This is a genomic window from Streptomyces sp. NPDC020379 (assembly GCF_044387105.1).
In the GTDB taxonomy this organism is placed as follows: domain Bacteria; phylum Actinomycetota; class Actinomycetes; order Streptomycetales; family Streptomycetaceae; genus Streptomyces.
This window is the reverse complement of sequence record NZ_JBIRVR010000014.1, coordinates 1-56,655: the sequence shown is the minus strand read 5'-3', so window position 1 is coordinate 56,655 and position 56,655 is coordinate 1. Positions and strand designations below refer to the sequence as shown.

Below are 56,655 nucleotides of genomic sequence, written 5' to 3'. Positions count from 1 at the left end.
CCTGGGGGTGTCGCGCGCCGAGCTGCTGGACGCCCTGCACAACGGGACCCAGCGCTACGCGGCCACCTTCAACCACCCGGCGCTGACATGGGCGGACACCGGGGCGATCGCCTGGCTGACGGACGGCGCGGCCGTGGTCAACCAGGTGCCGCTGTGCCACACCTCGTACGGGCCGTACGCGCGGGCCATGCGGCGGGTGTGCCAGGAGGAGGCGTTCCACGTCCGGCAGGGCTACGACGTGCTGTGGTCGCTGTGCCGGGGGACGGCGGAGCAGAAGGAGATGGCGCAGGACGCGGTGAACCGCTGGTGGCTGCCCGCGGTGGCGCTGATGTTCGGCCCGCCGGACACGACGGCGGGCGGCGCGGACGACCGCACGGCGGCGATGGGCGCGGCGGTCAGCAAGCGTTCCATGGCGTGGGGCATCAAGCGGCACACCAACGACGAGCTGCGGCAGCGGTTCGTGGACAACGTCGTGCCGCAGGCCGAGCGGCTGGGCGTGACGCTGCCGGACCCGGCGATCCGGTGGAACGAGGAGCGCGGGCACTACGACTTCAGCCCGATCGACTGGCGGCTGTTCCGGGAGGCGCTGGCGGACAACTCGCAGTGCGCCCGGCAGCGGCTGGCGCACCGGGTCGCGGCACACGAGGACGGTGCCTGGGTGCGGGAGGCCGTCGACGCCTACGCGGCGGGCGGGTACGAGGAAGGGCAGAGCGCATGAGTGAGCGGACCGCACGGGTGCAGACTCCGTGGGAGGTGTTCATCCGGCCGCGCCGCGGCCTGTCCCATCAGCATGTGGGGTCGGTGCACGGTGCCGACGCGGACATGGCGCTGGCCAACGCCCGGGATCTGTACACCCGCAGGGGCGAGTCGGTGTCCATCTGGGTGGTGCGCTCCGACGCGGTGCGCGCGTCCTCGCCGAGCGAGAAGGACCCGCTGTTCAGCAACGCGGCCGACAAGCCGTACCGGTATCCGGAGCACTATGTGGCGCTGAACGAGGGCGGCAGCCATGACGGTTAGCCCCCCGGAGGCACGCACCCGGGACATCGCGGCGTACGCGCTGCGGCTCGGTGACGACGCGCTGATCCTCAGCCAGCGGCTGTGCGCGTGGGTGACGAACGCGCCCACCATCGAGGAGGACCTGGCGCTGTCGAACATCGCGCTGGACCTGCTCGGGCACGCCCGGACCCTGCTCGCGTACAGCGGCGAGCTGGACGGCACCGGCCGCAGTGACGACGACCTGGCGTACGGCAGGACCGAGCGCCATTTCCGCAACGCGCTGTTGGTGGAGATCGACAACGGCGACTTCGCGGTGACCATCGCCCGGCAGCTGGTCTACGCGCGGTACAGCATGCTGCTGTGCACGGCGCTGGCCGAGGCGGGTGACGCGACGCTGGCGGGCTTCGGCGCGCGGGCGGCCAAGGAGGTCGAGTACCACTGGATGCACGCCTCCCAGTGGACCGTGCGGCTGGGCCGGGGCACGGCCGAGAGCCACCGCCGGATGCAGGCGGGGCTGGACCGCGTCTGGCCGTACGCGGGTGAGCTGTTCGCGTCGGACGAGCTGGTGCGGCGGCTCGACGCCGACGGCACGGCGGTGGATCCCGCGCGGCTGCGGGCCGGCTGGGAGCGGGAGGTCGCCGGCGTCGTGGCGGACGCGGGGCTGACCGTGCCCAAGCCGTCCTGGCACGCGGGCGGCGGGCGTTCGGGGCTGCACACGGAGGCGTTCGGCCCGCTGCTGGCCGAGTTGCAGTCGGTGCGCCGGCAGTATCCGGGGGGCACCTGGTGAGCGCCGTGACCCGGCTGTCCGCCGAGGAGGTCCGGGCGCGGGTGAACACCGTGCCGGACCCGGAGCTCCCGATGGTCACCCTGGACGACCTCGGGGTGATCCGCGCGGTGGAGGTGGCGGCGGACGGCGCGCTGGAGGTCTCCATCACACCGACCTACCTGGGCTGTCCCGCGATGCCCGCGATCGAGGCGGGGATCCGGGAGGCGCTGGCGGAGTGCGGCCATCCCGACGGACGCGTACGGCAGTTGCTGTCGCCCGCGTGGACGACCGACTGGATCAGCGCGGAGGGCCGCCGCAAGCTCTCCGAGAACGGCATCGCCCCGCCAGCGGCGCCCGGGGCGCCGCTGCCGGTGCGGCTCGGGCTCGGCCTGCCCTGCCCCAACTGCGGCTCCGTGGCGACCCGCCCGCAGAGCGCGTTCGGGGCGACCCGCTGCCAAGCCGTCCTGGTGTGCACCGCGTGCCAGGAGACCTTCGCTCATCTGAAGGCGATGTGACGACCGCCATGACGACGACATCCCTGACGGCGGCATCCGTGACGACCGGGACGGCGTCCGCGCCGCACGCGGGCGTGTGGCACCGGCTGCGCGTGACGGAGGTGGAACGGGCCTCCGACGACGCGGTCGCGATCCGCCTGGACGTACCGGACCACCTGGCCGGGGTCTTCGCCCACCGCGCCGGACAGCATGTGGCCGTCCGGCACCTCCCGGACGGCGACGGCGGACCGGAGCTGCGCCGCAGCTATTCCGTCTGCCTGCCGCCCGGGGAGCGCTCCGGGCTGCGCCTGGTCGTCAAGCGCCTGGGGCCGGGCGGCTTCGCGGAGTACGCCACGGAGCGGCTGGCCGTGGGCGACTTCCTCGAACTCTCCGCGCCGACAGGCGGTTTCGGGCTGGTGGACCGCCCGGGCGCGCATCACGTGCTGATCGCGGGCGGCAGTGGCATCACGCCGCTGCTGAGCATGGCGGCGGCCGCGCTGCGGGACGACCTCGAGTGCCGGGTCTCGCTGGTCTACGCGAACCGGACTGCGGCGTCGGTGCTGCTGGCGGACGAGCTCGCCGACCTCAAGGACGCCTACGTCGACCGGTTCTTCACGCTCCATGTGCTCTCCCAGGAGACGCGCGAGGCGGAGCTGCTCTCCGGCCGGGTCGACAGCGGGCGGCTGACCAAGCTGCTGGCCCTGCTGGGCGCCGAGCCGGACGACCGCGGGTTCTTCTATCTGTGCGGCCCCTGGGGGCTGGTCGAGTCGGTGCGTGAGGCGCTCGCCTGCTGGGGCGCCGACCCGGCCCGGGTGCGCCTGGAGCTCTTCTCGACCGCCGACGGGCCGCGGGAGGCCGACGGCGGTGACGTTCCGGCGCGGCAGGGGCGGATCACCGCGCGGCTCGCCGGCCGGACGACCGTGGCGACCATGGGGCCCGGCGACCGGGTGGTGCTGGACGCCGTGCTGCGGGCCCGGCCGGAGACCCCGTACTCCTGCCGCGACGGGCTGTGCGGCACCTGCCGGGCCAAGGTGGTCTCCGGCTCGGTGCGCATGGACCGGCAGTACGCCCTCGGCGAGGCCGAGTTGGCGGGCGGCTACACCCTCGCCTGCCGGGCGCGGCCGGACTCGGACGAGGTCGGGCTCGACTTCGACGCCTGAGCGGCCCCAAGGGGCCGCTCAGGGCCGCCACGGGCCCCACGACGACATCGACACACAGCGACACGTAAGGACAGGAACCATGGGCACTCTCACCGGCAGGACCGCGCTGGTGACCGGTGGCAGCCGGGGCATCGGCAGGAGCATCTCGCTGCGGCTGGCCCGGGACGGCGCGCTGGTGGCCGTCCACTACGGGCACGACGCGACGGCCGCGAAGGAGACCGTCGGACTGATCGAGGCGGCGGGCGGCAAGGCGTTCGCCTTCCAGGCCGAACTCGGCGTGAGCGGCGACGCCGTCGCCCTGTGGGAGGCGTTCGACGCGGGCCTCGCGGGGTACGGTGCCGGGCCGGGCCTGGACATCCTGGTCAACAACGCCGGTGTCACGCTCCCCAAGCCGATCGCCGCGGTGACCGAGGAGGACTACGACCGGGTCTTCGCCGTCAACGTCAAGGCGCCGTTCTTCGTGATCCAGCAGGGCCTGGGCCGGCTGCGCGACGGCGGCCGGATCGTCAACATCTCCTCCGCCGTCACCCGGATCGCCATCCCGCACATCTCCGCCTACTCGATGACCAAGGGCGCGATCGACACGCTCACCCTCGCCCTCGCCAAGGAACTCGGCCCGCGCGGCATCACCGTGAACTCGGTGGCGCCCGGCTTCGTCGACACGGAGATCAACCCGACCCTGAAGGATCCGAAGGTGCGGGCGATGTACGCGGCCGTCTCCGCCTTCAACCGGGTCGGCGAGCCCGCCGACATCGCCGACGTGGTGGCCTTCGTGGCGAGCGACGACGCCCGCTGGGTCACCGGTCAGTACCTGGATGCCACCGGAGGCGCCCATCTGGGCCTGTGACCCACCGGTCACCCGAAAAGCACGGGCCGGGGCGCGGCGCCGGGACGCGACCGCCGCCGCCTGCCCGGGACACCACGTGGCGAGCGCACCGCACCGCCCGCCGCGGCCCGAGCACCTTCCCTCCGCCCTCCGCCCTGCGCCTTCCGGCCGGCGGGGCCCTGTCCGAGGAGACCCCTATGACTGACAGCACCAGCACGCCCGTTCCCGAGGCGCTCGAAGAGGACGACTCCCTGCTGGAGTTCGACGGGACGACACCGTACGAGGACTACGTCCACGCCTCGGTGCTCACCAACCTCCAGCAGCCCCTCTCCAACGACCCCGGCGAGATGGCCTTTCTGGTCACGACCCAGGTGATGGAGCTGTGGTTCACGCTGATAGTCCACGAGTGGCGCACCGCCCGTGACTCCCTGATGAAGGACGACACCGAGCGGGCCATGGAGGCCCTGCGCCGGAGCCTCGGTTCGCTCCAGGCGCTCAACGACTCGTGGCGGCCGATCGCTTCGCTGACCCCGGCGCAGTTCAACGGCTTCCGCGCGGCGTTCGGCGAGGCGTCCGGCTTCCAGTCGGCGATGTACCGGCACATGGAGTTCCTGCTGGGCGACAAGTCCCGCTCGATGGTCCAGCCGCACCGCGGTCACCCCCGGGTGCACGCGGAGCTGGAGGACGCCCTGACCCAGCCGTCGCTGTACGACGAGGTGCTGGCGTATCTGCACCGGCGCGGACTGCCCGTCCCGGAGGGGGTGCTGGAGCGCGACCGCACGGTGGCGTACCAGGCGGACGCCGGAGTCGAGGAGGTCTGGCGGCAGATCTACGCGGGTCCGCAGAGCGACCCGCTGGTGGCGCTGGGCGAGGCGCTCACCGACATCGCCGAGCTGGTGCTGCGCTGGCGCAGCGACCATCTGCTGGCCACCCGGCGGGCGATGGGCGCCAAGACCGGCAGTGGCGGCTCCCCGGGCGTGGCCTTCCTGGAGAAGCGCGCCGCCCGTTCCGTGTTCCCCGAGGTATGGACGGCCCGCAGCTATGTCTAGGACGATCTCCGATTTCGCGGCCGAGGAGGAGCGCCGGGTGCTGAGCCTGCGGCCGGTCCTCGCGCCCTCCCACCACAAATACGGTGACCACCCGCATCAGTCGTACGACATGTGGCCCGCGGAGGACCCGGACGCGCCGCTGGTGATCCTGCTGCACGGTGGCTACTGGCGGTACGACCGGATGCACCTGACGCCGTTCGCCGCGCATCTGGCGAAGAACGGCTTCACCACGGTCCTGCCCGGTTTCCGCCGGGCCGGCGGTGCGGGCGGCTATCCGGCGACCTTCGACGACATCGCGCTGCTGCTGGACACGATCCCGGCGGGGCGGCCGTATGTGCTGGCCGGGCACTGCTCGGGCGGTCACCTCGCGCTGTGGGCGGCCGCGCGCGGGCTGCTGCCGGAGGACTCCCCGTGGCACACCACCGAGCTGCCGACGGCCGTGCTGGCGCTGGCCCCGATCACCGACCTGGCCGCGACGATCCGTGAGGACCTCAGCAACGGCGCGGGGCTCGAACTGCTCGGCCCCGCCGACCGGGTGGAGTCGCTGCTGCCGTCCGTGGACCCGCTGACGATGCTGCGCGGGCCGGGCACGACCGGTGTGCCGACGGTCGTGCTGCACGGCGAGGTGGACGAGGAGCTGCCGCACGAGCAGTTCACCGGCTACATGGCCGTGCACACGGACGCCCAGCTCGTGGTCCTGCCGGGAACCGGGCACTACACGCTCATCGAGCCGGGGTCACCGGCGAGCGGGTCGGTGATCGAGACGCTGGCCCGGCTGTCCCGCACGCACTGCTCGTAGGCCGCCTCTCCCCCGCCGGCCGCCGTTTCCGGCGAGAGCCTCCGGCCGCCGTTCCCGACAAGTAAAGGATCTCGCGGTGACCACCGCCACCACCCACGACCTCGACGCCCTGACGGCCCGCGCGGGCGCGCTCGACGCAGCCGACCCGCTGGCCGCCGTGCGGGAACGGTTCCTGCTGCCGGAGGGGGTCGTCTATCTGGACGGCAACTCCCTCGGGGCGCTGCCCGCCGCGGTGCCTCCCGCCATGGAGGACGCCGTGCACCGGCAGTGGGGCACGGACCTGATCCGGTCGTGGAACGACAACGCGTGGTGGGAGGCGCCCCTGCGGGTCGGGGACGCGATCGGGCGGCTGGTCGGCGCGGCCCCGGGGCAGACGCTGGCCGGCGACTCCACGAGCGTCCAGCTGTTCAACGCCCTGTCGGCGGCGGTCCGCCTGCGGCCCGGCCGCGAGCTGATGCTGACGGACCCGGGGCACTTCCCCACCGACCAGTACATCGCCGATTCGGTGGCCCGGCTGTTCGGCCTGGAGGTGCGCCGGGTGCCGCCGGCTGAACTGCCGGACTTCCTGGCGCGGGAGGGCGAGCGGGTCGCGGTCGCCGGTTACTCCCCGGTGGACTACCGCACGGGCGAGCTGTACGACATGGCCGCGGCGACCGGGGCCGTGCGGCGGGCCGGCGGGCTGATGCTGTGGGACCTGTGCCACGCGGCGGGCGCCCTGCCCGTCCGGCTGGACGAGCTGGGCGCGGACCTGGCCGTGGGCTGCGGCTACAAGTTCCTGTCCGGCGGTCCCGGCGCCCCGGCGTTCCTGTACGTCGCGGAGCGCCACCAGGCGGCGTTCGACCAGCCGCTCACGGGCTGGAACGGGCACGCCGAGCCGTTCGGCCTGAGCGGCGGTTACGCGCCGGCGGAGGGGGTCGGACGGGGCCGGATCGGCACGCCGCCGATCCTGTCGATGCTGGCCCTGGAGGCCGCGCTGACGGCGTTCGACGGCGTCGCCATGGCGGACGTACGGGCCAAGAGCCTGTCCCTGACGTCCTTCTTCCTGGACTGCGCGGACGCCCTGCTGCACGGTTTCACCGTGGTCACACCGCGCGACCCGGAACGGCGCGGCAGCCAGGTGACCCTCCGCCACCCGGACGCCTACGCGCTGGTGCAGGCCCTCGCGGCGCGGGGCGTCATCGGTGACATGCGCGCCCCGGACATGCTGCGCTTCGGCGTCAACGCGCTCTATGTCACCCATGGGGACGTGCTGTCCGCGGTGCGGCATCTGAGCGAGGTCGTGAGCTCCGGGGAGCACCACGCCGAACGCTTCCAGCAGCGCACGACGGTCACCTGAGCGGCGGCCGCCGCTCGCGACAGAACCCGGATGCCCGTGATGATCCGATTTGCCCGCCTATGGTGGGGGTGTGAACGAGAAAGGCACGGCCGGAAACAGCATCGGGTCCACAGGCGGCGGGCGCTGGGCGGCGTTCCGGCGGTCGCCGTTCTTTCCAGCCGCCGTGCTCGTGGTGCTCGTCGCCGCGGCGGCCGGGCTCTTCGCCGGGTCGTACACGTACTGCATGGCCAACCCCACGCCCCGCAGCATCCCCACCGCGGTGACCGGAGTGCCGGCCTCCGAGGTGAAGCGGGCCCAGTTCGTGCAGGGGATGGAGAAGGCCCTCGGGGCCACGCTCAAGCTGCACCACTACGGCACGTACCGGCGGGCCCGGGGGGCGGTGGAGGAGCAGCGGGTGTTCGCGATCCTGGAACAGCGGACGGACGGGCGTGCCGCGCTGTCCGTGTCGGGCGCGTCGGGTGCCTCGGTCGCGCAGTTGCTGACCGAGACGGCGCCCCGGGTGGGCGCGGCCATCGGCGTGCCGGTGACGGTCACGGACATCAAGCCGCTGCAGAAGGGCGACCCGCGGGGGCTCGCGCTGTTCTACGTCTCGCTCGCCGCGTCGGTGGTCGGCTTCATCGGCGCGATCCAGCTGAGCGTGCACGCGGCCCGGCTGAACCCGGGCGAGCGCATCGCCTTCACCCTGCTGCAGTCGGCGCTGGGCGGCTTCGCCATCGCCGCAGTCGTCGACTGGGGCCTGGGCGCGCTGCGGCTGCCGTTCACGGAGTCGTGGCTGATCCTGACGCTGACGATGTTCGCGTCGGGGATGGTCTTCACCATGTTCAACACCCTGATCGGGCGCTGGGCGATGCTCCCGACGTGGAGCCTCCTGGTGCTGCTCGGCAACCCCTCCTCGGGCGGCGCGGTGTCCTGGCCGCTGCTGCCGTCGCTCCTGGGTACGGTCGGCCGCTGGCTGCCCCCGGGCGCCTCGGTCAACGCCCACCACACGGCGGTCTACTTCGGCGGGCACCAGCACGCCTTCCCGTTCGCGGTCCTGGGGGCGTGGGCGGTCGGCTGCAGCGCGGTCTTCTGGCTCTGGCGCCACCGCCACCCGGGCGGGCGCGAACGCGAGATGGGCGGGGGTGCCGGTCTCGCCGAAGGGTGACACCCCCGCCGACCGGCTTCACGCGGTGACGGTCCAGGTGTCCCTGCCCCGCAGGAGGGCGTCCAGGTCCGGCTCGCCCGCGTCGCGGGCCCGGGCGAGCTGGTCGCGCACCTGGTCGTCGTAGACCGGTCGGGACACCGAGCGGAAGACGCCCGTCACCGTGTGGGCACGGTCCTGGCCGCCGAGGCGGGACAGCGCGAAGGCATAGGCCGGGTCGGCCTCGGTGGCGTCGTGGACGACCAGCGCCTCCTCGCCGGCCTCGGCCACGGGCCGCACGGCGAGGCGGCCGTCCGCGTCACGGACCACACCGAGCTCACCGTCCGCGCCGAAGCGGATCGGCTCGCCGTGCCGCAGCCCGATGATGTGCCGCTCGCGTACACCCGGCTCCTTGAGCGCGTCGAAGGCGCCCTCGTTGAAGATCGGGCAGTTCTGGTAGATCTCCACGAGCGCCGTCCCCCGGTGCTCGGCCGCCGCGCGCAGGACCTCGGTGAGGCCCTTGCGGTCGGAGTCGAGGGCGCGGGCCACGAAGGTGGCCTCGGCGCCGAGGGCGAGGGAGACCGGGTTGAAAGGCGTGTCGAGGGAGCCCATCGGCGTGGACTTGGTGACCTTGCCGACCTCGGAGGTCGGCGAATACTGGCCCTTCGTCAGGCCGTAGATCTGGTTGTTGAACAGGAGGATCTTGAGGTTGACGTTGCGGCGCAGCGTGTGGATGAGGTGGTTGCCGCCGATGGACAGGGCGTCGCCGTCGCCGGTGACGACCCACACCGACAGGTCCTCGCGCGCGGTCGCGAGGCCGGTGGCGATGGCGGGGGCGCGGCCGTGGATGGAGTGCATCCCGTAGGTGTCCATGTAGTACGGGAAGCGGGAGGAGCAGCCGATGCCGGAGACGAAGACGACGTTCTCCTTCGCCAGCCCGAGCTGGGGCATGAAGGACTGCACGGCGGCGAGGACCGCGTAGTCGCCGCAGCCGGGGCACCAGCGCACTTCCTGGTCGGACTTGAAGTCCTTCGCCGTCTGGGGGCCGGGGGCGGCGGGCACGCCGTCGAGGCCGCCGCGCGCGGGCATGCCGAGGTCGATCGCTGTCATGCTTGCGGTTCTCCGATCACATCGGTCAGTACGCCCTGGAGCTCCTCCGCCATGAAGGGCAGGCCCGTGACCTTGGTGTGGCTGACGACGTCCACGAGGTACCTGGCCCTGAGCAGGGTCGCGAGCTGTCCGAGGTTCATCTCCGGCACGACGACACGGTCGTACGCGGCGAGGACCTCGCCCAGGTTCTCCGGGAAGGGGTTGAGGTGGCGCAGGTGGGCCTGGGCGATGCGGCCGCCCGCGGCGCGGACCCGGCGGCAGGCCGCGCCGATGGGCCCGTAGGTGGAGCCCCAGCCGAGCACCAGGACGCGGGCGTCGCCGCCGGGGTCGTCCACGGCGAGACGGGGGACCCGCACGCCGTCGACCTTGGCCTGCCGGAGGCGGACCATCTTCTCGTGGTTGTCCGGGTCGTAGGAGATGTTGCCGATGCGGTCGGCCTTCTCCAGCCCGCCGATGCGGTGTTCGAGGCCGGGGGTGCCCGGCACCGCCCATGGCCGGGCGAGGGTCTCGGGGTCGCGGAGGTAGGGCCAGAAGCCGCCGGAGCCGTCGGTGGCGTTGGGCTCGGCGGCGAACTCCACGCGCAGGTCGGGCAGACTGCCGGCGGCGGGGATCAGCCAGGGCTCCGAGCCGTTGGCGATGGCACCGTCGGACAGCAGCATCACGGGCGTGCGGTAGGTCAGGGCGATCCGGGTGGCCTCCAGGACGGCGTCGAAGGCGTCCGCCGGGGAGCGGGGAGCCACCACCGGCAGGGGAGATTCGCCGTTGCGGCCGTACATCGCCTGGAGCAGGTCGGCCTGTTCGGTCTTGGTGGGCAGGCCGGTGGACGGGCCACCGCGCTGCACATCGATGATCAGCAGCGGGAGCTCGGTCATCACGGCGAGGCCGATGGTTTCCGACTTCAGGGCGACGCCGGGCCCCGAGGTCGTGGTCACCCCGAGCGCACCGCCGAACGCGGCGCCCAGCGCCGCGCCGATCCCGGCGATCTCGTCCTCCGCCTGCACGGTGGCGATGCCGAACGCCTTGTGCCTGGAGAGCTCGTGCAGGATGTCGGAGGCGGGCGTGATCGGGTAGGTGCCGAGCAGCACGGGAAGCCCGGAGCGGCGGCCGGCGGCGACGATGCCGTAGGCGAGCGCGGTGTTGCCGGTGATCTGGCGGTACGTGCCGGCGGGCAGCGCGGCCGCGGCGACCTGGTAGGTGACCGCGAAGGACTCGGTGGTCTCGCCGTAGTTCCAGCCGGCACGGAAGGCGAGGACGTTGGCCTCGGCGAGCTCGGGGCGCTTGGCGAACTTCTCCCGCAGGAAGCGCTCGGTGCCGGCGGTGGGCCGGTGGTACATCCAGGACAGCAGGCCGAGGGCGAACATGTTCTTCGCCCGTTCGGCGTCCTTCTTCGCCAGTCCGGTGTCCTCCAGCGCGCCCCTGGTGAGGGTGGCCATGGCCACCTTGTGCAGGTGGTAGGCGCCGAGGGAGCCGTCCTCCAGCGGGTCCGCCGCGTAGCCGACCTTGGCCAGGCTGCGCTTGGTGAACTCATCGGTGTTGACGATGAGCGTGCCGCCCGCGGGGAGGTCGCCGAGGTTGGCCTTCAGCGCGGCGGGGTTCATGGCCACGAGGACGTCCGGCCGGTCGCCGGGGGTGAGGATGTCGTGGTCGGCGAAGTGCAGCTGGAAGCTGGAGACGCCGGGGAGGGTGCCCTGGGGGGCACGGATCTCGGCCGGAAAGTTGGGGAACGTCGCGAGGTCGTTGCCGAATTCGGCCGCTTCGGAGGTGAACCGGTCGCCGGCGAGCTGCATGCCGTCACCGGAGTCACCGGCGAAGCGGATCACGACGCGGTCCAGGGTGCGGACGTCGTCGCCGTCGGAAGCGGGGGCGGGGGTGACAGCGGGAGTGCCCACGTCGGTGTCGAGACTCATGTGAAGGTCGTTCTCTCTTGCTGGACTTGCGGAAGCGTGCCGGCGTGCCGGGCTTCGCGGGAAGGGCGGGTGGTGTGCCTACCGGGAAGGGCTCAGTTCCCGGGGCGGGGCGGCCGGTTCGGGTCCGGCGGCGCGGCGCCTGCGGCGTACGAGGCCGTAGGAGGCCGAGACGAGCAGCAGGAACGGCACGCCGAAGAGCAGGGCGTCGGCGAACTGTTCGGTGAAGGCCATGGTCACCATCACCGCGACGACCATCACCATGGCGAGGGCCGTGGTCACCGGGGTGCCGGGCAGCCGGATCGGTGAGGGGCCGAGTGCCCGGGCGCGGCGGCTGCGGTGGAACGCCCACTGTGTGGCGAAGATCAGCAGCCAGGTGACGAGCGCGCCGAACGTCGCGATGCCCACCAGCAGGGCGAAGGCGGACCCCGGCGCGGTGACCGACAGGACGGTGGCCAGGGTCAGGCCGACGGCCGAGAACAGCAGCGCGTTCCCCGGCGCTCCCTGGGAGTTGAGGCGGCCGAGGCGGCGGGGCGCGTAGCCGTCCCGCGCGAGCGAGAACACCATCCGGGCGCTCACATAGAGATTGGTGTTCATGGCGGAGAGCGCGGCCGTGAGGATCACGAAGTTCATCACGGTGACGGCGCCGGGGATCCCGGCCGTGCTGAACAGCCGCACGAATGGGCTGCCGGCCGCGGAGCCGTCACCGGTGAGCGGCGCGACGGTGACCACGACCGCCATGGCGAGCAGGTAGAACAGGGCGAGCCTGAGCACCATGCCGCGGGCGGCGCGGGGGATGTCGCGCGCCGGGTCGCGGGACTCGGCGGCGGTGAGCGCCACGGCCTCGGTGCCCATATAGCCGAAGGTCACCACGGTCATGGCGAGCCACAGGCCGGTGAGGCCGCCGGGCGCGAACCCGCCGTGCTCCGTCCACGCCCCGAGGCCGACGGGCTCGCGGCCGGGCAGCCCCACCGTGATGCAGGCCAGCCCGAGCAGAACGAACACCACGATCGTGACGACCTTGATCATCGCGAACCAGTATTCGAACTCGCCGAAGAACCGCACCGAGGCCGCGTTGACGAGCAGCATGGCGAGGGAGAAGAACACGACGGGCACCCACAGCGGGAGTTCCGGCCACCAGAAGCGGACGTACATGCCCGCGGCGGTGACCTCGCTGCCGATGTTGACCACTTGGGCCACCCAGTACATCCAGCGCTGGACGAAGCCCGCCCAGGGCCCGAGGTAGGCGTGCGCGATGGCGCCGAAGCCCCCGGCGCCGGGGTGCGCCACGGTCATCTCCGCCAGCGCGTAGGCGAGGGCGAGCGCCAGGACCGCCCCGGCCGCGTACGCGACGATCACCGAGGGCCCGGCCATGGAAATGGCCAGCCCGGATCCCAGGAAGAGCCCGGTGCCGATGGCGCCGCCGAGCCCGATCATGCGTACGTGGCGGCCGCTGAGGGCCTTGCGCAGCTCGGGACTGCCGCCCGCGCTCCCGTTGTCGTTCAAACCCGATTCCCCCTTGTGTTGCGTGCGCGCCCGGTCGGTTACGCGCTGTCGGCGGCCCGCTGGAGCGCGCGCAGGATGGTCTCCTCGTCCCGCGGGCCCACCAGCGTGGTGCCGTCGTCGAAGACGAAGGCGGGCACGGCCTGCACTCGCCCGCGCGACCGGGCGACGGCGGCCCGGACCTCGGCGAGCTCCTCGTCGGAGGCGAGGTACGCGGCGGCCCGCTCGCCGTCCATCCCCGCGCGTACGGCGCGGTCGACGAGCAGCTCCGGGTCGGAGACGTCGCCGTTCTCGGTGAAGTAGGCGGCGAACAGCAGCTCCTCCAGCCGGGACCGGGCGTCCTGGCCGTAGGCGCGCCCGGCGAGCCGCAGCAGCCGGTGCGCCTGGAGGGTGTTGACCGCGTAGCCGCTCGCGTTGCGGAAGGTGATGCCGAGCGCCTTGCCCGCCTCGGTGACCTCCTCGCTCATCGCCGTGGCCTTGGCGACGCCGTACTTCCCGGCCAGCCACTCCAGCATCGGCACGGCGTGCTCGGGGTGCTCGCCGTCGATCTGGTACGGGTGGAGCACGGTCTCGACACGGTCCGCGCCGAAGGCGGCGACGGCCCGCTCGGCGTTCCGCTTGCCCACGTAGCACCAGGGGCAGGAGATGTCGGAGTAGATGTCGAGTCTCATCCGCTGACCTTCACCACTCGGGCCCGGCCATCCGGACGCCGGTTGACGGTGTCGGTGTCGAAGGCACCGGCCTGGGCGTACTGCGCGGAGATCGCGGCGAGTTCGGCCTCGCTCATCACGTCGTGGATGGACGCGAAACCGTCCGGGGCCCGCTCGTGGGCGATGTTGATGACGATCTCGGGACCCATCTGTCGGTTTCTGGCCTGCAGTTGGGTCATGGCCGGACGGCGGCGCTCCTCGTAGGCGGCGAGGGCCTCGCCTGGATCGGAGTGCCGGGCCAGGCACCGGGCGAGCACCCGGGCGTCCACGATCGACTGGGTCGCGCCGTTGGAGCCCATGGGGTACATGGCGTGGGCCGCGTCGCCGAGGAGGGTCACCCGGCCGGAGGTCCAGTGGGGCAGCGGGTCGCGGTCCACCATGGGGTACTCGAACGCCTCGTCGCCCGTGCGGACCAGGCCGGGGATGTCCAGCCAGGGGAAGTCCCAGTCGGCGAAGTGCGGGAGGAACTCCTCCGGGCGGACCTTGCGGTTCCAGTCGGCGCGGTCGGGAACCTCGCCGCTGTCGGCACGGCGGGCCACGGCCCAGTTCATCAGGACGGGCTCGTCGGGGCTCGTGCCCGTGGTCATGGGGTAGACGACGCCGCGGCGGCGGTCGTCACCGGCGATGATCATCGTCCGGCCGTTGAGGAAGGGCTTGCTCCAGGTCGCGCCGCGCCAGACGACGAGTCCGTTCCAGCGGGGCGGCCCCTCGTCGGGGTGGAGCGCGGCCCGCACCGCGGAGTGGATCCCGTCGGCGCCGATCAGCACGTCGGCCTCGGTGTCGGAAGCGTTCCCGGTGGAGGGGTGGGTGACGGACACCCGGAGCCGGCCGGTGGGCACCGACGTGAATCCGGTGATCCGGGTGTCCGTCACGATCGAGGCCGGCCCGAGCCGCTTGCGCACGGCGTCGGCCAGCACCATCTGGAGCCGTCCGCGGTGGATGGACAGCTGAGGCCAGTTGTAGCCCGCGCCGAGGCCGCGGGGTTCGTTCCAGATGAGGCTGCCGAACCTGTTGTAGTACGACAGCTCGCCCGTCCGGACCGAGAGGGCGGCCAGGTCCTCGTAGACGCCCAGTTCGTCGAGTTCGCGGACGGCGTTGGGGAGGATGTTGAGGCCGACACCCAGGGGACGGATCTCCTGGACGGTCTCGGCGACGGTGATGTCGGTGAAGCCCTCGGCGTGCAGGCTGAGGGCGGCGGCGAGGCCGCCGATGCCGCCTCCGGCGATCAGGATCTTCACGAGGCGGCCTTCTTCCCGTCCGCGGCGCCGCGGGTCAGGTTGGCGTTGTCACGCGTCAGGTCGAGGATCTGCTTGAGCAGTTCGACGCTGGCGCCCCCGCTGCCGACCGGGAAGAGCCGCAGGTCCTCCTGGTACGCCTTGCGGGCGATGCCCAGGTGCCGGCCACGGAAAACCATGATCACGCGCAGCAGGCGGAGCAGCGCCTCGGCGCTCTCCAGGAGTTGAGGCTCGGACCGCTCGGTGACGGCGGGGTCGGTGCCGAACGCCGCCACGAGACGCGTGACCAGGGAGGGCGCGTGCAGCCAGGAGTCGTAGAGCTCACGCCAGCGGGGCAGGCTGTACGGGATGGAGTGGCGCAGGAATTCCCGGTACTCGGGCCTGCTGTGGTCGGAGGCCCAGACGGACAGGTCGATGAGCCACAGCGGCACCTGGGCGGCGGCCGGCCCGAGGTAGGTCTCGCCCGCGAGGGTGACGTTCTCGTAGTACGGGCGCAGGACGCGGGCGAAGAAGGCCGGGCCGACCTCCTTGACCACCATGTCGATGGAGTCGACCATCGCGCCCAGCAGATCGGTGAGTTCGTCGAGGACGGCCGCGAACTTCTGCTCCGCGGGGTCGGTCCAGGAGAGCATGTCGCACAGTTCGAGGCCCTGGCGCAGCTGCGGGAAGACCATCCGGACGGAGTCCTGCAGGCAGAACTCCTGTGGATCGCCGGTGTACGAGCGCTGGCGTTCGCCGGTGGGGTTCCAGGTGGTGTAGTGGTGCACGGTGTCCCGGGGGATCATGCCGGTGCGTCGGCCGAGCTCCAGCAGCACGGGGACGACCTCGGGGACGGCCTCGGCGGGTTCGGTGTCGTGGCGCTTGAGCGAGCCGAGCAGCATGCCGAGGTCGCGCATCACGGCCAGGCACTCGTCCGTCGAGCAGAGGGCCACGGCGTCGAGGCTGGGGGTGAGGTCACGCAGCATGGCCGTCAGCGTGGGGACGTCGCCGCGGGAGTTGAGCTCGGGGAGGCGGGCGAGCGCGGCGTCCGCGGCGAGGGGGTCCAGGGCCCTGACTCTTTCGATCTGCAAAGGGTTGCCATGGTCCATGAAGAGGTCAGAAATCATGATTTTTCTCCATAATGGGCATGCCGTTGCCCGCGGCGGTGCGGGGAATGCTGTGGGTGGTGGGCGCCGGCCGCGGCCGTCGGAGCCGGGCGGGAACCGGGGCCGGTGTCAGTGCGCGGTGCCGGGGGCCTGCGGGGCCTGGGCGAGCACGAGGTGGACGTTGGTGGAGGAGATGCTCTGTCCGTTGACGGCCGCGATCACCGGGCGTCCGTTCCGGCGCGGCAGGGGCCGTGGCCGGGTGGGGACGACGAGGGGCAGCCGGTCCCAGTCCACGGCGGGGTGGGGCGTCTCGAAGTGCAGGCCGCCCGGCACGGTGCCGTGTTCGAGCGCGAGCACGGTCTTGATCACACCCGCGACGCCCGCGGCCGCCTCGGCGTGGCCGATGTTGGTCTTGACCGAGCCGACGAGACAGGGGTGTCCCGCCGGGCGGCCCTCGCCGAGCACGTCGCCGAGCGCCCCGAGTTCCACCGGGTCGATCCGGGTGCCCGTGCCATGGGCCTCGACGTACGCGACCTCGCCGGGCAGGATCCCGGCGTCCTCGTAGGCCCACCGCATGGCGGCGGCCTGGCCCTCCCGCGAGGGGTCGGTCAGCCGTGCCTTGGCGCGGCCGTCGTTGCTGACGGCGCTGCCGAGGATGACGGCCCGGACCCGGTCCCCGTCGGCGAGCGCCCGGTCCAGCGGCTTGAGGACGACGATCCCGGCACCCTCGGAACGGACGAAGCCGTCGGCGGTGGCGTCGCCGAACTTGCAGCGCCCGTCCGGGGAGAGCGCGCCCGCCTGGGCGAGCATGATGTCGGCGGCGGGGCCGAGGAGGAGGCTGACGCCGCCCGCGAGGGCCGTGGTGGCCTCTCCGGCGCGCAGGCTGCGCACGGCCAGGTGCAGGGCCACGAGCGAGGACGCCTGGGCGGTGTCGACGGTGACGCTCGGGCCGCGCAGGTCGAAGGCGTACGAGAGGCGGCCGGACAGCAGGCCGCGCTGGTGGGCGCCGCTGAAGGTGTCGAGGTCCAGGGTGTCCCGGCCGCGGTCGCGGAGATTGTCCCAGTGGTCGGCGTGCGACTGGCCGGCGAAGACGGCGGTGCGGCTGCCCGCGAGGCGCTCCGTGGTGAGTCCGGCGTCCCGGAGGGCGGCGCGCGCGGTCAGCAGGAGCAGCCGCTGCTGCGGGTCCATGGCCTCGATCTCGCGCGGAGCCACCCCGAATTCGGCCGCGGGGAAGGCGTCAGGACCGACGGCGGCGGCGAGGCCGTCGAGGAAGCCGCCGCGGCGGGCGGTGGTGCGGCCCGGTGTGCCGGGGCTCGGTGCGTGGAACTCCTGGGTGTCGTAGCGGGATTCCGGGATGTCACCGATGGCGTCGCGGCCGTCGATGAGGAGGTCCCAGAACTCCTCGGTCCCCCATGCGCCCGGATAGGCGCATCCCATGCCGATGACGGCGATGGGCCCTCGTGCGTCAGGTCCGTGGTCCGGCCCTGTCATCTTGCTCCCCCGTTGGTGCTTTTCGTCCGGGGTGTGTCACACGGTCACCGCGTGGCACACCCCGTCCGTCGTGCTAGTCGTTCTTCTTGGCCCAGATGTGCCAGGGCTGCGCGGAGATCCACTCGCTCAGCGGCGTCAGGCGCACACCCAGCTTCTGTGCGGTGGCCTCCGGGTCGGCCGCGAACAGCTCCGGCTCGTCGCCGGTGGCGGCCCAGCGGTAGATGCCCGCGACACCCGCGGCGGCCTCGGCGCCGATGACCTGACCGAGTCCGGCTTCGAACTCCGCCGGGTCCAGGGCGAGGTAGCCGACCTCACGGCCCAGCGCACGGGCGAAGGCCGCGGCGAGCTCGGGACCGGTGACGGTCTCGGCGCCGCCTATCTCCAGCGTCTCGCCCTCCAGGCCCTCGGCGTCGAGGGCGGCGGCCACGGCCGCGGCGAGGTCGGTGTGGGACAGCCAGGACACACGCCGGTCGGCGGGCAGCGGGTAGGCCAGCACACCGTCGTCGACGAGAGCGGGGCCGTTCCAGGGGCTGAAGAGGTTGTCCAGGTAGACCGGCGGGCGGACGACGACCAGCGGCACACCGCTGTCGCGGAGGACAGCCTCGACGGCGCGGCGCGTCTCGAAGGAGGCGTACGGCGTCTTCGCCTTCGGCAGCGGGGTGTTGACGTTGTAGACCAGGCGCTCGACCCCGGCCGCCTTGGCGGCCTCGGCGATGTTCCTCGCGTAGGTCTCCACGGTCGCACGGTCGTAGACCAGCGGCATGACCACGGCGGCGTGGGTGACGCCCTCGAAGGCGGCGCGGACGGCGGCGGCGTCGGCCAGGTCGCCCTGGACCATGGTGACGCCGTCGACGGCCTTCTCCGCCTCGACCTGGCGGCGGGCGAAGCCGCGCACGGCGTGGCCCCGCTCGGCCAGCAGGCGGGCGACTGCCCCGCCCTGGAATCCGCTGGCACCGAATACCAGGTACTGGCGCCCTTGCGTGTCGGTCATGAGGTTTTCCTCGCAGAAGTATGCACTGAACAGATGTGTTCGAGCCTGTCAGTTGCGCTCCGACGGCTTCAATTAGCAGCCGGTCGGACGTACTTAACAATCAGCCATTGGCCACGTCCGCCCTGGCCGGGGCGGGCCGCGCGGCCCCGGGAGCACGCAGCGCGAGGCTCAGGAGCGCGCCCGCCAGGGAGATCCCGGCCGCGACGAGGAAGGCCGCCTGGAAGCCGTTCGTCAGCGCCACCGGGTCGTCGGATGGGCCGGTGCGGGCCGACGCGACCGCGGTGAGCACCGCGAGCCCGAGTACGGAGCCGAACTGCTGGCTGGTGTTGATCAGCCCCGAGGCCAGTCCGACCTCCTCCTCCCCCGCGTCCATGGTCGCCGCCACATTGGTGGTGACGGCGGCCAGCGGCAGCCCCACCCCGAGGACGACGCTCGGCGCGAGCACGTCGGCGGAGAAGGTGCCCTGGGCGGAGAGCATCGACAGCCAGCCGAGTCCGGCCGCGATCAGCGTGAAGCCCGCGGTCATCACGGCTCGTAGCCCGAACCGGCCGATGAGCCGGTCCGCCGCGCCGGCGACCATCACGACGACCAAGGACAGCGGCAGCAGCCCCAGCCCTCCGGCCACCGGTTCGAACCCGAGCACCGCCTGCATGTACAGGCTGACGAGGAAGAACATCGGGAACAGCGCCATCTGCGAGAGCCCGCCGAGCACGTTGGCCAGGCGCAGCGTGGGCCGCCCGAGGACCCGCAGCGGAAGCAGCGGCTGCGCGGCCCGCGACTCGATCACGACGAAGGCCACGAGCAGGACCGCGGCCAGAGCCGCCGGGACGAGCGTGGTCGCCGCGGTCCAGCCCTCCTCTCCGGCGTTGACCAGCGCGTAGGCGAGGAGCCCCAGTCCGCCGGTGACGGTGAGCGCTCCGGCGACGTCGAAGCCGCGCCCCGCGTCGTCCTCCCGGGCCTCGGGCAGCAGCCGCCGGGCGCAGACGATCAGCACAACGCCGGCCAGGACGTTGAGCACGAAGGTCGACCGCCAGCCGAGCCAGCTGGTGAGCACGCCACCGAGCACGGTGCCGGCGGCACCGCCCGCGCCGGCCATCGCCGCGAAGACGCCCAGCGCCTTGTGGCGTTCGGGGCCGTCGGCGAAGAGGGTGAGCAGCAGGGCGAAGGCTGAGGCCGCGGCGAGGGCGGCGCCGATGCCCTGGACGGCGCGCGCCGTGATCAGCCAGGCCGCGTCGTCCGCGAGGGCACCGGCCAGCGAGGCGAGCACGAGGAGGGCGAGGCCCAGGACGAACAGCTTCTTGCGGCCGAACAGGTCGGCCGCGCGGCCGCTGAACAACAGCAGACCGCCGAAGGTGATCAGATAGGCGTTCGCCACCCAGGACAGGCCGGTGGGCGAGATGCCGAGCTCACTGCCGATCGACGGCACGGCGACGTTGATGATCGCCGTGTCGAGGATCAGCATGAACTGGGTGCAGGCGAGCAGCGCGAGCGCGAGCCGGCGGTGGGGTGCCATGGAGGTCACTGCGCGAACCCTGCGGGTTCGTCGGCGAGTTCGTACCCGTCGAGGCAGGACTGCGCGAGGCGCTCGCAGAGCTCCGGGCTGCCGTCGCGGACCATGGACGGCAGATAGATGTGCGGCGCGCCGTGGTAGAAGCGCTCGTACTGCTCGTGACGTCCGGCGAACTCGGAGCCCAGAGCGTCCCAGGCGAGCTTGAAGAGCTTGACGCGCTTCTCCGGCCCGGCGCCGGGCGAACGGACGTACTTGGCGACCAGGTCGCCGATGACGGGGTGGCGGAGGTCCAGACCGGAGGCCGGGAGCTGGATGAGCCCGCCGCCGGCGAGCGTCTTGATCTCCTGGAGGACCTTGGGGTAGACATCGGCGGCCATGAAGCGGTGCGCCGAGGCGATCTCCTTGTTGATCTGCACGGCGCCGTCGCCGCCCGGCACTGCCTCATAGCTCGCCTCGGCGGCGAGCAGCATGGACTTGGCCATGTTGAGCCAGCCCATGAGGCGGCCGATCTGGATCTGGACGGGAGGCAGTTCGTAGGTGCCGTTGGCCTTGGCGATCAGGATGCCCAGGCCGACGAGGAACTCCAGCTTGGTCCAGAAGCGGGTGGCCGCCTGGTGGACGAAGTTCCAGTAGGCGGGGGTGATCCACCACTGCTTGAAGGAAGCCTCGACGTCGCGGTAGACCAGCACGTTCTCCCACGGGACGAAGACGTCCTCGCAGATGAGCATCGAGTCGTTCTCGTCGAAGCGCGAGGACAGCGGGTTGTCGAAGACCGTGCGCGCGGCGGCCTCGTAGGAGGTGCGTGAGATGAACTTCAGGCCCGGGGTGTCCAGCGGGACGGAGAAGCTGAGGGCGTAGTCGGCGTCCTTGGCCGGGAGGGGCTCGATGGTGCCGACGATGATCTCGTTGCCGAAGATGGCGGCCGTGCCGATCATCTTGGCGCCGCGGACGACGATGCCGCCGTCGAGCTCCTTGACGACCCGGATGTAGAGGTCGTCGCGCTCCTGCTCCGAGGCCGCCTTGGTGCGGTCGGCCTGCGGGTTGGCGAGGGTGAACGACTGGTAGAGGTCGCCCTGGGACATCCTGCGGTAGTAGGCGTCGAGATTGGCGGTGCCGTCGAACTCCGCGCCGGCGAAGACGCCGGGCAGGGCGGCGAAGCCCGCGATGCCGGCGGCCATGTAGTCGGGAGAGCGGCCGAGGAAACCGTAGCTCGCCTCCGACCAGGTCTTGAACGCCTTGCGCCGGGCGATCAGATCCTCGTGGGTGCGCGGGACGGCGTAGGCGCGGTGGATCCGCTGGTCCGTGCCGGCGGGCCGCACGGTGAGGACGTCGCGGAATGCCGGATCGTGCGTCATGTCGTACAGGCCGGCGATCGAGCGGACCGTGTTGCGGAATGCCGGGTGACGGGTGACGTCCTTGACGAGTTCACCGTCGAGCCATATCTCGCGTCCGTCGCGCAAGGACTCGATGTACTCCTGGCCAACGCGGGTCATTGTTCTCCTGAGATGGTTCTTCGTGCCTGCCGGAAGCCCTGGGTTTCCCCGGTGTTCCGGCTGTGCGGTGGATCAGACTGTCCAGGGCGAGCCGGTGCTGGCCGCCGCCGGGTCGAAAGCGCCGATTCGGGCGTGGTGCCGGGCGACATCCGCCAGTTCGGCGGCGGGTATCACATCGGTGGCCTGCCGGAATCCGGCGGGCGCCCGGTCGTAGGTCATGTCGATGACGATTTCCGGGCCCATATTGCGATTGGCCAGCTGGAGCTCGGTCATTGCGGGGCGGCGGTGCTCCTCGTACGCGGTGAGCGCGGCCTCGATGCCCCCGGACGTCGCGAGGCAATAGGCGAGGGCCCGGGCGTCGATGACGGCCTGAGTCGTGCCGCCGGATCCCATCGGGCACATCGCGTGTGCCGCGTCGCCGAGCAGCGTGGTGTGCCCGAAGGACCAGCGGGGCAGCGGATCGCGGTCGAGCATCGGATACTCGAATGCACCGGAAGCGCCGGCGAGGAGAGCCGTGACATCAAGGAATCCGAGATCCCAGTCCCGGAAGTGCGGCAGGAACTTCGCCTGCGGCACCGGCCGGTTCCAGTCACTGCGGTCCGCCTCCGCTCCGCCGTCGGCGGGGCGCGAGGCCGCCCAGTTGACGAGGGTGCGGCCCTCGCGGTCGAGGTCCGGTGACATCGCGTAGGCGACGACCTTCTGGGTGCCGTCGCCGGTGACGAGCATCGAGGTACCGCCGAGGAACGGCGGCATCCGGGTCGTGCCCCGCCAGACCGTGGTGCCGTTCCAGGCGGGGCCGTCCTCGTGCGGGTGGAGCGTGGCGCGCACGGCGGAGCGGATGCCGTCGGCACCGACGAGGACATCGGTGTCCAGCGTGGAGGACGAGGCGCCGCGGCCGTGGCGGAGGGTGGTCCGGAGCCTGCCGCCGGGCAGCTCGGTGAAGCCGGTGAGCCGGGAGTCGGTGACGATGGCGTCCGCCCCGAGCCGGGCCCGGACGGCCTCGGTCAGCACCGTGTGGAGCCGGCCGCGCTGGAGTGACAACTGGGGCCAGCGATGGCCGGATCCGGCGCTGCGGTCGTCCCGCCAGATCAAGCCGCCGGTGCGGGCGTAATAGCGGATTTCATCGGTGCGGGCGGCGGCCGTGACGAGTTCATCGAAAAGCCCGAGGGCGGCCAGCTCGCGCACGGCATTGGGCAGCAGATTCACACCGGCACCCAGCGGCCGCAATTCAGGTGCCGCCTCGACAATACGGACCCTGTCGAATCCCGCGTGCTGCAGACTCAGGGCGGCTGCCAGCCCGCCAATTCCCGCCCCTGTTACCAGAATATCCACGGAACCCCCGTTCCCACTGTTCCGAACATGCCAGAGCAGATCCCCGCGCGGTTCCGTGAAACCCGCCCAGGGTTGTACGCCTGTGGTGATGTTCACCTGTGACCTGCGACTCGCAATGCGAACACTGCGATCGCCCCCACCCGCCGGCCCCCCGGCCGGCCTCGGTGACTTCCCTGAGAAGAATCCTGACCCCGGCCTGGTTAGGATTCAACTATCAAGAATCCTGCTGCTTTTAAGGATCGTCCATGAGCCGCGTTGACGACACATTGAGCGACCTGCTGATGCCGCTGCGGCTGCACAGCGTTTTTCACAGCAGATGGCTTGCCCGCGGGCCCTGGGCGATTCAGGGACAGGACGAGAGCTGCGCGATCATCCATTACATACTCCGCAACGACTGCTGTGTGAGCTTTCCCGGGGATTCCTCGCCCGTCACCCTGCGCGAAGGCGATCTCGCGGTCTTCCCGCACGGCACGGGACACACCATCGCGGACCGCGCCGTGCCGCTCGCCCCCTCGCTGGACACGGTGCTGCCGGAGCGCCGCCCAGGCGCCTCGGGCATCGTCGAGATCGGCTCGTCCGGCCCGGAGACCGAGCTGATCTGCGGCAGCCTGCACTACGACGCCGTCAGCAAGCCCCCGGTCTACGCGGCCCTCCCCGACGTCATCGTCCTGGAGCGCGACATGCTGGCGAAGGAACCGCTGCTGATGCGCACCCTGGAGAGCCTGACGGCGGAGACGGCCCGGCGGCAGCCCGGCAGCCAGCTCATCGTGACCCGCGCCTTCGAGATGGTCTTCGTGCTGTCGCTGCGGGTCGCGCTGGAGCAGCTGGCGGAGAGCTCCCCGGAGCTGCACGCGCTGCGCCACCCCGGCATCAGCAAGGCGCTGCTGGCGATCTACCGGGAGTACGCGGAGCCCTGGACGATCGACTCCCTCTCCCGGCAGGCCGGGATGTCCCGGTCGGCGTTCACCAAGACCTTCCGCGAGCTGGTGGGCGAGGGGCCCGGCCAGCACCTGACGAAGCGTCGGATGCAGAAGGCCGCGACACTGCTGTCCGAGACCACGGTCCCGCTCGCCACGATCCCCGAGCTGGTGGGCTACCAGAGCTCCGTGGGCTTCCACCTGGCGTTCCGCAAGATGTTCGACCTCCCTCCGGGCGAGTTCCGACGACAGGCACAGGAGTCCGGCACCCGGGTCCTGGAAGGCGCCGGGCGGCGCTGACCCGGGTCAGCCGCCGGGGCCGAAGGCGCGGCGTGCCGCCCGTCGCCAGCGGTTGGCGGGCAGTTCCGGTCTCAGTGCCGCGAACGCGCCGCAGTATTTGGTGAAGACAGCCGGGCGTACGCCGTACGCGTGCAGCAGCAGGTCCGCCTCCGTGAGGTGGCCGGTGGTCTTGGTCTCGACGAGGACGAGCTGCGGATCGCAGTGCACGGCATGTCCGGTGTGGAGGTCCGTGCAGGTGAGTGCCGCGTCGCAGGTGATGCGCTGGCCGTCGGCGACGAAGGTGGTGCGGAGGTAGTCGGTGGTCAGGGTGGGGGTCAGGTGGGCCGGGGCGCCGATGCCGTAGGCACGGCGGAGGGTGTGGGTGAGGAAGGCGCGGTTGCCGGGGTCGAGGGGCGCGGTGTGGCCGGACAGAGGGCGGCGGTGTTTGACGGTGTCGCCACGGCCGCCCTTGAGTTTGATCTCGAGTTGGCGCTCGCCGGTGTCCTGGTAGCGGCGTTCGCGGATCTTGAAGCGGAGGCGGCGGCCTTGGCGGTGGTCGTGGAAGGAGCGGAGGGCGGGGGTGTCGTAGTAGACGGAGTGGTAGCGGAAGGCGCGGCGCCCGTCGATGGCCAGGGCGCGGAAGGGTCCGTCGGGCCGGCGAGGGTCGGTGAGGCGCCGGGCCATGCGCAGGAAGACGGGGACGGGCACGAGGTAGCTGTGGTCGAAGCGGGCCAGGAGAGCCGAGCGCTCGTTGACCTCGGCGAGTGAGACCGGCACGGTGGCATACGCGGCCTCGCTGACCGCCTCGGCGGCCGCCTGCGCATACACCCGCGGGGGCGCGGCCGGGGCGCTCATACCGGCTCCCAGGCGGGCACCTCGCGGCGGACGGGTCCGGTGGCGGCGGTCGGCCGGGGCTCGCGGTAGCGCACGTCCACGACCGTCAGGTCGCGTACGAAGTCGACCTCGGTGACGGTCCATTGGAGCGGTTCACCCAACCGGCGCGCCAGATCGGCGCGCAGCGCGACGGGATCCCGGTGGACGCTGTCCAGGGTGACGACGGCGCGGCGGGAACGGGCCAGGAGCCGGGGATGGTCGCCGGCCCATACGACGAGGAGCAGGGCGGCGCTCAGCCCGGCCTCCAGCGGGAGCCCCAGATGCGGCAGGCCGCAGACGAGCCCGAGGACCAGGGTCGTGAAGTAGTACGCGACCTCCTCGTGCTGCACCGAGTCGGACCGGAGCCGGACGATCGACAGGACCCCGAAGAGCCCCAGCCCGAGCGCCGCCCCACCGCCGCCGCCCAGCTCGCCGAGAGCCGCGACGACCGTGAACAGCCCGGCGTTCAGGGCGAGATACGCCGGGACGAGATCTCGGCGGCGGTGGCGCGGACAGTAGACCGCGAAGGTCAGCAGGCACACGGCGACGAGGTCGAGTGCGAAGTGGGCGGCGACGTGCCGCAGTACGTCCATGATGCGAATCCCCCTGAGTGGCCATTGCGTGGCGGTGCTGCCGCCACCCGGCGATGCGCCTTTGCGTGGCGATCTGAAAACAGAGAGTAACCAGAACTTATTCGAACATGGTTTGCCTGTGGAGAAACATTTCTGCGGGGCGGCGCCGCCGCGTGCGGGCAGGCGGGCGCAGGCCAGAGCGGGTGCCGACGCGGCCAGTGCAGACAGAACGGGTGCCGCAGAGCAGGTGCCGGCGAAGCGAGCGCGGGCAGAACGGGGCGGGCAAGGCGAGCGCCCGCAGAACGGGTTTCGGCAAGCGGGCGCAGGCAGGGCGCGTCAGCCCGGACGCAGGAAGCGCCGCAGCCGTTGCAGAGGCCAGGTGTTGATCACGTCGTCCTTCGTCAGCCAGCCGCGCTGCGCCGTACCCACGCCGTAACGCATGTACGAGAGGTGGGTGGTGGCGTGCGCGTCGGTGTTCACCGCGAACTTCACGCCGTACCGCTTCGCGCGCAGGATGTCCTCGTCGCCCAGGTCGAGCCGCTCCGGGTGAGCGTTGATCTCCAGCGCCGTGCCGGTCCGCGCGCATGCCTCGAAGACGGCGTCGAAGTCGGCGTCGATGCCGGGCCGTTTGCCGATCAGCCGGGTCGTGGGATGACCGAGGACCGCCACGTGCGGGTTCTCGCAGGCACGCACGATCCGCCGCGTCAGGTCGTCGCGGCTCTGGTTGAAGTGGGAGTGCACGGAGGCGACGCACAGGTCGAAGCGGTCGAGGAACTCGTCGGGCCAGTCCACACCGCCCTCGGGTCCGATGTTGAGCTCGGTGCCGTGCAGCACCCGCATCCGGTGGTGCTTCCCGTCGAGTTGGCGCACCTGGTCGCGCTGGGCGAGCATCTTCTCGTCGGTCATGCGCTGCATGGCGAGGCCGGGGGCGTGGTCGGTGACGGCGTAGTAGGCGTAGCCGCGCGCGGCCGCCGCGGCGACCATGTCCTCCAGGGAGGCGAGCCCGTCCGTGAGGTCGGTGTGCGTGTGCAGGTCGCCGCGGATGTCGTCCTCCGCGATCAGCTCCGGGAGTTCGTCCCGCAGCCCTGCGGCGATCTCGCCGCGGTCCTCGCGCAAGGCCGGGGGGATCCAGGGCAGTCCGAGCCGGGCGTAGATGTCCTCCTCGGTGGCGGAGGTGATCTTCCGTCCGCTCTTGACATGGAAGAGGCCGTACTCGGAGAGCTTGTACTTGTGGTGGACCGCGATCTCCCGGACGCGGATGTTGTGCGCCTTGGAGCCGGTGAAATACAGAAGTCCCGCTCCCCAGGCGCCAGGAGGCAGCACGCGCAGGTCGGCCTGGAGCCCTTTCAGCGTGCGGATGGAGGTCTTCTTCTGGCCGCGCACGATGACCTCGGCGACGTCCGGGAGTTCACAGAACGCCTCCATGAACGGGGCCGCCCGCTCGGCGGCGACAAGGATGTCGATGTCCCCGATGGTCTCCCGCATGCGGCGCAGCGATCCCGCGTAGGCGCAGCCCGCGCAGCCGCTCACTTCGGAGAGCGCGGCGACGAACTGTTCGGCGGCGTCCATGGCGGCGCCGAGGAGGATGCGGCCGCCCGCCTTCTGCATGAGCTCGATGCCGTGGAGGATGTTCGCCTCGGTCTTCTCGCCGAAGCCCTTGAGGTCGCGCAGGCGCCCTTCGCGGACGGCGTCGAGAAGTTGCGCCACGGAGGAGATGCCCAGTTCCTCGTGGAGGGCCAGGGCCTTCCTCGGTCCGAGCGTGGGAATGCCGATGAGTTCGCGGACCCCGGCCGGGACGGCCGTCCGGGTCTCCTCGATCGCGGAGACGTGGCCGGTGCGCAGGTACTCCTCGATCTTCTCGGCGATCGACTTCCCGACGTTGGGGATCTCGCGCAGGGCCTTGGCGTCGAGCTTCGCCACGTCGACCGGGTGCCCGCCGATCGCCCGCGCGGCCTTCTCGTAGGCGCGCGCCTTGAAGGCGTCGCCACCGGTGATCGCGACGAGGTCGGCGTACTCCTGGAGCAGCGCCTCGATCTCGGCATTGCGCCGGGCCATGGATTCAGCGTGCCACCGGTCGGCCGTGGGCGCGCGTCCACGGGCGGTGCCGTTGCCTCTCCCGTCCGGTGACCGGCGTCGGCGGAGGCTCCGGCCCCGGACAGCGCCCCGAGCGCTCATGCACAGGCCCCGTCGGAGCCGGCCGGGCGGAAATGGGCCTTTCGGCCGTATAGGTATGGCCGAAAGACCGACGCCGAGGCCCGGGCGGCGCTGGTTGGCTGGCGTGGTTGTGCGCTGGGTCGAGCCTTGGTCGAGGCCGCCCCGCCGAAGTCATACGCGTCATCCGGCGGGAGGCGGACATGGTGCTGTACGTGCTCTACCTGACAGGGATCGCCGCCTTCGCGGCCAGCGGCGTGCTCGCCGCCCACCAGGCACGGCTGGACCCCTTCGGGGGCCTGGTCCTCGCCTTCGCCGCCGCCATCTCCGGCGGCACCCTGCGCGACCTCATCCTGGACCGGCACCCGCTGTACTGGACGCACGACTGGGTCCTGCTCACCGTCGTCGCCGCCACCGCCGTCGCCACGATGCTCCTCCTGCGCCACCGGCGGCTCCCCCACCGCAGCCTGATGACCGTGGACGCCGTGGGTCTGTCGGTCGTCACCGTGATCGGCGCCCGCGCCGCCGTCGACGCGGGCGTCACCCCGCTCGCGGTGATCATGCTGGCGGTGCTCACGGGTGTGACCGGCGAGGTCGTACGCGACCTGCTGTGCGGCCAGTTCCCGCCCCTGCTGCTGCGCGAGGACATCTACGCCACGGCGGCCGCCGCCGGCGCGGGCGTCTACCTGCTCCTGCACTGGGCCGGCACGGCCCCGACCCTCACCACGGTCGTCGCGGCCGCGACGGTCTTCATGATCCGCATGGCGGCACTCCACTTCGACCTGCACTTCCCGAGGCTCGCGGGACGCAGCGCGGCGCGGCCGACCGAGCCACCGGCCGCTTCCTGAGCACACGGGATGATTCACCGGGCCGTTCCGGTTGAACCCGGCGGGACACATCCAGTGCGTCGGGAACAGGGGGCGGCAGTGTCGGCAGGACTCGGCGAAGCGATCACCACAGGGAGAGCGCGTGAGCGCGGTCCCGATGGCGCGGCGGCGCGGCCCCGCCGGCAGCTGCGCATCGGGGAGATGTCCGGTGCCACGGGAGTCAGCGAACGGCTCCTGCGCTATTACGAGAGCCGCGGCCTGCTGAACCCCCACCGCACCGGCCTGGGGCACCGTCTCTACGACCCCGAGGACGTGTCCCGGGTCCTGCTGATCAGGTTCCTGCTGGACGGCGGTGTGAGCACCCAGAACATCTCCCTGCTCATCGACTGCGCGCACGAGGGGATCGACATCTCCACCACGTGCGAGGAACTGGCCGCCATGCTCGACGAGGAATACGAGCGGATCTCGCGCGAGATCGCGTCGCTGCGCCGTACGCGCCAGTACATCGCGGTGCTCACAGGGCGTGCGGCTTCCCTGGCCTGATCGCCTGAACCCTGCTCTCCCCGCCGAGGGCCGCGCGGAGGCTCGCTTCGAAGGACGCCAGGAACGCGCGGATCTCGGTCAGCGGGGCCGACGGCGCGAGCGTCGCGACTTGGTCGACGCCCGCCGCGGCGAGCGACTCGATGACGCGCGGGTCGTGCGGCACGCCCATCACGACGACCGGGACGCGCCGGCCCGTCTCCTGCTCCAACTCCCGCACCTGCTCGCGCCGGGCGAAGAACGTCCGCGGGTCGACGGACCCGTAGTCGGGCATCCAGCCGTCCCCGAAGTCCCGGACGCGCTCTACCGACCGCGGCCCCGCACCGGCGACGTAGACCGGCGGCCCCGGCCGCTGCGACGGGGTGGGGCGCACGACGATCTCCTCGAACGAGACGTACGGCGAGGAGAAGGTGACCGGCTCACCGGACCACAGCGCCTTGACGGCGCGGGCGTGCGCGGCGAGATGCCCGTTGCGCCGCTTCGGATCGACGCCGTGGGTCACCATCTCGTCCTCGATCCACCCGGCCCCCACCCCGACGTCGAGCCTGCCCCCGACGAGCCGGTCCAGCGTCGCGAGCCGCTTCGCCATGGCGATGGGCTCGTGCTGGGCGAGCAGCGAGACGGCGGACCCCACCCGCAACCGCTCGGTCACCGCGGCGGCGGCGTGCGCGCTGACGAACGGATCGAAGGTCTCCCGGAAGCGCCGCTCCAGGTCCGGCTTCTGGCGTGCGACGCGCGAGGACTGGTGCGTGTGCTCGCAGAAATAGAGGGCGTCGTAGCCACGCTCTTCGAGGTCACGCGCGAGATCTTGGACGGGGGCGGATCCGGTGGTCTGGAAGGTGGAAACGCTGACTTTCATGGTCCGGCGGGTTCTCCAAGTCGAGGATGTCGACGATGCGGGCCAGGCCCAGCGGTCAGGCGGAACCGCGTCGTCTGTGTCACGTGGAGGACGCTAGAGGCTGACATGGTGTCAGGGCGTAATGCGGGCGGTTGTGATCCGGCCCACCGTCGCCGTTTTCGGCATCCCACGAGATCGGTACGCGCAGCCCCGCGGGCTTACCGGCCGGTATCCACCACACGGGTATGAAGAGGGGGCAGTCACTGAGAGCATGATCCCTGCCGGCGAGGCCGACCACCGCGCCTCCATCGTCGACGACGACCCGTTGCGTGCGGGGCGTGAAGCGCGCGAGTTGCTGGCCGGGATCGCTGAGGCGCCGAGGCCGACCCACGAGCGGCGCTCGACGTCCCCCAGCAGCAAGCCGCTCGTGCCGTCGACAAGGGCAGCGCGGTCACCGACCTGATCGGGCTCGTGTTCAGCGGGGGCTCCCTCGTTCGCCACAGGTGTGCAGGTATGGCTGGCCCGCGCGCCTCAGCGGACGATCGTCGCCACCCGCGCCGACGGGGCGACGCTGCGCCTCAGCGGCCGGGAAGCCCGCACGGACGACGGGCGGATCGCGCGATTCCTCTCCGACGGCACGAGCAACGGCAAGCGTGGCGAGGGCGGGCCGGACGCGGAATGAGTGACAACGAGCGGTACGCCATCCTCAGCCCACGAGGTGGCGGCGGGAACCGGGCGGGCCTCGCGGGCGGCGAGGGTCTCGGCGTCGACGGTGAGATGGCGGGACGGGTGGAGACCGAAGGCGGTGCGCCATAATCGGTGGCGAGCCTCGCCGTCGGGCGCCTCCGCGAACCAGCGGGCCTGTGTCCAGAAGTCGGCCGAGCGGTCGGAGCGTCCGGCTCTCCGCTCGTTCAACGACCGTACGACCGCGAGGAACTGGTGAATGGCCCCGAGCGCCCGGCCGCGCAGCGGCCGCGCCTGTGACTCACGGCCGTCCCGGGTAAGGAACCAGGCGGCAAGCCCTTCCCAACGCTCCGTCCACCGCGCGTACGCCTCCCGCTCGGCGTGCTCCGCGTCCTCCGGGGAGGCAGCGGTGGCCTCGCGGACGGCGGCGGTCCGCAGCAGCGGCACGATACGCCCGCCGAGAGTGATCAAGTCCTGGATGAACCGCTCCAGATACTGGATGAGCCGGTCCTTGCAGGCGAGGAAGACCTCCTCTTCGACGTCGTGCAAATCGATGGTGCGCCGCAACGAGCCCATGAACGCACGGGCGTTCTGCGCCAGAGCGGCGAACCGGCTGGTCAGTCCGGAGAGCGCGAGATGGGCTTGGCGAGGTCGGGGGCTTCCTCGGCCCCTAGGGCGAGCAGGGCACGCGGTTGGGTGACGATGTCGTGCAGCGCGACCGCCTGCGGCGCTCCACGCCGCCCGAGCGGCTCGTCGCACGCGGCCAGCGCTTCCTCGGCCGCCTCACCGGCCTGGATGAGCTGATGGACGAATCGCTTGCGGTAGAAGTCCTCGACGGCGGTGACCCGTGCGGTGTCCGGATCAGCGCGCAGATTCCCCCAATCGACAAGGCTGTCGAGAGCCTTGGCGATGGTCTCGAGCTCGGCCGGACGCTCACCGGCGGGCAGAGCCTCATACACGTCCTCGGGCCGCAGATGCACGGCGAACCGCTCCTCGGCGACGAGGAACGTCCGCCTGACGCGCCGGTACAGAGCGGCGTTGGGCGCGGTGAGGTGCACGTAGGGGGCGTACCCGGCGGGTGCCGCCGCAGTCTCACCAGCGAGGGCCGGAGTATCGGACGCCGGGGGCATCGTCAGCCATTCTTTCCCCGGGGTGGACTGGCTACGAGCGGTTTTTGACAAAAAGGGTCAGGGCGCGGATGTCGATCGCGTTCCGGCTCCTCCCGGTGGGGCCCCCGGAGCCGTTGGGCAAGCGACACAGGGTGAGCAGCACAACCTGCCCGACAACGGCCTCCGCGTTTGGCGCCCCACGGCTATTACTGGTGGGCGCCATCCTCCGGGGACTCCATTCCTACGCGGCCGTGGTACGTCTTGTAACAGTGACGTCAGCGGGAATCTGCAGCCACGCACAGGGCGTCGCGATACTCGCAGGTCTGGAATTCGAAGTGGTCCGGAACTGGGCCTTGTCACAAGCTGCCGACTCCCTTCCCACACCGCGAATCGGCCCAGCGATTGGCGCGCGACGGCCGCCAAGGGACCGAGCCCGCTGCCGAGCCGTACCATCCGTGTTCTGTGACAAGTTCACGGACCGGCTCCAGAAGCACGTCGGCCTGCGCCGCATCACCGACGTGAAACCGAGCCGCAGTGATCATCGACCACATTGATCTGCCATTGACATCAGAGGGACGGAGCACCGCGATGCCGACCGCCAGATGACTGACGGCACCGCTGGTTTGCAGCCAGGTTCCGAGAGCAATGCCCGTCGCGAACCGGGCCGGCATCAAGTGTCGCCCGTGCGCCTTCTCGCACGCCCCGCCCCCGAGGCCGAATCAGAGCACTCGGCACCGCCTGTTGCGGATCCTGGACGGCGAGCCACACCGTGGGCGCCTGCCCCACCCTCTGTTTTAGAATGACAGGAACTATCTCAGCGGCCCGACGGGCTTCCGCTCCGCTTTCGCGGCACGAAGGACATGCCCCCACCCGCACGAGCTACTTCGTGCTGCCTGGGGGCATTTCTTGCTGTTCCGTGAGTCCGCGGCATCATTGGCCAACCGCACCCATCTCGAAGGGCAACTGGCGGAGCTCCTGACCGAGAACTTCCTGCACAAGCACCGCCACTGGCCTCAGTCATCGGAAGTACGCTCCTGGGAGCGCAGCGTCCCCGCGCTGACCAACGCGCTCGTGGAAGCCGGGCTCGGCGAGGTCGAGGTTCTTCTGGAGTACGGACTGCCTCTGACCAGCAAGCGCGCGGACGCGATACTGGCCGGCGTGCATCCGTCCACCGGCGAGCCGTCGTACGTGGTAGTCGAGCTCAAGCAGTGGAGCGAGGCACACCCGGAGGACGACGATCCGCTGCGATGCCACATTCCCGCCTACCCAGAGCCGGTCCTCAACCCGATCGAGCAGGTGCGCGGTTACTGCGACTACCTGGTCTCGTTCAACGGCGCACTGGAACGGCTGCCGGAGTCGATCGTCGGGGTGGCCTACCTGCACAACGCGACCGAGTCCGGGGTGGCCGGGCTGCGTGCCGTCACAGAGGACGACCGGGGCCGGATGTTCACCGGAGAACAACGCGGCGCCTTTCTGGGCTACCTGCGTTCCCGGCTGGCTGCGAAGCCAGGCGCCGAGGCGGCCGACGCGCTGATGCAGGGCAAGGTTCGGCCGTCGAAGCAGTTGATGACCGTTGCGGCCGAAGAAGTCCGCAGCCGGGAGCAGTTCGTCCTGCTGGACGAGCAGCGGCTCGCCTACGAAACCGTGATGGCGGCGGTCCGGAGGGCCCGGCGCTCCAACCACAAGCAGGCCGTCGTGGTGACCGGCGGTCCGGGCTCCGGAAAGAGCGTGATCGCTCTGTCCCTGCTGGGCGATCTCTACCGGCGTGGGATCCCCGCGCTGCACGCCACTGGTTCGCAGTCGTTCACGAAGACGATGCGCAAGGTCGCCGGTGCCCGGAAGCCCGAGGTCCAGAAGCTTTTCCGCTATTTCAACAGCTTCATGGAGGCCGAGCCCAACGACCTCGAGGTGCTCATCTGCGACGAGGCCCACCGTCTCCGCAAGACATCCGCCAACCGGTACACCAGAGCTGCGCTGCGTACAGGCCGCGCTCAGGTGGCGGAGCTGATGGACGCTGCCCGGGTGCCGGTATTCCTGCTGGACCAGCACCAGGTGGTGCGGCCCGGCGAAATGGGCACAGTGGAGCAGATCCAGGACGCCGCCGCCGCACAGGGGCTGGAGTGCACAGTGATCGAGCTGGACAGTCAATTCCGGTGTGGTGGCAGTGACGCCTACCTGGACTGGGTGACCAGTCTGCTGGAACTGGAGGGCAGCGTACCTGGCGTATGGGAACCGGACGGCAAGGTGCAACTGCTGACCGCCGGCAGCCCACAGGAACTGGAGGACTTCCTCGCCTCACGGAGGGCCGAGAGCTACGGCGCCCGAATGTCCGCCGGCTACTGCTGGCGGTGGACGACGAAGATCACTCCGAACATGTCCGCCCTGCCTGCCGACGTGGTCGTCGGGGATTGGGCGCGGCCGTGGAACCTCTACGGTGATCGCGCCCTTCTCGGCGCACCGCCCGCGTCGCTCTGGGCTACTGACCCCGCCGGGTTCGGGCAGGTTGGTTGTGTCTATACAGCTCAGGGCTTCGAGTACGACTGGTCAGGGGTGATCATGGGCCCGGATCTGGTCTGGCGAACCGACCGTTGGGTGGTCGACCGTACCGCGTCGAAAGACCCCGCCTTCACCAAGGCGACGCCGGACGAGGAGGTCGATCGCCTCGTCCGCAACACCTACAAGGTGCTGCTCACTCGAGGCATGATCGGGACAATCATCTACTCGACGGACGCGGAGACCCGCGAGAAGCTCCGCTCCCTGATCCCCTCGGCGTTTTAGACCCTGAACGGTGCTCACCATGTCGTGGACAGCTACCCGTTCGCGACATGGAGTCACCTTGGAGGACCCGCCTCTCGGATCCGGACCACGAGATATCATCGTCGCGCAGCGCACCTTCCCGGAGGGTACGGACTGCGGTTCATGCGCGTGCTTCAGCAGCTGTGGGTGAGGAATGGTTGTGCCCGTCGTGTGGCAACACACGACGTGAGCGTGGATGCCCGGCAGGGCGTCCCCCTGCTATTCCAATCTCACTGCTTTGGAGTAGCCCATGACCTCGGTCGAGTACAAGTCTGCGCGTCGTGACCGGATCCGCAGGATCCTGATCGAGATCGCGGTCGGAGTCGTTTCCAATCTTCTGGTGACGGCCTCGTCGTCGGTTGCGAGCCTGCTCTTCTGATGCAGGCAAGTGGCGGGCCCGGTGAGCCCGCCACTCCCCTTTCCGTATCGCTCTTCGTCAGAAGAGCCGCAGATCAGGTTTCTGCGATCCGCGTGACTTCTTGGCCTTTCGGCCACGTCCTCTTCTGCTGGGCCGGGGCAGATGCGGGGTGCGCGCCTCGGCCGGCAAGTTCTCCCAGGTGGGACGCAATCCGTGGATCTCCACCTCGCCGACGAATTTCTTGAGGTAGGTCCGGGTCTCCTCATCCGTGGAGTAGAGCACCGTCGCCCGGCTGGCCCGGGTCATCAGCACGTTGTACGCCTGGCGGACAAGCCTGGCGAATTCCTCGTCATCGACACTACCGGCCTTCACCTTCGGGTCGAACGAGCCGGATTGAGCAACACGTTTGATACCCGACTCCGGATCCTTGCGCTCCTTACCCCGGCGGAAGACCCACTGACCGTCACGGCGCACCATGTCCTCGCCCATGATCACACCGCACCAGTCCCACTCAAGGCCCTGCGCCGTGTAAACGCAGCCGATCTGCCCGAGTCCGTTCTCGTGCACGGACCAGATCTTCGACGGGGGCACGCCATCCTTGCAGAAACTGGTGCTATCAGCGTTCCACGGCCGGTGCCAGTCGCCGATACGAACGTCCGCCTCCAGCCGCCTCTCCGCGCCGATCGGCTTCGTCCATGGCCAGCAGTATCCCGCGACCATGCGCGCGGACGCCCCGGCCAGTGCTTCCGTACGAATGATCCGTTCGAGTTCCTCCGGGGTATCCGCCACCTCGATGTGCATCAGTCCGTCCGGCGTCCACGGCTCGGGCTCTTCTTCCACCATGCCGAGCACCGCGCGTACCCAGCGGACGTAGGCGTCACTGCCACCGCACCGGAACTGCTCCCGGAGCCCGTATCGAACAAGCCGGGCATCGTGCCGCCTGGCGGCATCCTCTATCAGGCCGACGGTGCCGACCTCGTTCGGTCGCACGGACTGGCCCTCGTCCAGGAAGAACATCGTCAGACGAGACGCGGCGAGAAGCTCGTCCACCTGAGGACCGGTGCCCCAGTCCTCAGGCTTCCAGAAGCGGTTGGTCGAACGATCCCGGAGACGGTGCGCCTCGTCGCAGATCAGCATGTCCAGAGGTGGATCCGGTGGAGTGACGAAGTTGCTGAAATAGGTGAACGTCTCCTTGAACTCCCGGTCTCCGTAGCCGACGTGTTCTTGGAGCGCACCATTGAAGGCCCTGCTGCCGCTGGCGTAGTTCACCGTGCGGCCTTGGGCTTCCAGCTCCGCCTTGATCTGCAGGCCGATCGCGCTCTTCCCGGTTCCTGCACCACCGGTCACCAGGAAAACCACCCGTCGTTCGTCCGGGATCAACGTCGGGTTCAGGGGCTCTGGAAGGACCTTGGAGGCCGTGTCCATGACCTGGTCGGCGACCTCCTTCTGCTGCCCGCGCAGGGTGAAGACAGTGTCGGCCCCATGGGAACGGATCATGGCGTCGAGCAGGGGGGTATTGCGCAAGCCCATGCTCCTCAGCATTATCTCCGCGACAGAGGCGGCGCCTTCCTCGGCGAAGTGCTTCCGTAGGTCGGACAGCAATTGTTCGCGCCGGTCGCCCGTGTACACATGGGCGTAGGATCCTGTCGGCGCATCCACCTCGAGCATGGGGCGCACGGATTCTTCCGTAGCGTTGTGCAGATAGGCGAAGCCGCCACAGGCGAACTCAAGTCCCTCGAACGGGCCCCTGGCACTCGTGAACGCCGTGTAATACTCGTGCAATTGCAGAGCTGGATGTTTCTTGCTGTCCTTCATGCCCGGCACATACACCAGATCCGCAGTGGCCTGTTCCACTCTGGTCACCGTAGACCAGCGCTTCAACTCGACCAGTTGCACGGACGGCCCGTGCTTCTCCGGATGACGGCCCACCAGAACAACGTCGATGAGCCGGGGATCACCTGCGCGGTTCGACTCGTCCACTGTCGCGGCGCACTCGACGATCATCTCCACGTTGCCGCGCCCCGCGGCGACGAGGTCGCTCGCGAGACTCACCAGGCTCTCCGCCCAAGCTGACCGCTCGGACTCGGAAGCATCTCTGCCCCGGAAGTGCCGCCAGCGGGCGGCAAGGTGCGGCACCATACGACGACGCGAATTCAGAGTGAGCAGATCCTGCGCCGACAACTTCAGCAGCAGCATGGACACGAGGTGGTTCCCCCAGGGCACGAGTGACTCGTGCGGGTGGGGGCATGTCCTCGTCAGGAAGCCCGTCGGGCCGCAATCAGTTAGGTGATCTTAACCCGCTGGAAAACGACACCACGGCTGCCGGTCAAAGTCATGGGCACAGTGACCGAATCGTGCTGTTCCCGTCGCGGGCTTGAAGGTCGAGGGTCCAGCGACAGCTTCCCGTGCACGCGCGCGCTGCGCCAACGTCGTCATCCGCAACACAGCCTTGCCTCCGTGCCGGATGTCCGGCGGAGGCAAGGCCATGGCGTTCTCTCAGCGACCCTTTTCGACAGGCTTGAGGATCGCCACACACTCCACATGATGCGTCATCGGAAAGAGATCGAACGCCCGCAGCTTCACCGGCTTGTACCCCTCCTCCGCGAAGTACGCGAGGTCCCGCGCCAGCGCCGCCGGATCGCACGCGACATACGCGATCCTCCGCGCACCGAGCGAAGCAAGGTGGCGCACCGTCTGCTTGCCCGCCCCCGCGCGCGGCGGGTCCAGCACGATGATGTCGGCTTCCTTGATGCCCGTACGCGGGAGGACCGACTCGACCTTGCCCTGCTCGATGCGGACGCGCTCCAGGTCCTGGAGGTTGTGGCGAGCGTCCTCCACCGCGCGCTTGCCGGACTCGATGCCCAGCACCGCGCCCTTCTCGCCCACGCGCTCGCCGAGGGCGCCTGCGAACAGACCCACACCGCAGTAGAGGTCGAGGGCCATGTCGCCCTTGCGCGGCATGAGGCCCTGCATGACGGCCTTGACCAGGGTGTCGGCGGCCTTGGGGTGGACCTGCCAGAAGCCGCCCTCGCCGACGCGGTAGGTCCGCTCGTCGGCGCGCTCGCGGACGAAGGGGCGGCCGTGCACGCGGTGGACGGCCTTGTCCTTCTCGCCGACGCGCATCACCGAGACCGGCTTGTCGAGTTCGACGATCGGGAGGCGGCCGCCCGGCTTCGGGGTGAGGATCACCTGGCGGTCGGCGGAACCGGAGGCGGCGATCGCCTCGACGGTCGCGATCTGCGGCCAGTCGCGCTTCTCGATGCCGAGCTCGGAGACGCCGGGCGCGGCGATCATGCAGTGATCGATGACCTGGACGTCGTGCGAGCGGTGCTTGCGCAGGCCCGCGTGGCCCTCGGCGTCGATCGCGTACTGGACGCGCGTGCGCCAGGCCGGGACCTCGCCCGCGGGGAGCTTGTCGCCCTCGGCCGGGACGACCGTGCCGTCCCAGCCTGCCTCCTCGGGGGTCAGGCCGGCCAGGTGGCGGAGCTGCTCGGCGACGACCTCGCCCTTGAGCCGGCGCTGGGCGCCCGGCTTGGCGTGCTGCCAGTCGCAGCCGCCGCACTTGCCGGGGCCGGAGAAGGGGCAGGGCGCCTCGACGCGGTCCTTCGACGCCGTCAGGATCTCCACGGCGTCGGCGCGCAGGAAGCGCGACGTCGACTCGCCCTCGGTGACCCGGGCGACGACGCGCTCGCCGGGCAGCGCGTGCCGGACGAAGAGCACCCGGCCCGCCTCGGTGCGGGCGACGCAGTGACCGCCGTGGGCGACCGGGCCGACCTCCACCTCGTACTCGTGGCCGACCAGCGATGCTTCGGTCTCGTGCTGCATGGCGGGTCGACTCCAGAGAGGTGAGAGGGGGCTGCGGGACAACAGCCGTTCAGTCTACGTCCCACCGCCCCCTGCTCCTGCCGCCTACTTTTTCGTGGCGGCCCTTTCCTTCCTGGGTTCCTTCTTGAGTTCCTTCTTCGGGGCCGAGACGGGGCCGCGCCGGACGGCACCGGGCGCGTTCCACTCGGCCCGCTTGCGGGCCCGCTTCTTGGCCGCTTCGGAGGAGTCGAGCTGCCACGGCACCGAGGTGACCATCACCCCGGGGGTGAAGAGCAGCCGGCCCTTGAGGCGGAGCGCGCTCTGGTTGTGCAGCAGGTGCTCGTACCAGTGGCCGACCACGTACTCCGGGATGTAGACACTGACCGCGTCGCGGGGGCTCTCCTTACGGAGGCTCTTGACGTAGTCGATGATCGGCCGGGTGATCTCGCGGTAGGGCGAGTCGAGGATCTTCAGCGGGACGTCGACGGAGCGGCGCTGCCACTCCTCGCGCAGTGCCTTGGTCTCGGCCGGGTCGACGCTGATGCTGAGGGCTTCGAGGGTGTCGGAGCGCATCAGCTTGGCGTAGGCCAGCGCGCGCAGGGTCGGCTTGTGGACCTTGGAGACCAGGACGATGGAGTGCACCCGGGAGGGACGCACGGCCTCGTCGCCCGGCTCCTCGTCGACGGCGATCTCCTCGGCGACCCGGTCGTAGTGCTTCCGGATGGCCGTCATGGTGGCGTAGAAGATCACCATGCCGAGCAGGGCGACCCAGGCGCCGTGCGTGAACTTCGTCAGCAGGACGACCACGAGGACGAGGCCGGTGAGGAAGGCGCCGAAGCTGTTGATGGCCCGGGAGCGCATCATGTGGCGGCGCTTGGCCGGGTCGGTCTCGGTGCGCAGGTGGCGGTTCCAGTGCCGCACCATGCCGGTCTGGCTGAGCGTGAAGGAGACGAAGACGCCGACGATGTACAGCTGGATCAGCTTGGTGGAGTCCGCGCCGTAGATATAGGTGAGGACGGCGGCGGCGCCGGCGAGCAGCACGATGCCGTTGGAGAAGGCGAGCCGGTCGCCGCGGGTGTGCAGCTGCCGCGGCAGGTAGCGGTCCTGCGCGAGGATCGAGCCGAGCAGCGGGAAGCCGTTGTACGCGGTGTTGGCGGCCAGGAAGAGGACGAGGGCGGTGGCGGCGGCGAGCACGATGAAGAGGAACGAGCCGCTGCCGAAGACCGCCTCGGCGACCTGGGAGATCACCGGGTTCTGGGTGTAGCCGTCGCCGAGGGGCACGCCGCCCTTGAGCAGGTCGGTGGCGGGGTTCTCGGCCATCCGCACCTTGGTGACCATGGCCAGCGCGATGATGCCGCAGAACATGGTGACCGCGAGCCCGCCCATGAGGGCGAGCGTGGTGGCCGCGTTCTTACTCTTGGGCTTGCGGAATGCGGGGACGCCGTTGCTGATGGCCTCGACGCCGGTGAGGGCGGCGCAGCCGGAGGAGAAGGCGCGCAGCAGCAGGAAGACGAGGGCGAAGCCGGCGAGGCCCTGGTGCGGGGCGTGGATGGTGTAGTCGGCGGTGGGGGCCTTCATGGTGTCGCCCATGACCAGGCCGCGGAACGCGCCCCAGGCGATCATGATGAAGACGCCGCCGACGAAGACATAGGTCGGGATGGCGAAGAGCTTGCCCGACTCCCGCACGCCGCGCAGGTTCATCAGCGTGAGCAGGACGATCACGCCGATGGCGCAGGCCGTCTTGTGTTCGACGACGAAGGGGATGGCGGAGCCGAGGTTCTCGATGCCGGAGGCGATGGAGACGGCGACGGTCAGGACGTAGTCGACGAGCAGGGCGCTGGCGACGGTGAGGCCCGCCTTGGGGCCGAGGTTGACGTTGGCGACCTCGTAGTCACCGCCACCGCTGGGGTAGGCGTGCACGTTCTGGCGGTACGAGGCGACCACCGTGAACATCAGCACCACGACCGCCAGGGCGATCCAGGGGCTGAAGTGGTAGGCGGACACACCTGCCACGGACAGGACGAGCAGCACTTCGCCCGGCGCGTATGCCACGGAGGAGAGCGGGTCGGAAGCGAAGACGGGGAGGGCGATGCGCTTGGGGAGAAGGGTCTCGCCCAGCTTGTTGCTGTGCAGCGCCCGGCCGATGAGGATCCGTTTCGGCAGGTCGGTCAATTTGGACACGCAGAGGATCGTAAGGGTTCGGTCTCTTGTACGCCCACCCGCCACCCTCCGGTGCGGGAATGTGGCGCACGCCGCATTCCCGCTCCGAAAGCTGGACGATCTTGTCGGGGCCTGATAAGTGCCTGGTCAGCCGTGCAGGAGGGCGGGCAGGGCGCGGTGTCCGTTGGAGATGAACGACTCGACGTGCCGCAGCTCGCCGGGGTCGGTGGCGAGCCGGAGCCGGGGGAAGCGTTCGAAAAGGGCGGGCAGGGCGACGGCCGCTTCGAGCTTCGCCAGCGGCGCGCCGAGGCAGTAGTGGACGCCGTGGCCGAAGGCGAGGTGGTCCTTGACGGCGCGGGTGACGTCGAAGTCGTCGGCGTCGGCGCCGTGCAGGGCGGGGTCGCGTCCGGCGGCCGCGTAGGCGGCGACGATGGCGTCGCCCTTGCGGAGGGTGAGGCCGTCGAGCTCGATGTCCTCGGTGGCGTAGCGCAGCGGCAGATTGGCGACGGGGGCCTGGACGCGGAGGGTCTCCTCGATCACGTCGTCCCAGCTCGCCTTGCCGTCGCGCACGAGGGCGAGCTGGCCGGGGTGGGTGAGGAGGGCGTGGACGGCGTTGTCGAGGAGGTTGACGGTGGTCTCGTGCCCGGCGCTGATGACGAGCAGGAGGGTGTCGGCGAGCTCCTGTTCGCTGAGGCGGGAGCCGTCGTCCTCGCGGGCGGAGATCAGGACGCTGGTCATGTCGTCGCCGGGGGTGGCCCGCTTCTGCGCGATCAGGCCGCCGAGCACCTCGTAGACCCGGGCGTAGGTGGCGGTGACCTCGTCGGGGTCGGCTGAGGTGTGGAAGATGCTGTCGACGCAGGCCCGCAGGCCCTCGCGGGTGGCCTCGTCGGTGACGCCGAAGAGCTCGCAGATGACCTGGATGGGGATGGGGTAGGCGTAGTCCTCGCGGAGGTCGACCGGGGTGCCGTGCGGGCGGGCGGCGAGGTCGTCGAGGAGGCCCGCGGTCAGCTGCTCGATGCGGGGGCGCAGGGCGGCGGTGCGGCGGGCGGTGAACGCCTTGGAGACGAGGGTGCGCAGCCGTTTGTGGTCGCTGCCGTAGGCGGTGAACATGTTCTGCACGGCGACCCAGGTGAACAGCGGCCACTCCGGGGAGATCTCACCGTTGATCCAGGCGGGCCAGTGCCGGCGCGGGTCCTTGGAGACGCGGGGGTCGGTGAGCAGCTGCCTGAGGAGGGGCTGGGTGGTTATTGCCCACGCCACCACCTGACCAGGAAGCTCCACGGGCGTCGCGGCGCCCCGGGCCCGGATGCGGGCTGCCTCTCCGTGGATGTCACGGCCTGTGGGGTCGATACGGAGGGGGGCGAGCTGGCTTTCCATCGACTGTCTCCAGGGGTGTCGGCCGGCTGACGAGGGGGCTGGTGGAGGGAGTGCGCGTGGGGGCCCGCCGGGGCGGGGGCGGGCCGGGTGGGGTGCACGGGCGGGAAGCGCACGGGCAGGGCGGTCAGAGCCCGGTGGAAGGGGCCGGGCCGCCAGACCAGGCGGTCGGCGGGGACGGCCAGTTCGAGGTCGGGCAGGCGGTCGAGGAGCTTCTCGACGGCCACGGCGGCGATGAGCCGGGCGGCGTCCTTGGCGGGGCAGGTGTGCGGGCCCGCGCTCCAGGCGAGGTGGGCGCGGTTGCCGGTGCGCTGGTCGGACAGGAGGGCCGGGTCGGTGTTGGCGGCGGCGAAGCTCACCACGACGGGCTCCCCGGCGCGCAGCGGCACGCCGCCGAGTTCGAGGTCGTGGAAGGGGTAGTGGACGCCGTAGTTGGCCATCGGCGGATCGAGCCAGAGTACCTCGTCCAGGGCGTCCTCCACGGGCATGCTGCCGCCCGCGAGGTCGCCCGCGAAGCGGTCGTCGGAGAGCAGCAGCCGCAGGGCGTTGGCGATGAGGTTCTGCTGGGGCTCGGTGCCGGCGCCGATGAGGACGACGAGCTGGTGGAGCATCTCCTCGTCGGTGAGCCGGGCGGGGTGGGCCATCAGCCAGGAGGTCATGTCCGCGCCGGGCTTGACGTGCTTGAGGCCGACGAGCTCGACGAGGCTCTGGGTGATGAGGGCGTCGGCGCGCTCGTGGTCGACGCCGTCGAAGATCCCGGAGAAGCCCTCGACGAGCCGGTCGCCGATCTCGGGCGGGCAGCCGAAGAGCTGCTGGAAGACCAGCAGCGGCAGCATCTTGGCGTACGCGCCGAGGAGGTCGGCCTCGCCGAGGGTGGCGAACCGGTCGATGAGGGTGTCGGCGCTGCGCTCGACGTAGCCGCGCAGGGCGTTGGGGTCGATGCGGGAGAGGCTGTCGGTGACGGCGGCGCGCAGCCGGCGGTGCGCCTCGCCGTCGGAGAAGAGGCAGTTGGGGCGGTAGGCCATCATCGGGACGACGGGGTTGTCAGCGGCGACGCGGCCGTCGGCCAGGGCGCGCCAGCGGCGGGCGTCCTTGCCGAAGGTGTCGGTGCTCCGCAGGACGTCGAGCGCCGCGCGGTAGTCGGTGACGAGGACGGCGTGGGCGCCGGGTGCCAGCTCGACGGGGGCGGCGGGGCCCTGGGCGCGCAGCCGCCGGTAGACGGCGTGCGGGTCGGCGGCGAAGTCCGGCCCGTGGAGCGGGGTGGGCGCCGCCTGGTGGGCGGGGCAGCCCGGCGGGGGGACGGGCGGGGGCGCGGTGCCCGCGTCGGGGCGGTGGGTCACACGGGCTCCTGGGCGGTGCGGGGCTGCGTACGCTGCCGGTCGCGGAGGTATTCCACGAGGGAGATCAGGGCGCGGGTGGAGGAGACCCGGTCCCGGGCGTCGCAGGTGATCAGCGGGGTCTCGGGGAGGAGGTCGAGGGCCTCGCGGATCTCCTCCTCGGGGTGGGCGGGCGCGCCGTCGAAGTGGTTGACGGCGACGGCGTACGGCAGGCCGTGCTCCTCCAGCAGTCCCATGACCTCGAAGGACTGCTCCAGGCGCCGGGTGTCGGCGAGGACGAGGGCGCCGAGCGCGCCGCGGGTCATGTCCTGCCAGAGCCGGGTGAAGCGCTGCTGGCCGGGGGCGCCGAAGAGATAGAGGACGAGGCTGTCGCTGAGGGTGACGCGGCCGAAGTCCATGGCGACCGTGGTGGTGCTCTTGCCCTCGATGCCGGCGAGGTCGTCCACGAGGGCGCCGGCCTGGGTCATGGTCTCTTCGGTGCGCAGCGGCCGGATCTCCGACAGGGAGCCGACGAAGGTGGTCTTGCCGACCGCGAAGTGACCCACCACGAGGAGTTTCGCCGCGGTTTGCACGCTCTGCCGCAGATAGACCGCTCCCTCAGAGGCGAGCGCGGAGTCCATCCAATACCTCCTGAAGGATCTGGGCCTCGGGGAGTTGTGCCGAGGGGATGGGGGCCCGGGTGATGAGGTGGCCGCTGTCGACGAGGTCGCCGAGCAGCACCTTGGTGACGCTGACGGGCAGCATCAGGTGTCCGGCGATCTCGGCGACCGACAGCGGGCCGCCGAGGCAGAGCTCCATGAGCCGGCGCTTTTCGGGGCTGAGCCCGCCGAGCGGCCGGTCGTACTGGGCGATGACCAACGTGACCAGGTCGAAGGTGTTGCGGGTGGGGTGGGCCCGGCCGTCGGTGACGACGTACGGCCGCACTAATCCCTGTCCGCGCCTCGGCGCCGGGGGTGTCATGGGGTGCCCGTGCCGTGCCAGGCGGCCTGCCGGGGCGGGCTGGTGAGCTCCTTCCCCAGCCGGTCGACCAGCTTCTGCATGCGGTAGGTGACGGCTTCCATGTCGACGTCCGCGGTGGCGGAGACGGCGAGGTAGGCGCCGGGGCCGGCGGCTATCAGGAAGACGTAGCCGTGGGCGAATTCCACGAGCGTCTGCCGCCAGGGGGTGTCCTGCTGGTTCTGGTGGGTGCAGAACTCCGAGGTGGAGCGGCTGATCGACTGGAGCCCGGAGAGCGCCGCGGCCTGCCGCTCGGCCTCGTCGCGGTCGATGCCCCCGGAGCGGGCGCGGAGCATCCCGTCGGCGGAGAGGAGGATCGCGTGCCGGGCCTCCGGCATCTTCACGACCTCGTCGAGCATCCAGCCGAGCTCGTTGGTGAGGTGGTCGTTCACGCGTACGGGTTCCCTTCGTCGTCTGCGGGTGCCGGGTCGGGGTGACCGGCGGGGCCTGTGCTGCCCGCGCGGCCGGAGCGGGTGCCGCGGGCGAAGGCGCCCATGCGGCGGGCGGTCTCCTCCGCGGTCCGCTCGGGGGCGGCGGGGCCGGGCGCGGGCGGCCCGTCGGGCGCGGCGGCGGGCCCGGTGGGCCGCTCGGCGGGCAGGGGCGCGGCCGGCTGCCGGGGCGCGGGCTGCCTGCGGCGGCGCTTGGGGAGCCCGCCCGCCGTGGAGCCGGTGATGGCTCCGGCGTCCGCCGGGGGCATGGCGGAGGGCGGGAAGACACCGGGCTCGGGCTCGGGGTGTTCCCGCGGCGCGGGGGCCGGGCGGGCCGGCGCGCGTACGGCGCCGGCGGCCGTTCGGGCCGGGCCGCCCTCGCGGGTGGGCGGCGCCAGCGGGGTGGTGTCGGGCCCGTCGAGGTCGATCTGGCTGAGCAGGGCGCTCGGCAGGAAGAGGACGGCGCGTACGCCGCCGTAGGGCGAGCGGGTGTCGACGGAGACGCTGAAGCCGTAGCGGGAGGCGAGCACCCCGATGACGGGGAAGCCGAACTGCGGGGGGTCGCCGAGCCGGGAGACGTCCACGGTGCGCTGGCCGGAGAGGAGGCCGGCGGCGCTCTGGACCTCCTGGGCGTTCATGCCGACGCCCGCGTCGTCGATGACCACGCAGGCGCCGTTGTGCACGGGCTGGAGGCCGACCTCGACGGTGGTGTTGGGCTGGGAGTGGCGGGCGGCGTTGTCGAGGAGTTCGGCGACGGCGAGGACGACGGGTTCCACGGCCCGGCTGACGACGGCGACGTCGGCGTGGTTGTGCACCTTGACGCGGCGGTAGTCGCGGATGCGGGAGGTGGCGCCGCGGACGACGTCGGTGAGCGGGGAGGCGGCGCGCTGCCTGCCGGGCCAGGATCCGCAGAGGACGGCGATGGCCTGGGCGCGGCGGCCGAACTGGGAGTTGGCGTGGTCGATCTGGAGCAGGTCGCGCAGCACGTCGGGGTTGTCGTGCCGCTCCTGCATGTCGGAGATGGCCAGCTGCTGTTCGTGCGCGAGGCCCTGGAGGGCGCGCATGGACGCCTTGAGCGCGGCCTTCGCGGACTGGTCGGCGCGGGCCTGGGCCTTGTCGACGGCCTGGGTGAAGGTGTCCATCACGGCCTGGAGGCCCTGGGCGAAGACGGTGCCGCCGAGCCGCTCGTCGAGCAGTCCGGGCAGGGGCACCGGCTGGTGCATGGACGCCGTGACGGCCGGGAGCCGGACGGTGACCAGGTGCCTGACTTCGGTGTCGCGTGTCTGGAGGCTGTCCTCCAGCGCGGCGACGCGCCTGCGCACGGCGGCGGTGATGCTCCGCTGGCGCACCAGCAGCACCGCCACGACGACCAGCGCGGCGGCCAGGCACCAGCTCACCGCCTCCGGTATGTGATGTGACATCAATTCCTCGCGGGCGAAGGGGGCATACGGTCGGCTGTACGGGGTCGGTGTCCTGAACGTCCCGCCCGGAAGCGGAATACGCCGATCATCCTAACCACGCGAACGGTCGCGTGGCCGATCTTCGCCCACGCTTTACCGAACATGCATCCGTACCCATCCCTCGTACGAGGAAACCGTACGAGGGCTGCCCCGATGGCAAGGTGAGGGGACGTCACGGACGCGGCAACCTGAACGGACCGGTCCGCTCGGACGGTGACGGCGTCCCGTCGCCGGTCGGGGAAGTCCGCGCCGGTCAGGGCGGTCGGCGGGGCGGTCTTCACTGCCGTCTCCTCACACTCCCCCCAGCACCGGACAGCGCGATGATCCCGCCACGCGCGCCGTGGCGCACCCACCCCGGGTGATCACCGCGGTGCTGACGCGGCGCGGATGACGACGCCGGGGCCGGGCGAGAGCACCACGTCGGCGAAGGCGGCGAGGCCGTTCCGCCGCCGGGCGGTGCTGACGGCCTCGCCGCTCCCGGCCGTCGGCCTCGGCCGGACAGCGGAACAGGCCGCAGACGAAGGAGTCGCGGTTGTCGACGAACAGCGCCCGCACACCCCCCATGAAAGCGGTCAATTATCGGTCACCGGGCGGGATTTCCTCTTTCATCCCCCATCGTCGGGGTGATCAGAAAGGTGAGCCGGCCGCACGGGGTGGCGGCAGCCGGGAGCGGGCCCCGCGGGGCGAGGCGATCATCACCCGCCTTGATCGTTTGAAGCGCCGCCCACCGGCCCGCGCCGCGGCCGCCGGGCTCGGGCGCGCGCCCCAGGGCACAGCGGATACGGTGGTCCCGTGCGCCGACACGGACCACCCTCCTGTGGGCGCACCGCGTCGACACCGCGGAGCGTGCCGCTCGCGGGCCCATGAGTCGAACAGAAGAACAGCAAGGGAAGATGTGAGCAGGTTGTTGGTGCAGGTCAGCGCGGTAGTCCGGAGCACGGGGTAATCGTCATGCACATCGTGATCATGGGCTGCGGCCGAGTGGGCTCGGCCCTCGCGCAGACCCTTGAGCAGCAGGGCCACACAGTCGCCGTGATCGACCAGGACCCCACCGCCTTCCGGCGCCTGGGCTCCGGCTTCGGCGGACGGCGGGTGACCGGCGTCGGCTTCGACCAGGACACCCTGCGCGAGGCGGGCATCGAGGAGGCCGGGGCGTTCGCCGCGGTCAGCAGCGGCGACAACTCCAACATCATCGCGGCCCGGGTGGCCCGGGAGATGTTCGGTGTCGAGAATGTCGCGGCCCGCATCTACGACCCGCGGCGTGCCGAGGTCTACCAGCGCCTGGGCATCCCCACGGTGGCCACCGTGCGCTGGACGGCGGACCAGATGCTGCGCCGGCTGCTGCCGTCCGGCGCTGAGCCCCTGTGGCGCGACCCGAGCGGCGGTGTGCAGCTCGCGGAGGTGCCGATCGCGGACTCCTGGGTGGGCCACAAGATCAGCCAGCTCCAGGAGGAGACGGGCGTGCGGGTGGCCTTCCTCACCCGGCTGGGTGAGGCGACGCTGCCGACGTCGCAGACGGTCCTGCAGGAGGGCGACCTGGTGCACGTCATGATGCGCACGGACGAGGTCGCGAAGGTCGAGGCCGCGTGTGCCGAGGGTCCCGAGGAGACGCACCGGTGAGCGCCGCGCACGCGGCCGCCGGGCCGCGGACTGACGACGACGCGCGCTTTCGCCGCGTGGGCGGAGATGGGGGCAGCGCCCAGGCGTCGGCTCTGCGGGAGAACGGAGAAGCACGATGAGGGTTGCTATTGCCGGTGCGGGCGCCGTGGGGCGCTCCATCGCGGGTGAGCTGCTGGAGAACGGGCACGAGGTGCTGCTCGTCGACAAGGCGCCCACCGCCATCTCCGTGGAGCGCGTGCCGCTCGCGGAGTGGCTGCTGGCCGACGCGTGCGAGATCACCTCGCTCGACGAGGCGGCGCTCCAGCGCTGCAACGTGGTGATCGCCGCGACGGGTGACGACAAGGTCAACCTGGTCGTCTCGCTGCTCGCGAAGACGGAGTACGGGGTGCCGCGGGTCGTGGCCCGGGTGAACAACCCCAAGAACGAGTGGCTCTTCAACGAGTCCTGGGGCGTGGACGTCGCCGTCTCGACGCCGCGCCTGATGTCGGCCCTGGTCGAGGAGGCCGTGAGCGTCGGCGACCTGGTGCGCCTGATGCGCTTCAGCCAGGGTGACGCCAACCTCGTCGAGCTGACCCTGCCGCCGGAGTCCGCCCTTGCGGGCACGCGCGTGGGCGACGTGGACTGGCCGGAGGACACCTCGCTGGTGACCATCATCCGCGGCAACCGCGTGCTGACCCCCAGCAAGGAGGACGCGCTGGAGGCCGGCGACGAACTCCTCTTCGTGGCGGCCCCGGCACGTGAGGAACAGTTGGAAGACCTTCTGTCCGTGCGACGCGAGGACGTCACGGGCTGAGGCAGGCGGCAAAACGCCGGACGGGCTGAAGTTCATGGACCACGGTCCGTGAACTTCAGCCCGTCGGGGGAACCTCCCAGCGGCAGCTGGGGGAGTTCGAGGACCGGGTCCGGGGCGGAGCCCCGCGCAACGGGCCCCAGCCTTACGAGGCGTCCCGCACCACGGACTCAGGCTCCGCGGAGGCGCGCTCCGCCGCTTCCATCTCCGCGAACACATCGATCGGCGCCGGGGCCTTCGCCAGGAAGATCCACGTCAGGTAGACGGAGAGCAGCATCGGCGGGATGCCGAGGGCCACCTTGACCCAGCCCAGGGACGTCGCGTCGCCCCACCAGTAGAGCGGGAAGAGGATCGCCGACTTGGCGAGCAGGATCAGCCCCCAGGCCCAGCTGGCCTTGGTGTAGGCGACCTTGCGGCCGGGGTTGCGGGTGCGCCAGGAGAGGTTCTCCTTGAACACCGGGCCGAGGATCAGGCCGAGCAGCGGATAGCCGGCGATCGAGGTGACGATGTACGCCACGGCCAGCCCGAGGCTGTAGAGCATGCCCGGCAGATAGAAGTTCTTGGCGTCGCCTGACATCATCGCGAACACCGCGCCGAAGGCGACCCCGAAGACACCGCTGAACGCGTGCTTGAGGGTGTCCTTGCCGACGAGGCGCGCGATGCCCAGCACCAGGGACAGGCCGAGCGCCGCGATGGCCGCGACGTGGATGTCCCGCTTGACGGTGTAGATCGCCACGAAGACCAGGCCCGGCACGGTCGTCTCGACCATGCCCCGCACTCCGCCGAACGCCTCGAAGAGGGCCGCCTCGGTGGCCGATCTCGCGTCGGCGCCGTCGGCGCCCTGCTCCTGCTGGTCCGTCGGCTTGTCGAGAGACGTCACCCGCTACTCCTGTCCGAGCGGTCGGAGTTCGTACTTGGGATTGAACAGCACCCGGCGTCCGCGGCTCATGGAGACCCGGCCGGAGGCGATCAGCTTACGGCCGGGCTCGATGCCGACGATGGAGCGACGGCCGAGCCACACCACGTCGAGCGCGGCCGAGCCGTCGAACAGCTCCGCCTCCAGCGCGGGCACCCCGGCACGGGGGCGGAGCGTGACGGTCCGCAGAGTGCCGGTGACCTTGACTATCTGACGGTCGTCGCAGTCGCAGATGCGCGTGCAACCGACGGCCTCCGCGTCCTGTTGCAGCTCCGCGGAGTGCAGGTCCTCCTGCGAGGTGGACAGCCGGTCGAGCATCCGGCGGAAACGGCCGGTCGGCTTCTCGGAACGGGGTACGGCACTCATGAATCAAGCGTACCGTCGGCCCATCCTCGCGAGGCCCGTGCGTCATACGTGCGACCCGCACGGGCTCGGTCCCCCTCACCCCTCGACGGGGACTCCCCCGGCCCCCCGGCCGAGCCCCGCCTCGCACCCTCATCCCTCGAAGCGATACCCCATCCCCGGCTCCGTGATACCGCGACCCCCGGGGGACAACCCCCGGACCCCCGGCCCGGCCCCGCCTCGCACCCTCACCCCTCGAAGCGATACCCCATCCCCGGCTCCGTGATGAAGTGCTTCGGATGTGACGGGTCCAGTTCGAGCTTGCGGCGGAGCTGGGCCATGTAGACCCGCAGATAGTTGGTCTCCGTGCCGTAGGACGGGCCCCAGACCTCCTGGAGGAGCTGCTTCTGGCTGACGAGACGTCCCGTATTGCGGACCAGGACCTCCAGCAGGTGCCACTCGGTCGGGGTGAGCCGGACGTCGCGGCCCCCGCGGTTGACCTTCTTCGCCGCGAGGTCGACGGTGAAGACCTCGGTCTCGACGATCGCGTCGTCGCCCGCGGCGGACGGCCCGGTCGGCTCCGCGCGCCGGACGGCGGCGCGCAGCCGGGCGAGCAGCTCGTCCATGCCGAAGGGCTTGGTGACGTAGTCGTCCGCGCCCGCGTCGAGCGCCTCAACCTTCTCGTCGGAGGTCTGCCGGGCGGAGAGCACGAGGATCGGCACCCGGGTCCAGCCGCGCAGGCCCTTGATCACCTCGACGCCGTCCATGTCGGGCAGGCCGAGGTCGAGGATGACCACGTCGGGGTGGCGGGCGGCGGCGAGCTGGAGTGCCGTGGCGCCGTCGGGGGCGGCGTCGACCTCGTACTTCCGCGCCTTGAGGTTGATCACGAGAGCGCGGACGATCTGCGGCTCGTCATCCACCACGAGCACCCGGTTCATGCGGAACCACCTCTGCTGTTCGTTCGGGCCCATCCACTGGGCCCGGAGTCTTGGTCGGTGAGCTGTCTGTGCCGGGCGTCGCCCGGGTGTCGCCGTCGGTCAGGAAGTGGCATGGGCCGGCAGTTCCGGACGGACGGGCGGATGGCCGGCGGCCACCCGCAGCGTGAGGACCATGGTCATCCCGCCGCCCGGGGTGTCCTCGGCGGTGAGCGTGCCGCCCATGGCCTCCGCGAAGCCCCGGGCGACGGCGAGGCCGAGGCCGACACCGGCGCCGCGCGGAGCGTCTCCGTAGCGCTGGAAGGGCTCGAAGATGCGGTCCTTGGCACTGTCGGGGACCCCGGGGCCCCGGTCGGCCACGCGCACCTCCACGCGTTCGCCGAGCGCGCTGGCGGCGACGAGGACAGGGGTGCCGCCGGGGCTGTACTTCACGGCGTTCTCGACGATGTTGGCGACGCTGCGCTCCAGCAGCCCCGGGTCGACGGCCACCATGGGCAGCGTCTCCGGGATGTCGAGGGTGACGCTGCCCTCGGGGACCCCGCCCAGTGCCATCGGGACCACCTCGTCGAGGTCGATCTCGCGGATCAGCGGGGTGACGGTGCCGGTCTGGAGCCGCGACATGTCGAGGAGGTTGCCGACGAGGTGGTCCAGGCGGTCCGCGCCGTCCTCGATGCCCGCGAGCAGCTCGGCCTCGTCCTCCTCGGACCAGGCGATGTCCTCGGAGCGCAGGGAGGTCACCGCGGCCTTGATCGCGGCGAGCGGCGTGCGCAGGTCGTGGCTGACGGCGGCCAGCAGGGCGGTGCGGATCCGGTTGCCCTCGGCGAGCTCCTGGGCCCGCTCCGCCTCGCCGACGAGCCGCTGCCGGTCGAGGAAGACCGCGGCCTGGGCGGCGAAGGCGGCGAGCACGCGGCGGTCCTCGGCGGGCAGCACCCGGCCGGAGAGGGCCAGGGCCATGTTGTCGCCCACCGGCATGTCCACATCGGCGTCCTCGGGGCGCAGCAGGGGCTTGCCGGTGCTGGTGACGACGCTGCCCGCGCAGGTCCAGGGGTCGACCTCGCTGGCGCGTTCCAGCAGGGCGACGGACTCCATCGCGAAGGTCTCCCGGACCCGCTCCAGCAGGGCGTCGAGGCTGGTGTCGCCGCGCAGGACACTGCCGGCGAGGAAGGACAGCACCTCGGACTCGGCGCGCAGCCGGGCGGCCTGGTGGGTGCGGCGGGCGGCTAGGTCCACCACGGAGGCCACGGACACCGCGACGAACACGAAGATCGTGATGGCGACGATGTTCTTGGGGTCGGTGACCGTCAGCCGGTGCAGCGGTTCGACGAAGTAGTAGTTCAGCAGCAGCGAGCCGAAGGCCGCCGAGGCGAGTGCCGGGAGCAGGCCGCCGAGGAGCGCGGCCGCGACCGTCAGGCACAGGAACAGCAGCATGTCGTTGGCCAGACCGAGGTCCGGGTCGATGTGCGTGAGCAGCAGGCTGAGCAGCGCGGGGGCCACGACACCGGCGATCCAGCCGCCCACGATGCGGCCCCGGCCGAGGCGGGCGCCGCGGGCGACGGGCAGGCCGCGCCCCTTGGCGACCTCCTCGTGGGTGACGATGTGGACGTCGAGGTCCGGCCCGGACTCCCGGGCGACGGTCTGGCCGACGCCGGGGCCGAAGATGTACTGCCAGGTCTTGCGGCGGCTGGAGCCGAGCACGATCTGGGTGGCGTTGACCCCGCGGGCGAATTCCAGCAGCGAGGCCGGCACGTCGTCACCGATCACGTGGTGGAAGGTCCCGCCGAGGTCCTCCACCAGGGTGCGCTGGACGGCCAGCTCCTTGGGCGAGGCCGAGGTGAGGCCGTCGCTGCGGGCGATGTAGACGGCGAGGATCTCGCTGCCGGAGCCCTTGGCGGCCATGCGCGACGCGCGGCGGATCAGGGTGCGGCCCTCGGGGCCGCCGGTGAGGCCGACGACGATGCGCTCGCGGGCCTGCCAGATGGTGGAGACGCTGTGCTCGGTGCGGTACTGCCGGAGGTACTCGTCGACGCGGTCGGCCGTCCACAGCAGCGCCAGCTCGCGCAGCGCGGTCAGATTGCCGGGCCGGAAGTAGTTGGAGAGGGCCGCGTCGACCTTGTCCGGCTTGTAGATGTTGCCGTGCGCCATGCGGCGGCGCAGGGCCTGCGGCGACATGTCGACGAGCTCGATCTGGTCCGCCCGGCGGACGACCTCGTCGGGGACGGTCTCCTGCTGCCGGACACCCGTTATCGACTCGACCACGTCACCGAGTGATTCGAGGTGCTGGATGTTGACGGCCGAGACGACGTCGATGCCCGCCTGGAGCAGCTCCTCGACGTCCTGCCACCGCTTGGTGTTGCGGGAGCCCGGCACATTGGTGTGGGCCAGCTCGTCGACGAAGGCGACGGCGGGGCGGCGGGCCAGCACCGCGTCGACGTCCATCTCGCTGAAGACGGTCCCCCGGTAGACGATCTCGCGCCGGGGCACCTCCTCCAGGCCGTGCAGCAGGACCTCGGTGCGCGGCCGGCCGTGATGTTCCACGAAACCGACGGCGGCGTCGGTGCCACGCTCGACCCGGCGGTGTGCCTCGGAGAGCATCGCGTACGTCTTGCCGACGCCCGGTGCCGCGCCGAGGTAGATCCGAAGCTTGCCGCGTCCCATGGCCCCATTGTCTTTCACGAAACGCGACCGTGTTCGAAACGGTTGTCCGTCCCGAGGTGCAGCACTGTCGCGCATGTTCGACCTTACGGCCATGGTTGTGGACATTTGGTGCGCGGGGCGGCTGCTCACCAGGTATTGACGCGGTCCTGACGCGCGCCTCCGCGGCTCCGGACCGGCCCGCCGGGGCCGCCTCCGGCGGGGTCCGGGATGGCACCATGCCCGGTATGACTGATGTACGCATCGCGCACACCTCGCAGCTGGGCACGGCGGAACTCGGGGCGGTCCGCGCCCTGATGGATCATGCTTTCGAGGGGAACTTCACCGACGACGACTGGGACCACACCGTCGGCGGCATGCACGCCCTCGCGTACGACAACGGCGAGCTGATCGGCCACGGCTCCCTGGTACAGCGCCGCCTGCTGCACGGCGGCCGCGCCCTGCGCACCGGTTACGTGGAGGCCGTGGCGGTCCGCGCGGACCGCCGTCGCCAGGGCGTCGCCTCGGCGGTGATGGAGGCGCTGGAGCGGATATTGCGCGACGGCGGCTACGAACTGGGCGCCCTCGGCGCGTCCGACAAGGCCGTCCCCCTGTACGCGGGACGGGGCTGGCGGCAGTGGCGGGGCCCGACGTCGGTGCTCGCCCCGACGGGCATGGAACGGACGGCGGAGGAGGACGGCTGCGTCTACGTGCTTCCGCGGGTGGATGTCGACCTGGGCGGGGAGCTGGTCTGCGACTGGCGGCCGGGGGATGTCTGGTGACCGTCCCGGACGGCGACTGAGCGGCGCCCGTGGCGGGGCACTCTGCGGGCGCGCGAGCAAAGCCCGGACGCCCCTGCCCCGTGGCCCGCGAGAACCCCATTTGTCCAGCGGAATCCGTCTTTCATACCAAGTCCGTACGCGGCTGGGGCACCGGCCGCCGCCCCAGCAGTTCGGCCAGCCCCTGCCGGGTGGCGGCGACCACGACGCGGTCGTCGGGGCGCAGGATGTAGTCGTCGGCGGGCCCGTCCGCCGGGCGGGGCGTCTCGCCCGCGCCCTCCGCGGCCAGGGCGAGGACGCGCCAGGCGCCCGGCTCGAACGCCTCGGCGACCGTGCGGCCCGCCAGCCCCGGGTGGCCTCCGGCCTCCACGGCGGCGATGAGGAGCACCCGCCGCTCCACGGGTACGGCGCCCAGGATCTGACGGCCCATCATCGCCCCGGCGAAGGCCGGGGCGACCAGATAGGAGACGCTGCGGGTCCGGGTCCGCGCGCCGGGGTGGGAGACGCGCAGCGTGCGGTAGACGGCCTTGGAGAACCGGTCCTCGTAGAGCCGCATGACCACGCCGACGTCGGGCCTGACGGCGCGGGCGTACAGCACGGCTTCGAGATTGGTGGTGTCGCTGCTGGTGAGCGCGAGCAGCGTACGGCTCTCGCCGATCTTGGCGGCCTCCAGCACGCCTTCCTCCGTGACGTCGCCGATGACGGTCGGCACCCGCAGCGAGCGCGCCAGCGCCACCCCGCGGGCCTGCGGGTCGCGCTCCACGCAGACCACCGGGATGTCGAGTTCGCGCAGCCGGGACAGCACCCGGGAGCCGATCTTGCCGAGGCCGAGCAGCACCACGTGCCCGGACAGCCCGCGCGGCGGGCGGCGCAGCGCGGAGGCCGAGCGGAAGGTGCCGAGCCCTTCCAGCGCGGCGGCGACCAGCAGCGGGAGCAGCAGCAGCCCGGTGAGGCCGGAGAGGAGCTGGAGGATCTGCCGGCCGAGCGGCTGGCCGATCGCCGGGTCGTTGATCGCGAAGAGGTCGAGGAGGGAGAGGTAGGCGGCGTGCGTGGGGTTGGTGTCGGTGACCAGCCAGGAGGCGACGGCCAGCCCGAGGACGGCGGCCGCCAGGCAGCCGAGGGCCCAGCGCAGCCGGTGCGAGAAGAACGACCCCAGGGGCAGGCTGCGGTCCGTCAGCCGTGGCGCGCGCCGCGGTGCTCCCGGATAGTGGACCCGCTCCAGGACGATGCGGCCGCGGCCGCCCGACGCCGCCACCGACTCCGCGTCCGGCAGCATCGCGGGCCCCTCCCCGTCGATGCCGTCCGGGCGGGCCGGGGAGAGCAGGGCCACGGTCCTGGCTCCGGGGGCGTGGCTCTCGCCGGGGGCGAGCGGGGGCCGCTCGACGGCCCTCAGCAGCAGCCCGCCCGCCTCGATGACCTTGGAGTGCCCGGAGACGGCGGCGGCGACGAGCGCGGGGGCCGCGGTGTCGGCATCCGAGAGGACGGTGGTGGTCGCCTCGGCGGCGCCGGGACCGTCCGGATCGCCGTTGCCCATCCGGGCGGCCTGGTCGAGGAGTTCCTCCAGGCGCTGGCCGAGCCGGCGGTTGTACATCCGGATGACGAGCCGCAGCCGGGGGTTGATCCGGCGGGCGCGCAGCGCGGCGTGGATGTTGGTCTCGTCGTCGTCATAGACGAGGGCGAGCGCGGTGGCACCGGCCACCCCGGCCTCGGTAAGCGTCTCGTCGTCGGGTTCTGGCGCCTGCACGACGCGTACGAGGGTGCCGGCCGGACTCCCGGTGCCCGCGCCGCCGTTGGCTCCGGCGGCGCGGCCCACCACGCCGGTCACCCGCCCGAGGAGGGTGGCGGCGCGGCCGGGCACGGCGGCGGTCCGGGGGTGGCCGTCACGGGCGGGTGGCACGACGAGGGTGACGCGCTCGCCGTAGACGCCGGAGAGCTCCGCGGCGAGCCGGTGGGCGAGACCGTCGTCGCCGCAGACGAGCATGTGTGGTGCGGGCGGGACGACTTGGGGCTGCGGGATGAGGGAGGCCACGCTCCCTAGAGTGCCCTGCCGCGGGTCGAACGTTCAGCTGATTAAGCGTGTGTCCCGGATCAAGACATCGGCGGGGGGGGGGGGGGGGCCCCCCCCCCCCCCCCCCCCCCCCCCCCCCAGCCCCCCCCCCCCCCCCCCCCCCCCCCCCCCACCCCCCCAAGGGGGTAAATAAACAAAACCCCCCCACGGACACAAAAACG

The 56,655-nt window shown here is 71.3% G+C and carries 50 protein-coding genes (1 of these 50 only partly in view); 19 read left to right on the top strand and 31 right to left on the bottom strand.

What is annotated here, in order from left to right:
• From paaA to ACH427_RS19470, 10 genes are all read left to right on the top strand, one after another.
• Positions 1 to 718 carry the 3' portion of a 1,2-phenylacetyl-CoA epoxidase subunit PaaA gene (paaA, locus tag ACH427_RS19515; RefSeq protein ID WP_398870749.1) on the top strand. Its footprint begins 371 nt before the window's first position, so the window shows 718 of its 1,089 coding nt (coding positions 372-1,089); its start codon lies off the left edge, out of view; the stop codon is at positions 716 to 718.
• Positions 715 to 1,017, top strand: coding sequence for a 1,2-phenylacetyl-CoA epoxidase subunit PaaB (gene paaB / locus ACH427_RS19510; protein ID WP_116214376.1), 303 nt, complete (start codon positions 715 to 717; stop codon positions 1,015 to 1,017). Before paaA ends, paaB begins: the two co-directional genes overlap by 4 nt.
• Complete coding sequence (gene paaC / locus ACH427_RS19505) at positions 1,007 to 1,783, top strand: 1,2-phenylacetyl-CoA epoxidase subunit PaaC (protein WP_398870747.1); 777 nt, start codon at positions 1,007 to 1,009, stop codon at positions 1,781 to 1,783. Before paaB ends, paaC begins: the two co-directional genes overlap by 11 nt.
• Positions 1,777 to 2,277: a 1,2-phenylacetyl-CoA epoxidase subunit PaaD gene (paaD, locus tag ACH427_RS19500; RefSeq protein ID WP_398870868.1), complete on the top strand. Its 501-nt coding sequence runs from the start codon at positions 1,777 to 1,779 to the stop codon at positions 2,275 to 2,277. The genes paaC and paaD overlap by 7 nt, the downstream gene beginning before the upstream one ends.
• 8 nt (positions 2,278 to 2,285) lie before the next feature.
• Positions 2,286 to 3,416: a 2Fe-2S iron-sulfur cluster-binding protein gene (locus tag ACH427_RS19495; protein ID WP_398870746.1), complete on the top strand. Its 1,131-nt coding sequence runs from the start codon at positions 2,286 to 2,288 to the stop codon at positions 3,414 to 3,416.
• Between the two features lie 79 nt (positions 3,417 to 3,495).
• Entirely contained in the window at positions 3,496 to 4,263 is a 768-nt protein-coding gene (locus tag ACH427_RS19490) for an SDR family oxidoreductase (protein WP_398870745.1), read from the top strand.
• Positions 4,264 to 4,439: 176 nt separating this feature from the next.
• A complete protein-coding gene (locus ACH427_RS19485) occupies positions 4,440 to 5,291 on the top strand; it encodes a tryptophan 2,3-dioxygenase (protein ID WP_398870744.1) in 852 nt (283 codons plus the stop codon).
• A complete protein-coding gene (locus ACH427_RS19480) occupies positions 5,284 to 6,090 on the top strand; it encodes an alpha/beta fold hydrolase (RefSeq protein ID WP_398870743.1) in 807 nt (268 codons plus the stop codon). The genes ACH427_RS19485 and ACH427_RS19480 overlap by 8 nt, the downstream gene beginning before the upstream one ends.
• A gap of 76 nt (positions 6,091 to 6,166) precedes the next feature.
• Positions 6,167 to 7,426 (top strand): kynureninase, encoded by a 1,260-nt coding sequence (gene kynU, locus ACH427_RS19475; RefSeq protein WP_398870742.1) that lies wholly within the window; start codon positions 6,167 to 6,169, stop codon positions 7,424 to 7,426.
• A gap of 70 nt (positions 7,427 to 7,496) precedes the next feature.
• A complete protein-coding gene (locus ACH427_RS19470; protein ID WP_398870741.1) occupies positions 7,497 to 8,570 on the top strand; it encodes an ABC transporter permease in 1,074 nt (357 codons plus the stop codon).
• An 18-nt stretch (positions 8,571 to 8,588) separates the two neighbouring features.
• On the opposite strand, the gene ACH427_RS19465 is transcribed toward ACH427_RS19470, so the two are convergent.
• From ACH427_RS19465 to ACH427_RS19415, 11 genes are all read right to left on the bottom strand, one after another.
• Positions 8,589 to 9,656 carry a 2-oxoacid:ferredoxin oxidoreductase subunit beta gene (locus tag ACH427_RS19465; protein ID WP_398870740.1) on the bottom strand — a complete coding sequence of 356 codons (1,068 nt, stop codon included), beginning with the start codon at positions 9,654 to 9,656 and terminating at the stop codon, positions 8,589 to 8,591.
• A complete protein-coding gene (locus ACH427_RS19460; protein ID WP_398870739.1) occupies positions 9,653 to 11,563 on the bottom strand; it encodes a 2-oxoacid:acceptor oxidoreductase subunit alpha in 1,911 nt (636 codons plus the stop codon). Before ACH427_RS19460 ends, ACH427_RS19465 begins: the two co-directional genes overlap by 4 nt.
• A 78-nt stretch (positions 11,564 to 11,641) precedes the next feature.
• On the bottom strand, positions 11,642 to 13,066 hold the full coding sequence (locus ACH427_RS19455) for an amino acid permease (RefSeq protein ID WP_398870738.1): 1,425 nt from the start codon (positions 13,064 to 13,066) through the stop codon (positions 11,642 to 11,644).
• 38 nt (positions 13,067 to 13,104) lie between these two features.
• Positions 13,105 to 13,734: a DsbA family protein gene (locus tag ACH427_RS19450; RefSeq protein ID WP_398870737.1), complete on the bottom strand. Its 630-nt coding sequence runs from the start codon at positions 13,732 to 13,734 to the stop codon at positions 13,105 to 13,107.
• Entirely contained in the window at positions 13,731 to 15,011 is a 1,281-nt protein-coding gene (locus tag ACH427_RS19445) for a flavin-dependent oxidoreductase (protein WP_398870736.1), read from the bottom strand. The genes ACH427_RS19450 and ACH427_RS19445 overlap by 4 nt, the downstream gene beginning before the upstream one ends.
• Positions 15,008 to 16,114 (bottom strand): monodechloroaminopyrrolnitrin synthase PrnB family protein, encoded by a 1,107-nt coding sequence (locus ACH427_RS19440; protein ID WP_398870735.1) that lies wholly within the window; start codon positions 16,112 to 16,114, stop codon positions 15,008 to 15,010. Before ACH427_RS19440 ends, ACH427_RS19445 begins: the two co-directional genes overlap by 4 nt.
• A gap of 108 nt (positions 16,115 to 16,222) precedes the next feature.
• Positions 16,223 to 17,584, bottom strand: a complete 1,362-nt coding sequence (locus tag ACH427_RS19435) for a polyketide synthase (protein WP_398870734.1) — start codon at positions 17,582 to 17,584, stop codon at positions 16,223 to 16,225.
• A gap of 73 nt (positions 17,585 to 17,657) precedes the next feature.
• The gene (locus ACH427_RS19430; RefSeq protein WP_398870733.1) at positions 17,658 to 18,575 is read right to left on the bottom strand and encodes an SDR family oxidoreductase; all 918 of its coding nucleotides are present in this window, start codon (positions 18,573 to 18,575) and stop codon (positions 17,658 to 17,660) included.
• Between the two features lie 100 nt (positions 18,576 to 18,675).
• Entirely contained in the window at positions 18,676 to 20,088 is a 1,413-nt protein-coding gene (locus ACH427_RS19425; protein ID WP_398870732.1) for an MFS transporter, read from the bottom strand.
• Between the two features lie 5 nt (positions 20,089 to 20,093).
• Positions 20,094 to 21,578 carry a 4-hydroxyphenylacetate 3-hydroxylase family protein gene (locus ACH427_RS19420; protein ID WP_398870731.1) on the bottom strand — a complete coding sequence of 495 codons (1,485 nt, stop codon included), beginning with the start codon at positions 21,576 to 21,578 and terminating at the stop codon, positions 20,094 to 20,096.
• Positions 21,579 to 21,650: 72 nt separating this feature from the next.
• Positions 21,651 to 22,910, bottom strand: a complete 1,260-nt coding sequence (locus ACH427_RS19415) for a flavin-dependent oxidoreductase (RefSeq protein WP_398870730.1) — start codon at positions 22,908 to 22,910, stop codon at positions 21,651 to 21,653.
• 245 nt (positions 22,911 to 23,155) lie between these two features.
• Here ACH427_RS19415 and ACH427_RS19410 point away from each other — a divergent pair, with 245 nt between their 5' ends.
• On the top strand, positions 23,156 to 24,127 hold the full coding sequence (locus ACH427_RS19410) for an AraC family transcriptional regulator (RefSeq protein ID WP_398870729.1): 972 nt from the start codon (positions 23,156 to 23,158) through the stop codon (positions 24,125 to 24,127).
• Between the two features lie 6 nt (positions 24,128 to 24,133).
• Here ACH427_RS19410 and ACH427_RS19405 read toward each other — a convergent pair whose 3' ends face one another.
• The 3 genes from ACH427_RS19405 to polX all read right to left on the bottom strand — a co-directional run bounded on the left by ACH427_RS19405 (position 24,134) and on the right by polX (position 27,606).
• Entirely contained in the window at positions 24,134 to 24,961 is an 828-nt protein-coding gene (locus ACH427_RS19405) for a polyphosphate polymerase domain-containing protein (RefSeq protein ID WP_398870728.1), read from the bottom strand.
• Positions 24,958 to 25,572 carry a DUF4956 domain-containing protein gene (locus ACH427_RS19400; RefSeq protein WP_398870727.1) on the bottom strand — a complete coding sequence of 205 codons (615 nt, stop codon included), beginning with the start codon at positions 25,570 to 25,572 and terminating at the stop codon, positions 24,958 to 24,960. Before ACH427_RS19400 ends, ACH427_RS19405 begins: the two co-directional genes overlap by 4 nt.
• Positions 25,573 to 25,887: 315 nt before the next feature.
• Positions 25,888 to 27,606, bottom strand: coding sequence for a DNA polymerase/3'-5' exonuclease PolX (gene polX / locus ACH427_RS19395; protein ID WP_398870726.1), 1,719 nt, complete (start codon positions 27,604 to 27,606; stop codon positions 25,888 to 25,890).
• Positions 27,607 to 27,905: 299 nt separating this feature from the next.
• On the opposite strand from polX, the gene ACH427_RS19390 reads away from it, so the two are divergent.
• Together ACH427_RS19390 and ACH427_RS19385 are read left to right on the top strand one after the other, a co-directional pair.
• Entirely contained in the window at positions 27,906 to 28,550 is a 645-nt protein-coding gene (locus ACH427_RS19390) for a trimeric intracellular cation channel family protein (RefSeq protein WP_398870725.1), read from the top strand.
• 78 nt (positions 28,551 to 28,628) lie between these two features.
• A complete protein-coding gene (locus tag ACH427_RS19385; protein WP_398870724.1) occupies positions 28,629 to 29,072 on the top strand; it encodes a MerR family transcriptional regulator in 444 nt (147 codons plus the stop codon).
• Here ACH427_RS19385 and ACH427_RS19380 read toward each other — a convergent pair.
• On the bottom strand, positions 29,044 to 29,928 hold the full coding sequence (locus ACH427_RS19380; RefSeq protein WP_398870723.1) for a TIGR03619 family F420-dependent LLM class oxidoreductase: 885 nt from the start codon (positions 29,926 to 29,928) through the stop codon (positions 29,044 to 29,046). The genes ACH427_RS19385 and ACH427_RS19380 overlap by 29 nt on opposite strands.
• A 250-nt stretch (positions 29,929 to 30,178) precedes the next feature.
• On the opposite strand from ACH427_RS19380, the gene ACH427_RS19375 reads away from it, so the two are divergent.
• Positions 30,179 to 30,370: a hypothetical protein gene (locus tag ACH427_RS19375; RefSeq protein ID WP_398870722.1), complete on the top strand. Its 192-nt coding sequence runs from the start codon at positions 30,179 to 30,181 to the stop codon at positions 30,368 to 30,370.
• Positions 30,371 to 30,438: 68 nt separating this feature from the next.
• Here ACH427_RS19375 and ACH427_RS19370 read toward each other — a convergent pair whose 3' ends face one another.
• Both ACH427_RS19370 and ACH427_RS19365 read right to left on the bottom strand, forming a co-directional pair.
• Entirely contained in the window at positions 30,439 to 31,191 is a 753-nt protein-coding gene (locus ACH427_RS19370; RefSeq protein WP_398870867.1) for a TIGR02677 family protein, read from the bottom strand.
• 17 nt (positions 31,192 to 31,208) lie between these two features.
• Complete coding sequence (locus tag ACH427_RS19365) at positions 31,209 to 31,649, bottom strand: DUF2397 family protein (protein ID WP_398870721.1); 441 nt, start codon at positions 31,647 to 31,649, stop codon at positions 31,209 to 31,211.
• A gap of 957 nt (positions 31,650 to 32,606) precedes the next feature.
• On the opposite strand from ACH427_RS19365, the gene ACH427_RS19360 reads away from it, so the two are divergent.
• A complete protein-coding gene (locus tag ACH427_RS19360; RefSeq protein WP_398870720.1) occupies positions 32,607 to 34,478 on the top strand; it encodes a DNA/RNA helicase domain-containing protein in 1,872 nt (623 codons plus the stop codon).
• Between the two features lie 268 nt (positions 34,479 to 34,746).
• Positions 34,747 to 34,875 carry a DUF6408 family protein gene (locus ACH427_RS19355; RefSeq protein ID WP_398870719.1) on the top strand — a complete coding sequence of 43 codons (129 nt, stop codon included), beginning with the start codon at positions 34,747 to 34,749 and terminating at the stop codon, positions 34,873 to 34,875.
• A 57-nt stretch (positions 34,876 to 34,932) separates the two neighbouring features.
• Here ACH427_RS19355 and ACH427_RS19350 read toward each other — a convergent pair whose 3' ends face one another.
• The 9 genes from ACH427_RS19350 to ACH427_RS19310 form a co-directional block, all read right to left on the bottom strand.
• Positions 34,933 to 37,050, bottom strand: coding sequence for a DNA/RNA helicase domain-containing protein (locus ACH427_RS19350; protein ID WP_398870865.1), 2,118 nt, complete (start codon positions 37,048 to 37,050; stop codon positions 34,933 to 34,935).
• A gap of 300 nt (positions 37,051 to 37,350) precedes the next feature.
• Positions 37,351 to 38,679, bottom strand: a complete 1,329-nt coding sequence (locus ACH427_RS19345) for a class I SAM-dependent RNA methyltransferase (protein WP_398870718.1) — start codon at positions 38,677 to 38,679, stop codon at positions 37,351 to 37,353.
• An 84-nt stretch (positions 38,680 to 38,763) separates the two neighbouring features.
• The gene (locus ACH427_RS19340) at positions 38,764 to 40,839 is read right to left on the bottom strand and encodes an APC family permease (RefSeq protein WP_398870717.1); all 2,076 of its coding nucleotides are present in this window, start codon (positions 40,837 to 40,839) and stop codon (positions 38,764 to 38,766) included.
• Between the two features lie 126 nt (positions 40,840 to 40,965).
• A complete protein-coding gene (locus ACH427_RS19335; protein ID WP_398870716.1) occupies positions 40,966 to 42,081 on the bottom strand; it encodes a cytochrome P450 in 1,116 nt (371 codons plus the stop codon).
• On the bottom strand, positions 42,063 to 43,532 hold the full coding sequence (locus ACH427_RS19330; protein WP_398870715.1) for a cytochrome P450: 1,470 nt from the start codon (positions 43,530 to 43,532) through the stop codon (positions 42,063 to 42,065). Before ACH427_RS19330 ends, ACH427_RS19335 begins: the two co-directional genes overlap by 19 nt.
• Complete coding sequence (locus ACH427_RS19325) at positions 43,529 to 44,149, bottom strand: GTP-binding protein (RefSeq protein WP_398870714.1); 621 nt, start codon at positions 44,147 to 44,149, stop codon at positions 43,529 to 43,531. The genes ACH427_RS19330 and ACH427_RS19325 overlap by 4 nt, the downstream gene beginning before the upstream one ends.
• Complete coding sequence (locus ACH427_RS19320) at positions 44,127 to 44,489, bottom strand: DUF742 domain-containing protein (protein WP_366005847.1); 363 nt, start codon at positions 44,487 to 44,489, stop codon at positions 44,127 to 44,129. Before ACH427_RS19320 ends, ACH427_RS19325 begins: the two co-directional genes overlap by 23 nt.
• The gene (locus tag ACH427_RS19315; RefSeq protein ID WP_398870864.1) at positions 44,486 to 44,884 is read right to left on the bottom strand and encodes a roadblock/LC7 domain-containing protein; all 399 of its coding nucleotides are present in this window, start codon (positions 44,882 to 44,884) and stop codon (positions 44,486 to 44,488) included. The genes ACH427_RS19320 and ACH427_RS19315 overlap by 4 nt, the downstream gene beginning before the upstream one ends.
• Before the next feature lie 29 nt (positions 44,885 to 44,913).
• A complete protein-coding gene (locus tag ACH427_RS19310) occupies positions 44,914 to 46,374 on the bottom strand; it encodes an ATP-binding protein (RefSeq protein ID WP_398870713.1) in 1,461 nt (486 codons plus the stop codon).
• A gap of 990 nt (positions 46,375 to 47,364) precedes the next feature.
• On the opposite strand from ACH427_RS19310, the gene ACH427_RS19305 reads away from it, so the two are divergent.
• Positions 47,365 to 48,033, top strand: a complete 669-nt coding sequence (locus ACH427_RS19305) for a potassium channel family protein (RefSeq protein ID WP_398870712.1) — start codon at positions 47,365 to 47,367, stop codon at positions 48,031 to 48,033.
• Between the two features lie 115 nt (positions 48,034 to 48,148).
• On the top strand, positions 48,149 to 48,826 hold the full coding sequence (locus tag ACH427_RS19300) for a potassium channel family protein (protein ID WP_398870711.1): 678 nt from the start codon (positions 48,149 to 48,151) through the stop codon (positions 48,824 to 48,826).
• Positions 48,827 to 48,968: 142 nt separating this feature from the next.
• On the opposite strand, the gene ACH427_RS19295 is transcribed toward ACH427_RS19300, so the two are convergent.
• The 4 genes from ACH427_RS19295 to ACH427_RS19280 form a co-directional block, all read right to left on the bottom strand.
• On the bottom strand, positions 48,969 to 49,703 hold the full coding sequence (locus tag ACH427_RS19295) for a DUF3159 domain-containing protein (protein WP_398870710.1): 735 nt from the start codon (positions 49,701 to 49,703) through the stop codon (positions 48,969 to 48,971).
• 3 nt (positions 49,704 to 49,706) lie between these two features.
• Positions 49,707 to 50,105, bottom strand: coding sequence for an OB-fold nucleic acid binding domain-containing protein (locus ACH427_RS19290; RefSeq protein WP_366005854.1), 399 nt, complete (start codon positions 50,103 to 50,105; stop codon positions 49,707 to 49,709).
• Between the two features lie 224 nt (positions 50,106 to 50,329).
• Positions 50,330 to 51,019 carry a response regulator gene (locus ACH427_RS19285; protein ID WP_398870709.1) on the bottom strand — a complete coding sequence of 230 codons (690 nt, stop codon included), beginning with the start codon at positions 51,017 to 51,019 and terminating at the stop codon, positions 50,330 to 50,332.
• Between the two features lie 99 nt (positions 51,020 to 51,118).
• On the bottom strand, positions 51,119 to 53,671 hold the full coding sequence (locus ACH427_RS19280; RefSeq protein WP_398870708.1) for an ATP-binding protein: 2,553 nt from the start codon (positions 53,669 to 53,671) through the stop codon (positions 51,119 to 51,121).
• Positions 53,672 to 53,886: 215 nt separating this feature from the next.
• Here ACH427_RS19280 and ACH427_RS19275 point away from each other — a divergent pair, with 215 nt between their 5' ends.
• Positions 53,887 to 54,429, top strand: a complete 543-nt coding sequence (locus ACH427_RS19275; protein ID WP_398870707.1) for a GNAT family N-acetyltransferase — start codon at positions 53,887 to 53,889, stop codon at positions 54,427 to 54,429.
• 121 nt (positions 54,430 to 54,550) lie between these two features.
• Here the strand turns inward: ACH427_RS19275 and ACH427_RS19270 are convergent, their stop codons facing one another.
• A complete protein-coding gene (locus ACH427_RS19270; protein WP_398870863.1) occupies positions 54,551 to 56,407 on the bottom strand; it encodes an NAD-binding protein in 1,857 nt (618 codons plus the stop codon).
• Between the last annotated feature and the right edge of the window lie 248 nt (positions 56,408 to 56,655).

Excerpts from the sequence above, each read along its gene's own strand:
- ACH427_RS19355 (WP_398870719.1), top strand. The coding sequence starts at position 34,747 with ATGACCTCGGTCGAGTACAAGTCTGCGCGTCGTGACCGGATCCGCAGG.
- ACH427_RS19400 (WP_398870727.1), bottom strand. The coding sequence starts at position 25,572 with ATGGACGTACTGCGGCACGTCGCCGCCCACTTCGCACTCGACCTCGTC.
- ACH427_RS19405 (WP_398870728.1), bottom strand. The coding sequence starts at position 24,961 with ATGAGCGCCCCGGCCGCGCCCCCGCGGGTGTATGCGCAGGCGGCCGCC.
- ACH427_RS19305 (WP_398870712.1), top strand. The coding sequence starts at position 47,365 with ATGCACATCGTGATCATGGGCTGCGGCCGAGTGGGCTCGGCCCTCGCG.
- ACH427_RS19345 (WP_398870718.1), bottom strand. The coding sequence starts at position 38,679 with ATGCAGCACGAGACCGAAGCATCGCTGGTCGGCCACGAGTACGAGGTG.
- paaB (WP_116214376.1), top strand. The coding sequence starts at position 715 with ATGAGTGAGCGGACCGCACGGGTGCAGACTCCGTGGGAGGTGTTCATC.
- ACH427_RS19490 (WP_398870745.1), top strand. The coding sequence starts at position 3,496 with ATGGGCACTCTCACCGGCAGGACCGCGCTGGTGACCGGTGGCAGCCGG.
- ACH427_RS19350 (WP_398870865.1), bottom strand. The coding sequence starts at position 37,050 with ATGCTGCTGCTGAAGTTGTCGGCGCAGGATCTGCTCACTCTGAATTCG.
- polX (WP_398870726.1), bottom strand. The coding sequence starts at position 27,606 with ATGGCCCGGCGCAATGCCGAGATCGAGGCGCTGCTCCAGGAGTACGCC.
- ACH427_RS19460 (WP_398870739.1), bottom strand. The coding sequence starts at position 11,563 with ATGAGTCTCGACACCGACGTGGGCACTCCCGCTGTCACCCCCGCCCCC.
- ACH427_RS19450 (WP_398870737.1), bottom strand. The coding sequence starts at position 13,734 with ATGAGACTCGACATCTACTCCGACATCTCCTGCCCCTGGTGCTACGTG.
- ACH427_RS19480 (WP_398870743.1), top strand. The coding sequence starts at position 5,284 with ATGTCTAGGACGATCTCCGATTTCGCGGCCGAGGAGGAGCGCCGGGTG.
- ACH427_RS19425 (WP_398870732.1), bottom strand. The coding sequence starts at position 20,088 with ATGGCACCCCACCGCCGGCTCGCGCTCGCGCTGCTCGCCTGCACCCAG.
- ACH427_RS19375 (WP_398870722.1), top strand. The coding sequence starts at position 30,179 with ATGATCCCTGCCGGCGAGGCCGACCACCGCGCCTCCATCGTCGACGAC.
- ACH427_RS19485 (WP_398870744.1), top strand. The coding sequence starts at position 4,440 with ATGACTGACAGCACCAGCACGCCCGTTCCCGAGGCGCTCGAAGAGGAC.
- ACH427_RS19325 (WP_398870714.1), bottom strand. The coding sequence starts at position 44,149 with ATGGACTCCGCGCTCGCCTCTGAGGGAGCGGTCTATCTGCGGCAGAGC.
- ACH427_RS19420 (WP_398870731.1), bottom strand. The coding sequence starts at position 21,578 with ATGACCCGCGTTGGCCAGGAGTACATCGAGTCCTTGCGCGACGGACGC.
- ACH427_RS19285 (WP_398870709.1), bottom strand. The coding sequence starts at position 51,019 with ATGAACCGGGTGCTCGTGGTGGATGACGAGCCGCAGATCGTCCGCGCT.
- ACH427_RS19495 (WP_398870746.1), top strand. The coding sequence starts at position 2,286 with ATGACGACGACATCCCTGACGGCGGCATCCGTGACGACCGGGACGGCG.
- ACH427_RS19465 (WP_398870740.1), bottom strand. The coding sequence starts at position 9,656 with ATGACAGCGATCGACCTCGGCATGCCCGCGCGCGGCGGCCTCGACGGC.
- ACH427_RS19430 (WP_398870733.1), bottom strand. The coding sequence starts at position 18,575 with ATGACCGACACGCAAGGGCGCCAGTACCTGGTATTCGGTGCCAGCGGA.
- ACH427_RS19315 (WP_398870864.1), bottom strand. The coding sequence starts at position 44,884 with ATGCTCGACGAGGTCGTGAAGATGCCGGAGGCCCGGCACGCGATCCTC.
- ACH427_RS19410 (WP_398870729.1), top strand. The coding sequence starts at position 23,156 with ATGAGCCGCGTTGACGACACATTGAGCGACCTGCTGATGCCGCTGCGG.
- ACH427_RS19280 (WP_398870708.1), bottom strand. The coding sequence starts at position 53,671 with ATGGGACGCGGCAAGCTTCGGATCTACCTCGGCGCGGCACCGGGCGTC.
- ACH427_RS19300 (WP_398870711.1), top strand. The coding sequence starts at position 48,149 with ATGAGGGTTGCTATTGCCGGTGCGGGCGCCGTGGGGCGCTCCATCGCG.
- ACH427_RS19390 (WP_398870725.1), top strand. The coding sequence starts at position 27,906 with ATGGTGCTGTACGTGCTCTACCTGACAGGGATCGCCGCCTTCGCGGCC.
- ACH427_RS19290 (WP_366005854.1), bottom strand. The coding sequence starts at position 50,105 with ATGAGTGCCGTACCCCGTTCCGAGAAGCCGACCGGCCGTTTCCGCCGG.
- ACH427_RS19310 (WP_398870713.1), bottom strand. The coding sequence starts at position 46,374 with ATGTCACATCACATACCGGAGGCGGTGAGCTGGTGCCTGGCCGCCGCG.
- ACH427_RS19435 (WP_398870734.1), bottom strand. The coding sequence starts at position 17,584 with ATGACAGGGCCGGACCACGGACCTGACGCACGAGGGCCCATCGCCGTC.
- ACH427_RS19320 (WP_366005847.1), bottom strand. The coding sequence starts at position 44,489 with ATGACACCCCCGGCGCCGAGGCGCGGACAGGGATTAGTGCGGCCGTAC.
- ACH427_RS19380 (WP_398870723.1), bottom strand. The coding sequence starts at position 29,928 with ATGAAAGTCAGCGTTTCCACCTTCCAGACCACCGGATCCGCCCCCGTC.
- ACH427_RS19275 (WP_398870707.1), top strand. The coding sequence starts at position 53,887 with ATGCCCGGTATGACTGATGTACGCATCGCGCACACCTCGCAGCTGGGC.
- ACH427_RS19270 (WP_398870863.1), bottom strand. The coding sequence starts at position 56,407 with ATGCTCGTCTGCGGCGACGACGGTCTCGCCCACCGGCTCGCCGCGGAG.
- ACH427_RS19440 (WP_398870735.1), bottom strand. The coding sequence starts at position 16,114 with ATGATTTCTGACCTCTTCATGGACCATGGCAACCCTTTGCAGATCGAA.
- paaC (WP_398870747.1), top strand. The coding sequence starts at position 1,007 with ATGACGGTTAGCCCCCCGGAGGCACGCACCCGGGACATCGCGGCGTAC.